The sequence below is a fragment of the Mycobacterium sp. E342 genome (assembly GCF_001667665.1).
In the GTDB taxonomy this organism is placed as follows: Bacteria; Actinomycetota; Actinomycetes; order Mycobacteriales; family Mycobacteriaceae; genus Mycobacterium.
In genome coordinates this window covers 1-57,186 of the sequence record NZ_LZJM01000125.1, presented here as the reverse complement: position 1 = coordinate 57,186, position 57,186 = coordinate 1, and the positions used below count along the sequence as shown (strand labels likewise).

The following is a 57,186-nucleotide window of genomic DNA, read 5'->3' as shown; positions in this document are numbered from 1 at the left end:
CGCCGTACGGTTCGACCGGTACGGGGGGCGCGAGGTGTTGTACGTGGCCGAAGTCGACATGCCCACCCCGGGACCCGGCGAGGTGGTCGTCGAGGTCCGCGCCGCCGGGATCAACCCCGGCGAGGCCGCCATCCGCTCGGGCGCCATACACGAGAGGTTCCCCGCCACCTTTCCGTCCGGTGAGGGCAGCGACCTGGCCGGCATCGTGACCGCGGTGGGCCCGGGGGTTACCGAATTCTCTTTGGGCGACCAGGTTTTGGGGTTCAGCTTCCGCCGGTCCAGCCACGCCACCCATGCCGCGGTTCCGGTCGGCCAGCTGATCCACAAGCCGCCCCAGCTCAGCTGGGAGATCGCCGGCTCCCTCTACGTCGTCGGTGTGACCGCGTACGCAGCCGTCCGGGCGGTGGCAGCGCGGCCGGGGGACACGGTCGCCGTGTCGGCGGCGGCGGGTGGCGTGGGCGGCCTCGTCGTGCAACTTCTGGTGCTGCGGAGGGCGCGGGTGCTCGGCATCGCCGGACCCGACAACGCCGACTGGCTGCGCGCCCGCGGCGTCACCCCGATTCCCTATGGCGACGGGCTGGCCGAACGGCTGCGCGAGGCGGCACCGACCGGGATCGACGCGTTCATCGACCTCTTCGGACCCGGCTACGTGCAGCTCGCCGTCGACCTGGGCGTCGCGCCCGACCGGATCGACACCATCATCTCGTTCCAGCAGGCCGGCGAGGTCGGCGCAAAGACCGAAGGCAGCGCTGAGGCGTCGACCCCGGAGGTGCTCGCCGAAATGGCCCGGCTCGTGGTCGACGGCGCCATCGATTTCGAAATCGCGGCCACCTATCCGCTGGATCGGGTCGCCGATGCCTACGAGGAACTGGAGAAGCGGCATACCCGCGGCAAAATCGTTCTGCTGCCCAACGATTCAGAGTGATGCGGCCGGGCCCACGACACCGGCCTGCACGAGCTTGACGACCACCAACGCGACCGCCAGCACCAGGTAAGCCCGCAGGGTGAAAAGCCCCGCCCGGCGAATCGGCGACATGGCCGGGCGGGCCAGGCCGGCAAGGCTCGGGGTCTGCCACTCCATCCGGTCCTGGCGGCGGATGGCGCGGCGTTCGGCGCGCGTGAGTGTCGGGGCGTCATCGAGCTGGTCGACCTGTTCGGGGTCCAGGCCACCCCCGAGCGTCCGCACGACGGCTTCCGCGTCACGCAGCCCGGAATACCGCCGGCCGGCGATGATCACGGCGGCACCACCGCCGACGCCGATGGCCGCGCCGACGGCGAGGCCGGCCTCGATGGTGGAGGTCGGCAGGCCCGGGAAGAACGTGGTCGCCGTCAACGCCAGCGACAGCAGCACCAACGCCCACACGATCGTCCACGCAACGATGTTCTGCCGCACGCTGTTTGCCCACGGACCCAGCAACGCCCGGTCGTTGCACAGCAGCACGAGGAAGACCGTTGCCGAAGGCAGCAGGACACCGGCGAGCGCCTGCACACCCTGAGTCACCAAACCGAGGATGTGGTCGGGGCTGAACGCAACCGCGGCGGACACCGCGAGCAGCAGGGCGTAGCCGCCGTAGAACAGCGGGGCCTCGCTGATCTTCCAGTGCAGGGAGTGCCGCCTGCCCATCGCGTCGCCGATGGCATAGGTGGTCGCCAGCCCGATGGCGTTCGCCCCGATCAGCGAGGCGTCGAGCAGGATGATCGCGAACAGCGTCCCGACCGTGCCGCCGAGGTGTTGGGACAGTTCGGCCGCCACCGCACCGGCATCGGTGAAGTGGCCCGCTCCGGCCGTGCCGGCCAGACCGAATGCAGTGACGGCCATCAGCGCCGTCGCCCCGACCATTACCACGACGATCCCGATCACCAAATCCGCTCGGGCGTAGGGCATCCAGCGAGCGGTGATGCGCTTGTCCACCACGTTGGACTGCTGGAAGAACAGTTGCCAGGGCGCCACCGTGGTGCCCACGATCGCGATGATCAACAGCAGCACGGTGGAATTGACACCGCTCGTGAAGCGCGGGATCAGGCCGCCGGCAATCCCTTTCGCCGTCGGATGCACCAGCAGCACCATCGGGATGACCAGCACGTTCACCGCGATCAGCAGGAACATCAGCCCCTCCCAGCGGCGGAACGACCCCCCGGCGACCACCGCGAACAGCAGCACGGCAGCGGCCGGGATCGCGATCAGCTTGGGGCAGCCCAGGAACCCGAGCGCCAATGCGACGCCGATGAATTCGGTGACTATGGTTAAGGCGTTCAGGATCAGCAGGTCACCGACGCTGAACGCGCCCCAGAACCTGCCGAAGCGCTCGAAGATCAGCCGCGCGTGGCCGACTCGGGTGACCGCGCCGAGTCGGAGCACCATCTCCTGGTTCACGTAGAGCACCGGAATCAACAGCGCCAGCGTCCACAGCAGCGCCATCCCGTAGTTCTGCCCGGCCTGTGCGTAGGTCGCGACGCCGCCGGCGTCGTTGTCCCCCACCATCACGATCAACCCGGGACCGCTGATGACCAGCAACGTGCGCAGGCGGCGCCAGCGACCGCCGGATGCGCCGGCGCCGTCACGCCCGATACGGCCGAACGCCCCGACGATGTCGCCGGGGTGGGCGGCGCCGGGATGCGTTGGCGCGGCGGCGGTGACGGCGCCGACGGCCTCGGATGAGACTGCGGTCATGGGGTCCTCGGGGAACCCGTCACCGGTGGGCGCCGGTCGAAGGGTGTCCGCCCAGCGAGGCGGTGACTACCGCGATCGGCATCCGCGACACGTACAGGTTTGCCCGCTCCTGGGGCGTCAGGACGGTCCGCCCGTGCACCTTGGTGGCCCACAGCCGCGCCGACCGCAGCCACGAACGTCCCCGCCCCCCGGTCCGAGCGGTGAGACGGTGTGTGACAACAAAAGCCATGATCTTCTCCTTGCGGGAGTTCCGATCGGCTCAGCTCGAGGCACCCGGCGGGGACGAGCGCGCCGCTCGACGCGCACGAATGACCGAGTGTCCGTGAAAGCTCAGGCGGCAGAAGGAATGCCGGAACCGGATCGGGACAAGACGGATTTCGGATAGGGACTATCGCCCGGACTCATCTCGCCCTCACCTCCTCACGGCCGCGACACACGCGGGTGTCATCACCTGTCACCTGAACGAGAGAAGGGCGAATGCCGGCGACGTGCCGCCGGTCGCACCCCTCTCGTCGGAGCTTCGGCACTGCACGGCGTATCCGGAACTTCGTCCAGAAGCCACTTGGGCTCAACCCTTGGGTCCGGGAAGAGCTGTCCTGACCCGGGGCGTCTCTCGACGTTCGGGGTCAGTGGCCTGTGTCCATGCAGACGCCTCACCTACCGAGGTGCTTGCGAAACCCTTTGTACACCCCGGCCCGGGGCGCGTCAAACTCATTCGCGTAACCGTTGCGGCAGCTCACCGCGATCATCAGCTGCGCGGGACCGCTCGCGCGCCGCCCGCGCCCTACCCTCGACAGCATGGCCAATACTCTGCAAGATCCGAAGGTTGCATCCGTCCTCGACCGCATGTACACCGAAGCGAAGAACCAGATGTCGCTGTTGCGCCAGCGGCATGGCGATTTCGACCGGCCGATGACGGCGCAGGAACGCGCCGACGCCATGAGCGAGTTCTACATCCCGGTCACACCCGAAGCGGGCCGGCTGCTGTACGCGCTGGTGCGGGCGACCCGCCCGGCGACGGTCGTCGAGTTCGGGATGTCGTTCGGCATCTCCGCCGTGCACCTGGCGTCGGCGGTGCGCGACAACGGCTCCGGCCGGGTGGTGACGACCGAGCTCAACGAGGCCAAGATCGCCGCGGCGAAAACGACATTCGCGCAGACCGGCCTGGACGACATGATCACCGTCCTCGAAGGGGATGCGCTGGCCACGCTGGCGGGCCTGGACGGGCCCGTCGACTTCGTCTTGCTGGACGGCTGGAAGGACCTGTATCTGCCGGTGCTCGAGCTGCTCGAACCGCGGCTGTCGACCGGGGCGTTGGTGGTTGCCGACAACACCAGCGCCGCCGACACGCAGCCCTATCTCGACCGGGTGCGCGATCCCGGGAACGGCTACGTCAGCTTCAACTTCGGAGTCCGGGAGGGCGACAGCATGGAGATCAGCTGCCGCACCGGCGATTAAGGCTTAGCGCAGGGATTCCTCCAGCCACGGCGTCAACCACTTCACCCCTTCGGGGGTGAGGTGGACGCCGTCGCTGCGCACCTTGATGCCGTCGACCTTGGCGGTGTAAACGCCGTCCGGACAGAGCTTTTTGTTCAAGTCGAGGATTTGCACGCCCGGGTGGTGGGCAACGGTCTTGCGCAGCATGGTGTTCCACAGATTGACCCGGTCCGGTTGGTCTTCGGGATACAGCCGGCCGTCCGGCTTCTCGCCGCCCCGGCTGTAGGGGACGGTGGCCACCACCACTCGAACGCCGTTGGCGCTCACGATGTTCAGCGCCCGCTCCAACTCGCCGTTGAGGTAGGCATCGAAGGTGGGATCACCGATGTGGGTCCATTGCCCCTCGTTCACCCGGTCGACGGTTTCCCAGCGGCCGATGATCAGCAGCGCGACGTCCGGCTGGTCCTGGCTGACCTGCGCCGACCACCGAATCGGCCAGCCGTCGCACGCCGGCCGCTGCTCGAGGGTCTCGCCGATGTACCGGTACGGCGTGCCGCGCACCAGGCTGCAGCCGATCACGGTGTGGTCGAGGAACGCGAAACCCGGCGTCGGCGGCAGGTAGTGCATCCACGTCCACCCGATCGAATCGCCGAACACCGAAACGGTGAAGGGCCGGTTGGGATCGCGGGGCCCGGCGGGGCGGCCGCCGCCCGGAGGTGACGGGGACACCGCGGCGACCGCCGAGACGCCCGGCGGCAGGCCGACCTCACGCAGGCCGGGCCCGGTGCCCACCGGAACCACCAGCAGGGTCACCGCGGCGGCGCTGGCCACCGTGGCCGCCGCCAGCGGCAGCAGCGGCACCCGCGCCGGCCGCCAGCGCCGGATGGGTTGCTCGATCAGCCACCACGACGCCGCGGCCAGCACCACCGTCGCGCCGCACCGGGCGGCGAACAGGGGCAGCCCGGTCCAGCCGGTGCGCTCGCCGTTGAGCACCAGAAAGATTGGCCAGTGCCACAGATAGACGCCGTAGGAGATGGTGCCCAACCACACCAGGGGTGGCACCGCCAGGATGCGGGCGGCCACGCCGCGCTGCTCCAGGGCGACCGGCGCCACCACGACGACGGACGCGATCGCGACCCCGATCAGCAGACCGTGGCGGAACTCGCCGCTGCTGCCGGTGGCGTAGTGGGTCGCGACGCCGAGCCCCGCCAGGCCGGCCAACGGCAACACGCGCGCGACGCGGCGGGCCCACCGGGTCCGGATCAGGCACCAGCCCCGGTTCAGCGAGGGCCAGTCGCGAACCAGCAGGGCCGCCGCCGCGGCGCCGGTCAGCAGCGCCTGCGCGCGGGTGTCGGTGCCGAAATACACGCGGTCGCGGGTGGTGTCGGTCACCATCACCATGGCGAGTGCGGCCGACGCGAGGGCGCCGACGGTGGCGATCGCGAACGTCGCGAACCGGACGCCGCCGACGGTCGCGCGGGTGAGGCGGCGCCTGGCCCGCGCGGCCAACAGCAGCGTCACCGCGATCAGCAGCACCGGCCAGACGAAGTAGTACTGCTCCTCCACCCCGAGCGACCAGGTGTGCTGCAGCGGCGAGGGCGGGGCACCCTGCGTGAAGTAGTCGGTCTTCTGGGCGACGAACCGCCAGTTGGCCATCCACACGAACGCCGCGATCGCGTCGTCGCGCAGGCCGGTGAGGGATCGCTCGGGCAGGAGTTGGCGGGCCGCGGCTACCGTGAGCACCATCAACACCAGGGCGGGCAGCAGCCGCCGCGCGCGGCGAATCCAGAAGCCGGCCAGCTCGATACGCCCGGTGCGGCCCAATTCGTCCAGGAGCAGCGAGGTGATCAGGAATCCGCTGAGCACGAAGAACACGTCGACACCGATGAATCCGCCGCCAACACCCGGGATGCCGCCGTGGCCGAGCAGCACCAGCGCGACCGCTATCGCGCGTAACCCGTCGAGCGCTGGAATTCCGCTGCGCCGCTCCGGTTTATCCCAGATCGCCAGGCGACCGGCCCGCCGCACGGGCGCGACCCAGCGGGGCCGCCGAGCCCGACGAGCCGGCGCGGGATGGGCCCCGCCCGGCTCGGTGCTTGCTGTCAGCGCGCCGTAACTACCATCTCGCCCGGCGCCATGGTTGATGCCGATACGTCGCTGCCCCTCCTGTTGAGTTCAGCAAGCCAGCCTAGAGGCGCGGCCGCCGGATCGACCGGAGAGACACGCGAAGACGCGCTTCGCTTTTGGAAGGCGCCGCGCGTGCTATACGGGCCCGGCCGGCTTCACCTCGGCGTTCACATCGACGACGGCCAGGCCCAGTTCCTCGAGAACCTCCTGGGTGTCGGCGCCGAGCTCCGGCGCCGGGCCGGTGACACGTCCCGGTGTCCGGGAGAACCAGGTCGGCACGCCGGGGAACCGCACCGGGCCGTGTGGCGTGGGCACCGTCTCGAAGAAACCGACGGCGTTGAGATGCTCGTCGTCGAACAGGGTCGCCGGACTCGACAGCGGCGCGGCCGGTATCTGCAGTTCCCGGAACAAATCGAGCCACTCCTGGGTCGTCCGCTGCGCCATCGTCTCGGCCAGCAGTGCGTACACACTGTCGATCTGCCGCGCGCGCCGCTCGAGTGTGGCGTACAGCTCGCTCTCCCACGGGGGCCGCACCGCGTCCATGAAGGCGGCCCAGTGCTTGTCGTTGTAGATCAGCGCCGCGATGTAGCCGTCCCGGGTGCGGTACGGCCTCCGGTTCGGGGCCACCGTCCGTGGATACACCGCGGGGCCCAGCGGCGGGTCGAACATGGCGCCGTTGGCGTGTTCGACGAGCATGAACGACGCCATCGTCTCGAACATGCCGATTTCCACCTCTTGTCCCTCACCGGTGCGCTCGCGGTGGAACAACGCCATCATGGTGGCGTACAGCGCGGTCAGTCCGGCGACCTTGTCCGCCATGATGGTGCCGACGTAGCTGGGTTCTCCCGTCAACTGCTCCTGGACAAACGGCACCCCGCAGGCCGCCTGGATGGTGTCGTCGTAGGCGGGCAGGTCGCCGTTGGGGCCGCGCCGGCTGTAGCCGTAGCAGTTGGTGTAGACGATGGCCGGATTGATCGCCGCCACCTCGTCGTAGCTGAACCCCAGCCGGGCAACGGCTTTGGACCGCATCGAGTGGATGAAGACTTCGGCCCGTTCGATCAGCGCCCGCAACACGGCCTTGCCCGACTCCGACCGCAGGTCGATGGTGATGCCACGCTTGCCGCGGTTGACGTTGACGAAGACGCCGCCCATGCCGCGGGCCGGCCCCACCGACACGTAACGCGTGTCGTCGCCCTGCGGCGGCTCGACCTTGATCACGTCGGCGCCCATGTCGGCCATGATCTGCGTGCAATAGGGCCCCATCACCATCGCGGTGAGGTCGACGACGCGCACACCCGTCAGCGGGCCGCCGCGCCGGCCGGGACCGGCCGCACGACTAGGCATGGCGCGCAGCCTCCTTACGTGCCGCGGTTTCGAAGCTGTAGCGAATGTGGTCGCCGTGGCCGTCCGGAATGACCGGGAAGACCAGCGGCGCGGCCAGGTAGCGGACGGCGTCGATCTGCTCGGCCACGTCCTCGATCGACCACGACGGGCGGTGCACGCCGGGGGTTTCGGCGATCACCGCGCGGGCCACGCGACCGGCGATGGCGACCAGGATTTCCCCGGTGACCGGGCAGCTTTCGTGCGCCAGCAAGCCCACCACGGGCGCGACCAGCTCGGTGCCCATCGGCGGATAGGCCGAGATGTCCAGTCCCTCGGCCATTCTCGTCACCGCCGACGGCACGATCACGTTGCAGAGCACCCCCTCGGCGGCGCCCTCGAGCGCGACGACGTTGGACAGGCCGATCAGGCCCGCCTTGGCGGCGGCGTAGTTCGCGACGCCATGGTTGCCGTACAGGCCGCCGATCGAAGAGGTCAGCACGATGCGACCGTAGTGGGCGTCACACATGAGCGGGAAGGCGGGCCGCACCACGTGGAACGCGCCCCGCAGGTGGACGTCGAGGACGGCGTCGAAGTCCTCGTAGCTCATCTCCTTCAAGGAGCCGCGACGGACGTTGCCGGCGTTGTGGATCAGGACGTCGAGGCGTCCGTAGTTGTCCAGGGCGGCGTGGATGATCGCCTGGCCGCCCTGCGGCGTGGTGACCGATTCGGTGCACGCGACCGCGTCGCCGCCCGCCGCCCTGATCTCGCTCACCACGTCGTGCGCGGGACCGGCGTCGGCGCCGGCGCCGGTCAACGCGGCGCCGGTGTCGTTGACCACGACCTTGGCGCCCCGGGCGGCCAACAGCAGCGCATACTCCCGGCCCAGCCCCCTGCCGGCGCCCGTCACCACCGCCACCCGATCGTCGAACCTCAGTTGCGCCATCACGATCCCAGTTCTAGACCGTTCAGGTCGCCCTTGTCGCGCCATTCGGTCAGCAGGTCGCTGAACGCGTAGAACCCCGGCCCGTACGGTTCGCCAAGGTGGGAGCGGATGCCCTCGCCGCCGCCACCACCTTCGTTGTTGTAATAGCCCGGCGTGCACTCGGAGTCGAATTGGCTGTTGTCGATCGCCGTGTCCTTGATGGTTTGGCACCACTGGCCTTGGGCGGCCTCGCTGGGTTCGACGGTGGTCGCGCCGCGGGCCAGGGCCTCGGAAATGATGTAGGCGATGTGCTCGCCCTGCAATTCATAGTTGGCGGCGATGTTCGCCGAGATGCCCACCTGGGTGAACCCGGTGAAGAACTGGTTGGGAAAGCCGCGGCTCGTCATCCCGTGCAACGTCTGGTACCCGTCGTGCCAGTGGTCGAAGAGCGACACACCGTCGCGGCCTTCGATCGCGTCGATGGAATACCGCCGGCTGATCTCCGTGGTGATCTCGAAGCCGCTCGCGTAGATGATGCAGTCGACCTCGTACTCGATGCCGTTGGCCACCAGGCCCTTTTCGGTCGCCCGCTCGACACCCTTGCTGGTCGACACGTCGACCAGAGTCACATTGGGGCGATTGAAGGTCTGCAGGTAGTCGTCGTTGGTGGTCGGCCTCTTGCACAGGAACCGGTAGTAGGGCTTGAGCGCCTCGGCGGTCTCCGGGTCCTCGACCAGGCTGCCGACCCTGCGCCGCAGCCGCTCCATCACCTTGAAGTCTTCCTCGTCGCGGATGGCCATGAACTGCTCCGGCGTCATGGCGGCCGGGTCCTCCAGCGCGAGCACCCGCGCGGCGGTGTTGCGGCCCAGCTCGGTCCAGAAGTCACAGACCAGATCCGGCTGGCCCAGCGCCATCCCCTCGAAGGTCCAGGCATGGAAGTTGCGCTGCCGCTCCTTCTGCCAGCCCGGCTTCAGCGTGTTCACCCACTCCGGATCCGTCGGCGCGTTGTTGCGCTCGCCGACCGAGGACGGGGTGCGCTGAAAGACATAGAGCTGCTTGGCATGCCGGCCCAGGAACGGCACGATCTGGATGCCGGTCGCCCCGGTGCCCACCACCGCGACCCGCTTGTCGGCGAGCTTGTCCAGCCCGCCCGAGGTGTCGCCGCCGGTGTATTCGTAGTCCCAGCGCGAGGAGTGGAAGCTGTGCCCCTTGAAGTCGTTGATCCCCGGGATGCCGGGCAGTTTGGGCCGGTGGAACGGGCCGGAGGCCATCACCACGAAGCGGGCCCGGATGTCGTCGCCGCGGTCGGTGCTGATCCGCCAGCGCTTGCCGGGCTCGTCCCAGTGCAGCTCGCGGACCTGGGTCGAGAAGATCGCCGAGTCGTAGAGCCCGTAGTGCTTCCCGATGCGTCGGCAGTGGTCGTAGATCTCGGCGCCGTCGGCGAACTTCTTCGACGGGATGAAGTTCAGCTCCTCCAGCAGCGGTACGTAGCAATAGGATTCGTTGTCACACTGGATGCCCGGGTACCTGTTCCAGTACCAGACGCCGCCGAAGTCACCACCCAGCTCGATGATCCGGACGTCGTCGACGCCCGCCTTCTTCAGATAGGCGCCGCACAACAGGCCGCCGAATCCGCCACCGATCACGGCGACGTCGATGTCCGCCGAGATCGGATCACGCACCAACGGCGGTGAGTGCGGGTCGGTTTCGTAGTACCCCGCGAAGTCGTCGACCAGTTCGACGTACTGCTTGGATCCCTCCGGACGCAGCCGCTTCTCGCGCTCCCGGCGGTACTTTTCGCGTAGCGCCTCGAAGTCGACGTCGTTCGGGGTCTGCGACGGGGGGCAATCCGGGTTCGTCATGCCAGGGCGTTCTCCGGCAGCGCCGCGGCGTGCAGGGGTGCCTCCATCTTCTGAACGGCGGACAGCACCTCCCTGGCGAACAGCTCGGTGCTGGCCATCGCCTTGTCGTAGGGCATGGTGCCGAACTGGGGGACGATGGTCAGCTCGCAGAACGAGCACGCCTCCTGTGCGGCCTTGATGCGCGTGAAGATTTCCTCCGGTGTCCCGATGAGCAGGTTGGAGGCGTGGTAGCCCGGGGTCTTGGACGGCCCTTTGGCGTCACCGGTTACCGAGGAGGCGAGCACGGCCGTGGCGGTGGCCTCCCGGGCGGCGTAGGCCTCGTAGCCCTTGACGCCCTTGAAGTTCGAGGCGTCGGCGAAGCCGTAGTGCACGGTGACGTCGCGGTTGGCCGTCCAGATCCACTCCTCGGACTCCGCGGGATCGCCGGCTGTGCAGTACATGAACATCACGTTCTTCGGCTGGCAGGGTGACAGCCCCTCTTCCTTGCGGAACGTGTTGACCTTCTGCACTTCCCGTCCGGCGTCCTCGATCGGTTTGTTGCCGACGAAGAGCGGGACCATGCCGCGGCGCGCGAGTATCTCCAGTGACTCGGCCGTCGACGACGAGCTGTAGATGCGCGAAAAGAGGTCGTCGCTTCGCGGTTCGGGGCGCAGCGACATTTCGGGGACCGTGAAGATCTCGCCCTCGTAGGAGAACCGCTCCCCGGACAGCGCCAGCTGCAGGATGTCGAGGGTTTCGTTGAACCGCTGCCTGCTCTCCTCGCGGGGCACGCCGACGGCGTCGAACTCCCCCTTCGAGACTCCACGGCCGATCCCGATCGTGGTGTACCGGCCCTTGGAGAGGATGTCGAGGTAGGCGATCTGGTGCGCGAGCCGAACGGGATGCCACCACGGCGCGACGACGACGAAGGTGCCCAGGCCGACCCGCTCGGTGCGCCCAGCGAAGTAGCTCAGTGCCTGAATCGGGTTGGGCGTCATGCCATATGGCGTCCCGCAGTGTTCCGGCATCCAGATGCCGTCGAACCCGAGCGGCTCGGCCAGGTCGGCGATGGCGAGCGTCGCCTGCACGCATTCCCAGTCCGGCGTCGCGGGCGGCCGGCCGAAGTCGTGGGCGAGGACGCGCTCCCAGTCGTGCGAGTTGTGCGCGCCGAAACCAAGATTGACCTTCATCGTTGTATCTCCGTCGCTAACTTTTTCGGGGCACCGGTGCCCATATACCGGGCGAGGTTGCGGTGCAGGTTGGCGGTGCTGCGTTCCATGTACGGGTTGGGCTTGGGGCCGCGGAAGCCGTAGGACTTCATGCCCTGCTGGACGGCGGCCATATTTGAGAAGTCCTGCGGCAGCACGCTGCGCCAATTCGGGTCCTCCGGCGGTGCGTACACCCATTCTGTCTGCGGCGCTTCGCCTTTGGCGTAGAGCTCGTAGCACGAGGCCTCGAATACGCATTTGTCCGGGTCGTAGCCGAACGGCCTGGCGCTGTAGCACAGCGCGGTGGTCAGGCCCTGCCCGATCTGGAAGTTCGGGAAGATCTGCCACGCGGTGCCGCTCTTGGCCAGGTGTTCGGGATCGATGGTCGGCCACACCACGCCCCGGGCGGCGTCGTCGCGCCGCGCCGAGGACAGCCAGTGCTCGAGCACACGGCCGGCGGGGGTGTCCTCGGGCAATTCGTCGACCAGCCGGCGCGCCGCTTCCACCAGGGTCCTGGTGGTGGTGGCGTTGGTTTCCTCCAGCGTGTAGATCTGCATCTCGGCCGTCGAAATGCGCGGATCGGCACCGGTTCCCAGCCGGATCTTCGACTTCGTCTCCTCCAGCCCCTCGGGCGCGTCGTAGCCGATGTTGCTGTGTTTGCCCTGCGCCATCGCCCAGCCGCGGAAGTTGCCGAACCTGTTGAACTGCGGGTGCGTGGTGGCCACGTGGTAGGTCTCGTTGAAGGCCTCCATGGCGACCTTCCAATTGCAGTCGAAATGAAGCCATTTGCGCCATTTGCAGCGCATGTCCTGCAGGCGGAACGGATCGAGCATGGTGGCGGCGGGTTCGAGGTAGTCCCGCAGCGGCTCGCAGGCCGGGTTCATGTTGATCCAGATCCAGCCGCCCCAGGTGTCGACGTGGACCGGCGCCAGGTGGGTGTTCTCCGGGGTCAGGGCACCCTGCCAGTCTTGCCTTTCCGGCACGTGGGTGCAGGCGCCGTCCCGGTCATACGTCCAGCCGTGAAACCCGCACACGAACGATTTCTTGTGTCCGCAAGCGTTTCTCGCGCCGGCCGGGGTGTCGACCAGCCGGCGGCCGCGATGCATGCACACGTTGTGGTGGGCCTTGAGCGTGTCGGCTCCGGTGCGGATCACGACGACGGAGTCGTCGAGGATGTCGTAGGTGAGATAGCTGCCGACGCTGGGCAGCTCTTCCACGCGGCCGACTTGCTGCCACACCTTGCGCCATAGCCTGTCGCGCTCGGCGCGCACGTATTCCTCGGAGAGGTACGCCTCCACCGGGATGGTGACCGGCTCGGTCAGTTCGTCGGCCGCGCCGTTCTGTGTCATCGGGCCCCTCGCTTCCTACCCGTCCCAGCGGGTGATCGCCGCGCGGAATGATTCGTCTTTGAGGAACAACGAGGTGTTGTCGGCGCCCAGGTGCCCCCACCTGAGGTTCAATCCGCCGTCCACCAGCAGCGTCTGTCCGGTGATGTAGCTCGACAGGTCCGACAGCAGGAACAGGACGGCGCCGGCCACCTCCGCGGGCCGCCCGCGGCGACCCATCGCGATGGCGCGGCGGTCCCGCTCGGCGTCGGAGTCGACGTAGGCGCCCGACGCCGGCGTCTCGGTGACCCCCGGCGCGACGGCGTTCACGCGGATCGGGGCCGCCCCGTCCGCGAGTTCGAGCGCCATCGTGCGTGTCGCCGCGACGATGGCGGCCTTGGCCGTGCCGTAGGCGATGTGGAAGGGCGCGGTGTTCATCCCACTGATCGACGAGATCGACACGATCGAGCCCTGGCGGCCGCGGTGCTTCAGCTCCGCGGCCACGGCCTGGCTCATGAAGAACATCGTCTCCAGGTTGCGGGCGAACAGTTCTCGCCAGTCGCCGCGGGTCACCCGGGTCGACGGCATCCATGTCGAGGGATCCGCGCCGCCGGCGACGTTGACCAGTCCGTGGAGTTCACCGTCCGCGCGCCGCACGGCGTCGATCGTGGTTCGCACGCCGTCTTCGGTGGAGGCGTCGGCCACGACGGGCACCACCGAGAGCCCCGCGGTGAGCAGCGGCCCCAGGTGGCGATCGAGGTTCTCCCGCCCGCGGCTCACCGCGATCACGGTCGCCCCGGCCTCGGCGACCATGCGGGTGACCGTGGTGCCGATGCCGCCCCCGGCCGCGCCGGAGACCACGACGATGCGCCCATCCAGGCTCAGTAGGTCACCTGTCATCGAATCACGTAATTGTCCGGACAAGATAACGATGTGCACTCATCAGAGAGCATGATTCTCCGCGGTACCGCGATGCGTCAAGGGGCCCGATAAATACTGCAGCGCCTATTGTCTGGACCAACGGCGCGTTGCTACCGTGCGAGCGTGATGGCCGGATCGTCGCCGCCCCAGTGCCGCTATACCGCCGAACGGGACCCGCGCGCCGCCGACGGCTGGAGCCTCACCCGCCTGACACCCCCGAGCCGGCTGTTCGGTGCGAACGGCTTACGCACCGGGCCGGACGGCCGGATCTACATCGCCCAGGTGACCGGCAGCCAGATCAGCGCGCTCGACCCGGCGACCGGCCGGCTGGACGTCGTCAGCGCCAAGGGTGGCGAGATCATCGCCCCCGACGACGTCGCGTTCGACCCGAACGGCAACCTGTTCGCCACCGAAGTCATGGACGGCCGGGTGAGCGTGCGTGATCCGGCGGGCCGCAGCCGGGTGCTGCGCGACGACGTGCCGTCGGCCAACGGCATCACCTTTCACGGGCAGCGGCTGTTCATCGGCGAGTGCCGCGAGGGCGGCCGCCTGCTCGAGCTCGACCCGGCCGGCGGCGCGGCGCGAGTGCTGCTCGAGAACGCGCCGTCGCCCAACGCCATGGAGGTCGGGCCCGACGGCATGCTGTACTTCCCGCTGATGGGCGCCAACGAGATCTGGCGTATCGCCCCCGACGGCGGGGAGCCCGAACGCGTGGCCGTCGATCTCGGCGTCCCCGACGCGGTGAAGTTCGATTCCCGCGGGCGCATCGTGTCGACCCAGGTGCACAGCGGTCAGGTGCTGCGCATCGATCCGCGCACCGGCGAACGGACCGTGCTGGCAACGTTGAATCCCGGCCTGGACAACCTCACCTTCGTCGGTGAGCGGCTGTTCGTCTCCAACTTCACCGGCGAGATCACCGAGATCCTCGGCGACGGCCAGACCCGAACAATGCTGCCGGGCGGGCTCAATTGGCCGCTGGATCTGGCGGTGGGCGCCGACGGCAACCTCTACATCGCCGACGGGACGTACTTCTATGTGCTGTCGCCCATCAAACCCGGCGACGATCGCGAGCGCGGCGCAGCCGGGCGAAGCGGGTCGGCGCCCATCGGACCCGGCGACGATCGCGAGCGCGGCGCAGCCGGGCGAAGCGGGTCGGCGCCCATCGGACCCGGCTCTCTGCGCACTGTCGGGATGCTGTTCAGCCCCGGCTACCCGGGGTTCCTGCGCGGCCTGGCCGCCGTCGCCGACGGCGAGTTCGTCGTCACCACCTCCAACGGCCAGGTGGCTCGCTACCGGCCGGGTGACAACGAAAGCGTGGTACTGGCAGACGGTTTCGACCAGCTCTACGGGGTGGCGGTCACGCCGGGAGGAGCCGTGGTCGCGGCCGAACTGGGCGCGGGCCGGGTGCTGTCCATCGGCGCGGGCACCGTCGCGGTGATGGCCACCGGGCTCAGTGAGCCGGTCGGCGTGGCCATCGCCCCCGACGGGGCATGCCTGGTGTCCGAGGCGGGCGCGGGGCGGGTGGTCCGGCTCGGCGGGGCCGGCAATGCCGTATGGGACGGCCTGCAACGCCCCCAGGGCATCCTGGTCCGCGACGGGCAGCTCTATGTCGTCGACGCGGGTGCCAAGGAGTTGGTCGCCTTCGACCTGGACACCGGGACCCGCCGGACCATCGCGTCGGGCCTGCCGGTGGGTGCCCCGCCGGGGGTGACGCCCAAGCCGCTGCGCGGCATGCCGCCCTTCTCCGGGCCGCAGGGTCCGTTCGCCGGCCTCGCGGCCGGGCCCGACGGCACGCTGTATGTCTCGGCGGATGCCGACGGGAGCGTGCTGGCCGTGCGACGGGAAGGTTAAGGGGACGAGATGCCAGAAGCCAGAGTCGTCGATCACCGGTACCTGCAGGTCGCCCGCACGTTGCGCAAGGAGATTGTGGAGGGCGTCTACCCGGTGGGGTCCCAATTGCCGACCGAACACGAACTCTGTGAACGATTTGCGGTCAGCCGGTACACCATTCGAGAGGCGCTGCGGCGCCTGCGTGAGGACAACCTGGTGTCGTCGCGCCCCCGGACCGGGACCCTCGTGGTGCCGCGGCCGTCGTCGGACTCCTACGTCCAGCACGTCATGTCGATCAACGACCTGCTGGCGTTCGCGACGGACACCCGGTTCGCCATCGAGTCGGTCGCCATGGTCACCATCGACGACGACCTGGCCACCCGCACCGGATTGGCGACCGGCGAGCAATGGTTGACCGTGCGCGGTTTCCGGCGCGCCGCCGAAGCGGCGCCGGGGGCCGCGCTCTGCCGCACCGAGTACTACATCAACCGCGCGTTCGCGGGGGTCGGCCGGTTGTTGCAACGCCACGAGGGCCCCATCTTCCCGCTGATCGAGGACCTGTTCGGGCTGAGCATCGTCGAGGTTCAGCAGGAGATCGCCGCGGTGCTCATCACCCCGGACCTGGCCGCCGGTCTCGAGATCGATTCGGGCGCACCGGCATTGCAGGTGCGGCGGACCTACACGACGTCCGACGGGCGGGTCGCCCAGGTCACCATCAACACCCATCCCGCGTCGCGCTTCCGGCACTCGATGACGATGCGCCGGGTTCGTGGCTAAGCTGCCGCAATGGCCACCAGCCGGAAGCTGATCGGCGGGCGGTGGGTTCGGTGGGACGACGAACGCGCCGCCGAAGCCTACGCGCGCGGCTGGTGGGTCCGCACCACGCTGGCCGACGCGCTGCGTGAGGCGGCCGAGCGCACGCCGCAACGGGTGGCGCTGGTCGACGGTGATCGGCGGCTGGACTGCCTGACCCTGCACCGGCAGGCGACGACGCTGGCGCACGCGCTGCACGCCCGGATCCCCCCGGGCAGCGTGGTGTCCTTCATGCTGCCCAACTGGCACGAGGCCGCGCTCATCTACCTGGCCACCACGTTGGCGGGGATGGTGGCCAATCCCATCCTGCCGTCCATGCGGGACCGCGAACTCCGGTTCGTCTTGGAGGACGCCGACAGCCGAATGATCTTCGCGCCGGCCCGGTTCGGCCGCCACGACTATGCCGCGATGCTGGGCCGGGTGACCGCGCAATTGGAGTCCCCGCCCGACGTCGTGATCGTGCGCGGGGAAGCCGGCGCGGGCTTCGTGCCCTTCGACTCGCTGCTCGAAGAACGCGCGCCGGTCGGCGTGCTCCCCGCGCTCAATCCCGACGCCGTGCGCATGATCCTCTACACATCGGGCACCACCGGGCGCCCGAAAGGCGTTCTGCACAGCCATAACTCGATCCACGCCTTGATCCGCCAGCTCGGTGAGCACTGGCTGGTCGAGCCCGGCGACACGTTCCTGGTCGCGTCACCGATCGCGCACATCGGCGGTTCGATCTATGCGTTCGAATGCCCACTGCTGCTGGGCGCCACCGCGGTCCTGATGGACCGGTGGAACGGCGACGACGCGGTGGCGCTCATGCAAGGCGAGCGGTGCACACACATGGCCGGGGCGACGCCGTTCCTTGAGCACATCCTGGCCGCCGCGGAGCGCGCAGGCACCCGCCTGCCGGACCTGAAGGTGTTCATCTGCGGCGGCGCGTCGGTGCCGCCCTCCCTGATCCGCCGGGCCGCAGCCTATTTCGAGTCGGCCATCGTCACCCGGGTCTACGGGTCGACGGAGGTCCCCGTCACGACGGTCGGGTCGCTGCGGGACCCCGAGCGCGCTGCCGACACCGACGGTCGCGTCGGCCTGGCGGAGGTGAAGCTGGTCGGTGGGGAGATCCGCGCGCGCGGGCCGCAGATGCTGAGCGGATACCAGCACCCCGAAGACGAGGCCGACGCCCTCGACGACGAGGGTTACTTCCGCACCGGGGACCTGGCGCGCCGGCTCGACGGTGACTATCTCGTCGTGACCGGCCGCGCCAAGGACATCATCATCCGCAACGGCGAGAACATCTCGCCGAAGGAGGTCGAGGACGTCCTCGCCGGCCACCCCGGCATCGCCGAGATCGCCATCGTCGGGCTGCCCGACGCGCGGACCGGGGAACGCGCCTGCGCCGTCGTGGTCCCCGCCGGCGGGCCCGACCTCGACGTGGCCGGCCTGCGCAGCTTCCTCGAAGACTCGGGCGTGGCGCAGTTCAAAGCGCCCGAGCAGCTTGAACTTTGGGACGTGTTGCCCAAGAACGACGCGGGAAAGATATTGAAGCACCGGATCAAGGCGGCGCTGATGAAGGCGGAACAGTGACATGCAGGTAGCGGTGGTGACGGGGGCCAGCGGAGGGATCGGCTTCGGCTGCGCGGCGAAGCTCGCCGAGGCCGGCATGGCGATCCTGGCGACCGGACGAAACGACGAGCGACTCGCCGAGCTGGCGCAACAGATCGGCGATCCCGACCGGGTGGCCTCGGTGGCCGTCGATCTCACCGACGACGATGCCCCGCAGCGGATCACCGATGCCGCGGTGGACAAGTGGGGACGCATCGACTTCCTGGTCAACATCGCCGGCATCGGCAGCCCTCGGCCGGTTCACGAGACGGACGACGAATCGCTGGACCACTTCCTCGGTTTGATGCTGCGGGCCCCGTTCCGCCTCATTCGGCAGGTACTGCCGCACATGCCGCCGGGGTCGGCGATCATCAACGTCACGTCGACCTTCGCGGTCGTCGGCGGTCTGCGCGGCGGCGCGTACTCGGCCGCCAAGGGCGGCCTCACCGCGCTGACCACCCACATCGCCTGCCAGTACGGGGCGCAGGGAATCCGCTGTAATGCGGTGGCCCCCGGAGTGATTCAGACGCCGATGACCGAACAGCGCCTGCACGACGAGCGATTCCGGCGCATCAACACCGAGATGACACCGCATCAGCGGCTGGGCACGGTCGACGACGTGGCGAGCACCGTGGCGTTCCTATGCTCGCCCGGCGGCGCCTTCATCAACGGCCAGACGATCGTGGTCGACGGCGGGTGGAGTTCGACGAAGTATCTGTCGGAGACGGCGTTGACGTCGGAGTGGAAGCCTCGCTGATCATCCGGTCTCGAAGTGGCGGCGGATGCCGGCCAGCATCGCGATGTGCGCCTTGACGGCTTCGCGCGCCGTGAACGGCGCCAGGGGCCGCGGCGCGGCGATCCGGATGCGCTCGGTCATCCGCGTGCCCGCCGCGATCGGCTCGAAGCTGACCGTTCCGCGCAGGTGGACCCCGGGTGACTGGTCGGCCTCGGTCAACACGTCACCGGCCGCGGGCACCCGCAACGTGGCCCGGTAGGTGTTGGTGATGGTGAACGGGCCCAACGGGATCCGGTCGCGCACCCGGTAGCTGTGGACGACGCCCTCCGCGGTCTCGCTGCGCGACAGCGTCTGCACGGACACGATCAGGGGGTGGACGATCTTGATGTTGTCCAGGTCCACATAGAAGTCACGGACCTCGCCGGGGGGTGCGGGCACGTCCTGAGTCAGCGTGTGCTCGGAGTGGGCGAGCCACCAGCTCATGCGGAGAACTCCGCGAGCAGCTGCGCCGTGCGCCACCAGACCAGCACGGCGAACGCCCCCAGCGCCAGTAGCGTCACCGCCGCCTGGACCGCGTTGCGGAGCTCCTTTGGCGGATAAACGTAGGCCGCGGCGACCAGCCCGCCGGTGACCAACCCGCCCACGTGCGCCTGCCAGCTGATGCGTTGCGAACTGATCAGCGGCACAAGGAAAGTGAAGACCAGGTTGAGCCCAATGACCACCACCACCCAGCGGACGTCGACGGCCAGCCGCTTGCCCACCACGAATGTGGCGCCGAACAGGCCGAAGATCGCCCCCGAGGCGCCCGCCGTCGCCGTGTCGAGCGGCGAGACCAGGTAGACCAGCACCGAGCCGCCCAACCCGCTCAGGGCGTACAGCGCGCCGAAACGCAGTCGGCCCAGCCACATTTCGAGCGGCGGGCCCACCACGTACAGCGCCCACATGTTGAACAGCAGATGCGTCGCCCCGTAGTGCAGGAACGCCGACGTCGCCAGGCGGTAGACCTGGCCGTCGGCGACCGCCGGCGGCCACAGCGCGAGCTGCTTTTCCAGATTCCCCGACGCCATCTGCAGCACGAACACGACCACATTGACGGCGATCAGCGCGTAGGTGAGCACCGGCGTCGCCGACCGCTGCCGCCCGCCGAAGCGGGTCCGCGGTTGCCGGATGGTTCGGGCGCCCGCCCGGACGCAGTCCACGCACTGGTGGCCGACCGCGGCACTGCGCATGCAGTCCCCGCAGATGTAGCGCTCGCAACGGTTGCAGCGGACGTACGTCGGCCGGCCGGGATGCCGATAGCAACTCGGGGCCGCGGGCGGCGAATCCGGTGGGCTGGGTGCGCTCATCGCCCTATTCTCGCCCGCGCCTGCGGATCAGGCGGACGCCTTTAGCAAACCTGTTTTCCGGCCCACCGGTCGCCTACTGTGGTGTGCGTGGAGCCGACGTGAGCGAACCGGGAGTGGTCGAGCGCTACCTGGACTGCCTGGCCGCGCACGACTGGGACGGTCTTGCCGCGACGATTGCCGACGAAGGTCTGGTGCGTGAGGGCCCGTTCTGCGATGTCGTCGAGGGCAAGCAGCACTACGTCGCCTATCTGCGCAAGGTGCTCACCAATCTGGACGGGCATCGGCTGGAGGTGCAGCGGGTTTCGCACGTGAACGCCCGCCTGTCCTACGTCGAGCTGACCGAGGCGTTCGAGATGGACGGGGTCACCAAGCGGTGGCCGGAATGCATCCTGTTCGAGCAAAGCGACGACGGGCGGATCCGTCACGTCAGCGTCTTCTTCAAGCAGCCCGCTAAGCGGTGAGCCCGGGTGATCGCGAAAACTATTCCCTCGCCCACGGAATTGACCTACCGTGTGATGGGTGGAATCAAACGGAACCCCGGAATTGGTGCCCGTCGAAACATTGCACTCGGGTGATCCCATAACGGATTGCGGCCAGCGGTACATAGTCCTCGAGTCCAAGACCGTCGGCGACGGCTGCGTGGTCCTCGAACTCGAGTCCCGGGTGGACCACCACCTGCAGGTCATCGAGAAGTCGTTCCCGGCGGGCTACCACGTCAACAGGGCGAACCACCGAATTTTATAGCCCTAATTCACTCTGCCGAATAGTGCGCGCGTAGCCGTTGGACGGCTACCGCGCATTCGTGTTATTCGGGCCGAAGACACCAAATGCGATTGGCCCGATTCAGCCGTTGCGCGCCGGGCGCGGGTCGTTCGGGTCGTCGGGATCGGGTTCACCGAACCACCGCGACGGCGTGCGCTCGCCGTAGGCGTCGTGCCATTCCCACCACTCGTACGGCGGGGTTTGGGGATAACCGTCCGGCGAGTCCTCCCAGCTCTCCTGGCGCCCCAGTGCGGTCATGTCGAGGTAACTCCAGGTGTTGCCCAGCGCCTCGTCACCGCGGTTGTTGATGAAGTACGTCCGGTACACGCGGTCGCCGTCCCGGATGAACGCGTTGGTGCCGTGCCACTGGTCCACCCCGAAGTCGGCATCGAAGTCGTCGGTGATCGTGTACCAGGGCATCTGCCAACCCATTCGCGCCTTCAGCCGCGCGATGTCGGGTTGTGCCGCGCGCGAGGCGAATACCAGGGTGGTGTCGCGGGCGTTCAGGTGGGCGAGGTGGCCCACGTGGTCGGCGATCATCGAGCAGCCGCGGCACGCATGGTCCGGCCAGCCGTCCACGCCCGGCTCGAAGAAGGCGCGGTACACGATGAGCTGCCGCCGGCCCGCGAACAGATCCAGCAGGTTCGCCCTGCCCCCGGGCCCCTCGAACGCGTATTCCTTCTCGACGGCCAGCCAGGGCATCCGGCGGCGCGCCGCCGCCAGGGCGTCGCGGGCGCGCATCACTTCCTTCTCTTTCGCCAGCAGCCGTTCACGCGCGGCCGCCCAATCCCGTGCGGACACGATGGGGGGTGTGTTCATTGTCGTTGTCCTCCTTGTGGTTTCGAGTGACATCAGGCCACCGCCGACAGGCCCGTCGAGGTGAGCAGGTAGGCGTCCTCGCCGCCGGGCGCGCCGATGGCGATCCCCAGGACCGACCGGCCCACCTGTTCCGGGGTGAGGGCCGGCCCCGCGGCCCGCACAAACGCCTCGACGTCGAGCCCTTGGCGTTCGGCATAGGCCGCGACGGCCTTGGCGCCCAGGTCGGTGGCCGGCGTCAACCGCGGCAGGACGGACACGAAGCGGATCCCCAGCCCGGCGCGCTGCGATTCGACGGCGGCGTAGCCGGCGATGAACCTGACCGTCGCCTTCGCCCCCGCGTAGCCCCCACTCAGCGGCGACCCGGCCACGGCGGCGCCGCTCGACACGAGGATCACCGAGCTGCCCGGCGCCAGCGGACTTCGCAGCGCGTGGCGGGTCCAGTGGAAGGCCTGGGCGACATCGACATTCCAGTTCTGGCTGAAACTGTCCCAGCTCTGGTCCTGGATGGGGCTCATGTGGGGCGCCGCCCCGGCACCCAACACGAGCGTGTGCGGCCGGTACGTGTCGATCAGCCGCTGCGCGGTCGCGGCGTCGGCGGCGTCGGCGACCACCGGGACGAAAGCGTCGCCCAGCTGATCGCGCGCTTCGTCGAGACCGGTTCGGTTGCGCGCCACACCGACCACCTCGGCGCCGGCCCCTGCCAGGGCGCCGGCGATCGCGCGGCCGAATCCGCGGCTCGCCCCCGTCACGATTGCCGTCGTGCCGGTCAGGCCGACGGTGCTCACGGGCTGGTTCATGTTCGTCCTCGCTCTCACTGGGGAATGTCCATCCACCAATTGAGAGCCGCCGCGGCGCGCGAATTCATCGCCGGGGAACCGATGAATTTCGGCGGCCCGCCGTCTCTGTACTGGAGTAGCGTTCGGTCGCAGCCCAGACAGGAGAAGCCATGCCGGCGAGGGAGGATTTCATCGCGCAGGCGGCGCCGTTCCGCGCGGAGCTGATCGCGCACTGTTACCGCATGCTCGGGTCGGTGCACGACGCCGAGGACCTGGTTCAGGAGACCTACCTCAACGGCTGGCGTGGCTACCCGGCGTTCGAGGAACGGGCGGCGTTGCGGACGTGGCTGTATCGGATCGCGACGACCGCGTGCCTGCGGGCCCTGCAGAACCGCGCCCGCCGGGTGCTGCCGGCCGGGCTGGGCGACGGATCGATCGACCCGGAGGCCGGACTCGACGCAACCGCCGGCGCGCACGAGTGGCTGGAGCCGATCCCCGACTCGCTGATGGCCACCCCCGAGGACAACGTCACCGCGCGGCAAAGCCTGCGGCTGGCGGTGATGACGGCCCTGCAGGAGCTTCCCGCCCGCCAGCGAGCGGTACTCATCCTGCGCGACGTCGTGCAGTTCACCGCCGCCGAGGTGGCCGAGCTGCTCGAAACGACGCCGGCCGCGGTCAACAGCTCGCTGCAGCGGGCGCGGGCCCGGCTCGCGGAGCTCTCCCCCACCGAGGACACCCTGTCCGAGCCCGACGATGCCGCGCGCCGCGATCTGCTCGACCGCTACTGCGCCGCGTTCGAGAACGCCGACATGGCCGCGCTCACCGCGCTGCTGCAAGCGGACGTGAAACTCGAAATGCCGCCTCTGGATGTGTGGTTCACCGGCCGCGACCCGGTGCGGCGCTTCCTCGCCGCGCGTGCTTTCGCCAAGGCCGGCGAGATCGCGATGATCCCGACGGCCGCTAATGCGCAACCCGCGGTCGCCGAGTACCGCCGCGATGCCGACGGAGCGATGCGCGCCCATTCCATCCACGTCCTCACCGCGGGCGCCGACGGGATCGCCACCATCACGGTCTTCCTCGACCCGGGCCTGTTCAGCACGTTTGGTTTTCCCTCCAGCCGGTAACCTGTCCGCAGGGAAGCGCCCGCACCTCCGGTCACCGAAGGAAGGCCCGGCCCAGCGGAGTCATCGGTGCCGCCGCGTGGCCCGCAAATGTGGACAGGCCCCATGCCCCCCAGGATCATTAGGCGCGGTAGACGTAATTGAAGGGTGACTGAGTGAGGATTCCCGGCGTTGCCAGCGTCGTCGCCGGCATGACCGACGGAGCCGCGCAGGTAGTGCGAGCCGGCATGTCCACCGCTGCCGGCGCCGCGGACGCCCTGCAGAATCTGGCCAGCCCGGTCGCCGAACTGGCGGTCCCTGTCGTGCAGTCGATGGCCCAGACGACGGGCCGCGCCATCGGGTTGACCGGTCCCACCAACGGTTCCGGGCGCGGCGTCACCCCGCCGATCCGGTGGCAAAGCGGGCGGCGGGTGCATCTGGACCTGGATCCGTTGCTGCCGTTCCCCGGCTGGCACGATCACGCGCCCGCCGTGGAGGAGCCGGTCCGCCGAATTCCGGGGGTGGCCGCGGCCCACGTCGAGGGCGCCCTGGGGCGGTTGGTGGTCGAATTCGAGAACGAAGGCGACAACGACGCCGTGCTGGACAGGGTCAGGGACACGGTCTGCAGCGTGGCGGCGGACCTGACCCTGGTCGCCGCCAAGGATTCGCCGCGTACGGCGCCGTTCGCCGACCCGGGGAACCCGTTGGCGATCCTGGTGCCGGCCACCGCCGCCGCGATGGACGTGGCGGCCATCGGTGCCGCGGTGACCGGCTGGCTGGGGCGGCTGCCCGTCGCACCCCGAAGCGCCCGCGCGGCCGCGGCCCTGCTGAACCATCAGCCGCGGGTGGTCGCCGTGCTGGAGTCGCGGCTGGGCCGCGTCGGCACCGACATCGCCCTGAGCGCGTCGACCGCGCTGGCCAACGGGCTGACGCAGGCGGTCGGCACGCCGCTGCTGGATCTGGCCCAACGCAGCTTGCAGGTCACGGAGGCCGCGGCGCACCGTCAGCGCTGGCGCGACCGCGAGCCGGAGCTGGCCTCGCCCAGCCGGCCGCAGGCGCCGGTGGTTCCGGTGATTTCGTCGGCCGGCACCAAATCGCAAGCGCCCCGCCATAATTCGGCGGCCGCCGCCGCGGGAGAGGCGTCCCACGTGGTGGTGGGCGGGGCCATCGACGCCGCCATCGACACCGCGAAGGGATCGATGGCCGGGCCGGTGGAAGAGTACGCCGACCAGGCGGCCAACGCTTCGCTGTTGGCCGCGGCGGGTGCGCTGCTGGCCGGCGGCGGCACCGACGATGCGGCCGGCGCGCTGCTCGCCGGCGTGCCCAGGGCCGCGCATGTGGGCCGGCAGACGTTCGCGGCCGTGCTGGGGCGTGGGCTCGCCAACGCCGGGCAACTGTTCCTCGACCCGGGGGCGCTGCGCCGGCTGGACCGGGTCAAGGTCGTCGTCGTCGACGGGGCCGCGCTGCGCGGGGACAACCGCGCGGTGCTGCAGGCCCGGGGCGACGTGCCCGGATGGGACGAGGACCGCGTCTACGAGGTCGCCGACGCGTTGCTGCACGGCGAGGAGGCGCCCGAGCCCGACCCCGACGAGCTGCCGGCCACCGGCGCCCGGCTGCGGTGGGTCCGGGCGCAGGAGTCGTCGGCGACGCCGGCGCAGGGCCTCGAACACGCCGACCTGGTGGTCGACGGTGAGCGGGTGGGCAGCGTCGACGTCGGCTGGGAGGTCGACCCGTTCGCCATCCCGCTGCTGCAGATCGCCCACCGGACCGGCGCCCGCGTGGTGCTGCGCCACGTCGCGGGCACCGAGGACCTGACCGCCAGCGTCGCCGTGAGCCACCCCCCGGGCACGCCGCTGCTGCAGTTGGTGCGCGACCTGCGCACCGACCGCGGGCCGGTGTTGCTCATCACCGCGCTGCACCGCGACTTCGCGTCGACCGACACGCTGGCCGCGCTGGCCATCGCCGACGTCGGGGTGGCGCTCGATGACCCGCAGGCGGCGACGCCGTGGACGGCCGACATCATCACCGGCACTGACCTGGCCGCGGCGGTGCGCATCCTGTCGGCGCTGCCGGTGGCGCGGGAGGCGACGGAGTCGGCGGTGCGCCTGGCCAAGGGCGGCAGCACGCTGGCGGGGCTGTTGCTGGTCACTGGTGATCCGCGCACCCTGAGCCCGTTCGCGGTGCAGCGCTGGCTCAACCCGGTCAACGCGGCCGCCGCGGCCGCCCTCATGCAGGGCACCTTCGCGGCCTCCCGGGTGCTTCGGCTGCCCGACCCCACCCCGCAGCCGCTGACCGCCTGGCATGCCCTGGATCCGGAGATCGTCTATGCCCGGTTGGCCAGCCGCACGCGGCCGCTGGCCGTCGAGCCCGGGGTGGCGCCCTGGCGGCAGCTGCTCGACGACCTGTCCTACAACCCCGTGGTCGCGCCGCTGCGCGGGCCGGCGAGCCAGGTGGGACGGCTGTTGACCGCGACGCGGGCCGAGCTCGCCGATCCGCTGACCCCCATCCTGGCCGTCGGAGCGGCGGCCTCGGCGATCGTCGGCAGCAGCGTCGACGCGCTGTTGGTGGCGGGCGTGATGACCGCCAACGCGATCGCGGGCGGGGTGCAACGGCTGCGGGCCGAGGCCGCGGTCGCCGAGCTGTTCGCCGAGCAGGACCAGTACGCGCGCCGGGTCGTCGTCCCCGCGGTCGCCACCGCGCACCGCCGGCTGGAGGCGGCCCGCACCGCCGAGCGGACCGTGTCGGTGCACGCCAAATCCTTGCGGCCCGGCGACATCATCGACCTGGCCGCCCCGGAGGTGGTGCCGGCCGACGCGCGCCTGCTGGTCGCCGAGGACCTCGAAGTCGACGAGTCCTTCCTCACCGGCGAATCGTTGCCGGTGGACAAGCAGGTCGAGCCCGTGGCCGTCGCCGACTCCGACCGCGCCAGCATGCTGTTCGAGGGCAGCACCATCGTCGCCGGACGCGCCCGCGCGATCGTCGTGGCGACCGGGGCGGGCACCGCCGCGCAGCGGGCGATCTCGGCGATCGCCGACGTCGAGTCGGCGGCCGGGGTGCAGGCCCGGTTGCGGGAGCTGACCAGCAAGGTGCTGCCGCTGACCCTGGCCGGCGGCGCGGCGGTGACCGCCCTGGCGCTGTTACATCAGGCATCGCTGCGTCAGGCGGTCGCCGACGGGGTCGCCATCGCCGTGGCGGCGGTCCCCGAGGGCCTGCCGCTGGTGGCCACCCTGGCCCAGCTGGCCGCCGCCCAGCGGTTGTCGCGGCGCGGGGTCTTGGTCCGGACGCCGCGTGCGGTCGAAGCGCTGGGCCGGGTCGAGACGATCTGCTTCGACAAAACGGGCACGCTCACCGAGAACCATCTGCGCGTCGTCCGCGGCGTCCCGCACGGGACCGACGCGGACGGCACGTTCCCCGACGTGGCCGACGCGGCGTCCGCCGCCGTGTTGCGGGCCGCCGCCCGCAGCAGCACACAACCGCACAACGGGGGCGGCCACGCGCACGCCACCGACGAGGCGATCCTCACTGCGGCGAATTCCGTTGACGCCCAATGGGCGTCGGACTGGACGGTGCTCGCGGAGGTACCGTTCGAGTCCAGCCGCGGCTACTCCGCCGCGATCGGCATCGCCGGCGGGAATGGCGGGCCGATGCTGATGGTCAAGGGCGCGCCCGAAGAGGTCCTGCCGCGCTGCCGGTTCGCCGACTCCGACGCCGAGCACGACCGCGCCGAGGCGCTGGTGTTGCGCCTGGCCGAGCAGGGCCTGCGCGTGCTGGCGGTGGCGCAGCGCCGCTGGGAGGGCACGACCGGCGAGGAGGAGACCGACGCCGACGCCGTCGACGCCGCCGCCCACGACCTCGAGTTGCTCGGCTACGTCGGCTTGGCCGACACCGCGCGCGCGTCGGCCCGGCCGTTGATCGAGGCCCTGGTGGAGGCCGGCCGGCGGGTGGTGCTGATCACCGGCGACCACCCGGTGACAGCGCGAGCGATCGCCCGGCAATTGGGGTTGCCGCCGGACGCCCGCGAGATCACCGGGGCGGAACTCGCCGCCCTCGGCGAGGAGGATCGCGCCAAAGTCGCCGCCGACGTGCAGGTCTTCGCCCGCGTCAGCCCCGAGCAGAAGGTGCAGATCGTCGCGGCGCTGCAGGCCGGCGGGCAGGCGGTCGCGATGGTCGGCGACGGGGCCAACGACGCGGCCGCCATCCGGATGGCCGACGTGGGCATCGGCGTGAGCGGGCGCGGCTCGTCGGCCGCGCGCGGCGCCGCCGACATCGTGTTGACCGACAACGACCTCGGCGTGCTGCTGGACGCCCTGGTCGAGGGCCGCGGCATGTGGGGTGGCGTCCGGGACGCGGTGAGCATCCTGGTCGGCGGCAACGTCGGCGAAGTGCTGTTCACCCTCATCGGCACCGCCCTGGGCACCGGCCGCGCCCCGGTGGGCACCCGCCAGCTGCTGCTGGTGAACCTGCTGACCGACATGTTCCCCGCGCTGGCGGTCGCCGTCACCCCGCAGTACCCGGAGCCGGAGGAGGCCGCCGACGAGGCCGACCGCGACGCCGAGGAGCTGCACCGCGCATTCCAGCTGGCGACGCTGTCCGGGCCGTCGCCGTCCCTCGACGCGCCGCTGATGCGGCAGATCGTCACCCGCGGCGCCGTCACGGCGGCCGGCGCGACGGCGGCCTGGGCCATCGGGCGCTGGACACCGGGGACCGAACGTCGCACGTCGACCATGGGACTGACGGCGCTGGTGACCACCCAGCTCGCGCAGACCCTGCTGACGCGCCGCCACAGCCCGCTGGTGCTGGGCACGGCGCTGGGCAGCGCGGGCGTGCTGGTCGCCATCGTCCAGACCCCGGGCGTCAGCCACTTCTTCGGTTGCACGCCGCTGGGCCCGGTCGCTTGGAGCGGGGTCATCAGCGCCACCGCGGGCGCGACCGTCGTCTCGGTGCTGGCACCGAACTGGCTGGCCAAGCAGGTCACCGCCCTGGAACCCAAGCACGACTGAGGCGGCACCCGCGCGCCGTCAGCCGGACAGCTCCTTGCGCAGGACCTTGCCGGCCGGATTGCGCGGGATGCTGTCGACGACGTTGATGTCGCGGGGCTGCTCGAACCGGGAGACCCTGCCCTTGAGGTACTCCCGCAGCGCTTCGGGGTCGGTGTCACTGCCCGGCTGGAAGACCACGAACGCGACCAGCCGGTGGCCGAACCGTTCGTCGGGAACGCCAATGACCGCGTTGTCGGCGACGGCCGGGTGCTCGGCGAGCGCGTTCTCGACCGCGCGCGGGTAGACGTTCTCGCCGCCGGAGATGATCATGTCGTCCTCGCGGCCGACGATGTACAGCCGGCCCGCGTTGTCGAGGTAGCCCATGTCGCCGGTGCTGGTCATGCCCTCGATCACGGTCTTCGCGCCGCCACCGGTGTAGCCCTCACCGGCCAGTTCGCCGCCGACGAAGATGCGCCCGGTGACGCGCGCGCCGACGGGCCTGCCGTGTCGGTCCAGGATGCGCACCGGGCAGCCGGCGACCGGTTTGCCCACGGTCTCGGGCGCCTCGCGCAGGTCCGCGGGCGTGGCCAGGGCGCCGATCCCGACCTCGGTGGAGCCGTAGCCGTTGTAGAGGATGTCGCCGTAGGCATCCATGAACCGCTGCCCGAGGGTGGGATCGAGCCGGTCGCCGCTCGACATCACGACCCGCAGGTAGGGCACCGGGTTGCGGGCCCGCACCCGCTCGGGCAGGTCGAGGATGCGGGCGAGCACGATCGGCACGGCGGTGAACGCGTCGGCGCGATGCAGCGACGCCTGCGCCAGCGCGGCCTCGGCGTCGAAGTGGCGATGCGTGAGCACGGTGCCGCCGAGGGCCACGGTGAGCATCAGCATCCCCAGCCCGAGCCCGTGGAACATGGGCATAGCCACCGAGATTCGCGACCCGGTGCGCAGGCCGGTCCGGTCCAGAATGGTCACCCACACGCCCACCGCGGACCGCAGTTGCGGTGAGCGCGGCACCCCCTTCGGCGTGCCGGTGGTTCCCGATGTCAGCAGAACGATCCGGCCCGGGGCGGCCACGCCGGGCCGCGGATCGCCCGCCCGCGCGGTGACCGTCGCCGGGTCGATGAGAACGACCGACGGGCCGGCGGCGCGGGCGCGTTCGCCGAATTCCTCGTCGGCGATCATCGTACCGATGCGGTGGGCGCTCATCGCCGACGCCAGGGCGTCGCTGCGGAAGTCCGTGTTGACCAGGACCACGTCGGCCCCCACCCGGGCGGCCGCGAAGACGCCGGCGACGAAACCGCGCCCGTTGCGGCACATCACGCCCACCGCGTCGCCTGGCCCCACACCGTCGCGGGAGAGCCGGAGAGCCAGCGCCTCGGTCGCCGACCGCAACTCGCGGTAGTCGCAGGCGCCGTCGTCGTCGACGATCGCGGCCCGGTCGGGCCAGCGGGCGGCGGTCACCGCCAGCAGGGTGTAGGGGTTGGTGCCGCCCCGGCGCACCTCCCGGAGCAGCCGCAGGGTGGCAAGAGGTGACGGCGGGGCGAGCAGTCGCGACCGCAGCAGCGCCCGCGCCGCGGTGCCGACCACCCCCTCGCCGGTCATCGGCGGGCCTCGCGGCCGCCGCGCTCCGAGAAGAACCGTCGGTACCAGAGCCGGGCCGCGCGTTCGGCCGGCCCGGCCAGCAGCACCGAGGCCAACTCGGCCGGCAGCACCCACGGCGGTTCGTTGCTGCGGGGCCGATCGATGACGGCTTTGGCGATCGCGTCGGCGGCCTCGTCGGCCGACAGGCCGGGGAGCCGCCCCAGGATGGGGGTGGGTTCGATCATCCGGGTGCGGACCAGCGCGAAGTAGACGGTGGTGACGTCCACGCCGTCGGCGTACAGTTCCGGCGCCACGCTGCGCAGCCACCGGTCGAAAGCACCCTTCGACGCCTGGTAGGCGCCCCATTGCGGCCCCGGCACGACGCGCACGCCGACACTGGACACGTTCACGATGTGCCCGCGCCCGTTCTCCCGCATGGCCGGCAGGAGACCCAGCAACAGCCAGATCGGTCCCAGATAGTTGATGTCGATGGTGCGCTGAAAGTCATGCGGCCGGTCGTACTGGTCGTGCAGCGAGCGGCGCAACGACTTGCCGGCGTTGCTGACCACGATGTCGAGCGCGCCGTGCCGCTCGGTGATCTCCTTGGTCAGCGCGCCGACGGCCGCCTCGTCGGTGAGGTCGGTCGGGTAGGCGATCGCGCGGCCGCCGGCGGCGTTCACCGACGCCGCCAGGTCGCCCAGCCGTTCCTCGGACCGGGCGACGGCCAGCACCGTGGCGCCCGCGGCGGCCAACCTGCGCGCGGTCGCCTCGCCGATCCCGTACGAGGCGCCGGTGACCAGAACGGTCTTACCGCTGACGGCGCTGCGCAGCCTGTCGGGATCCGACACCCGCGCCGGATTGGCCAAGTGGTCCGTGACCTTGCTGAGGACCTGCACTACTGCATTCAACTCTGCCGCTGCATTCACTCGAGCCGCTTGTCGAGGATCGGCGGATGGCTTCACCGTGCGCTCGACTCGTCTAGTTAGCAGACCACATCGCCTCCCGGGCCGCACGCACCGCCCCGGCATTGCCCGCCTCGTCGCGCGCGGCGCCGGACCGGCCGGGGCCGCGGCGCCGGATCAGGGTCGCGCGCAACCCATCTCGGCCGGATACCGCCAGGTGACCGCAGTTGTGTGAATTCGCAGTAATTTCCCTGCCTTACGTTGTTTAGGCCGCCGGCTCATTGGGCACCATTGCGGCATGATCGCACGTCAAATAGCCCGTTTCGTTGCTCCAGCAGTCGCCGCGGCGTCCGGCCTCGGCGCGTCGGCCCTCGTCGGTTCCGCCCTGCCCAGCGCCGCCGCCCAATGTCCCGACGTTCAGGTGGTCTTCGCCCGCGGCACCGGCGAAGACCCCGGCGTCGGCCCCACCGGACAGGCCTTCGTCGACGCCCTGCACTCCCGCGTCGGCGCGCGCTCGTTCGATGTCTACCCGGTCAACTACCCCGCCAGCGACCAATGGGACACCGGCATCGACGGCGTCCGCGACGCCGGCGCCCACGTCGTGTCGATGGCCCACGACTGCCCCAACACCAAAATGGTGCTCGGCGGCTACTCCCAGGGCGCGGCAGTGATGGGCTTCGTCACCTCCCCCTCGGTACCCGACGGCATCGACCCCAACACCGTGCCCAAGCCCCTGGATCCCTCGGTGGCCCAACACGTCTCCTCGGTGGTGCTGTTCGGCATGCCCAACGTGCGCGCCATGAACTTCCTCGGCGAACCCCCGGTCGTCATCGGCCCGACCTTCGCCGACAAGACCATCAAGGTCTGCGCCACCGAAGACCCGGTCTGCTCCGACGGCATGAACTTCGCCGCCCACAACACCTACGCCGACGACGGCGCCATGATCGACAAAGGCGTCGCCTTCGCCTCCAGCCACCTCGACGGGGGTAGCGGCGGCCCGGCGACACAGGTCTCGAGCGGCCGGGGAAGTTTCGGCAGCTGAACCGCCTCGTCGATGAGGCCGGCGCCTGAGCCCTCGCGTCAGCCGCTATCGCGGATGAAGCCCTTGTTGCGCATCAGGGCGTCGGCCAAAAACCCGTCGTGCGGGATGGCGGGGGCCGCGAACCAGGTGGGGTGGGGCCCGAAGTACACGTTGGCGATCGTCGGCTCGCCCAGCAGAGCGTCGATCAACCGTTCGTCGTCGGTGAGCGCGGTGAGCACCAACGAATGCCGCAGCGGCTCGATGGCGTCCTCGGGCGACCAGGGCGAGACCCACACGCACGGGAAGGGCAGCTCGACGTTGAGCTTGTCCGTGTCGGGCGCCCGCAGCAGATGCACGGCCGGGCGCAGCGCGGCGTAACCGCCACCGAGGTCGGCGACCACCTGCTCGGCGCCGAGCAGCGGCGACGATCCGGCGGCCTTGGCCGCCAGGTATTCGGCGAGGGCGCGGGCGTTTTCGACCGGCTGGGTGGGCAGGATCGCGCGCTCTTCGTCCGTGGGTAGGGGCTCGATCGACGCCAACCGCCCGGCGATCGCCCGCGCCAGCGGGGCGGGATCGCCCTCGTACAGCACGGCGGTGGTGTTGACGCAGGCCATGCCCCCGAGGTTGGCGATCGAGTCGACGATGAGGTCGAGGTGCTCGCGCCAGTCCTGGTCGGCGGTGATGAGGATCTTGCTGCGCCCCGGGCCGTTGACGATCACCGCCGGGTCGCCGGCGTACTTGTCGACGACCGGCTGCCCGCCGTAGACCAGGGCGAGGTCTGCCGACCGGATGATCTCGTCGGCGCCGGCATGATCGGTGGGCAGGTAGACGGCGTCCTCGGGGCGAAAGCCGCCCTGCCGCAGGGCATGCACCAGCCGGTGGGCGGTCAGCGGCTCGCGGCGGGACGGCCGCACCGCGATCCGATAACCCAGCGCCAGGGCCTGCGGCCACAGGCCGTGCACGCCCGGACCGTTTCCCGCCGCGTGCACGGCGAACACCTCCCCGCGCCGCGCCCATACCGCGCCTCCCCGCCGGGTGGGTTCCTCGCGCCAATCCAGCGTCGCGCCCACAGGGCGGGCCGGCCGGACCGCGTCGACCGCGCCGACGACGGCGTCCGCGATGGCGCGCGCCCCGGCGCGGGTGACCGCGATCGGCAGCCCCGAAATCCGGCTGGCCAGCCCGACGTAGCCTTCGAAGTCCAGCCCGCCGATGACACCGTCGGCGAAGACGCCCGCGGCCGCCGACAGCGCCGCCGCGCGCTGCCCGACGGGCAACGGCGCCGCCTTGCGTTGCGCCGCCAAGGTGCGCGAGACATACAGCGGCGGCACGATGCTCAGCTCGGCGACCGCGGCGCCGGCCGTACTGAGCAGGACCTCGCGGCGGCGGGTCCGGTACTGCCCGCCGGGACCCAACGCATCGATCGACACCAGATCGGTTGCGGCACCGGCCCGTTCGACCACCATGGTCAGTACACGCCCTCGATCACGGCCTCGCCCTCGAAGGTGGAAACCGGGCGGACCGCACTGACCGAGTCGCTGAGCGCGCCCGCCGGCCCAGGCTGTCTGACCGCCAGGTCGCGTTCCAGGTTGTTCGGGATGAACATGCCCTTGCTGACGTGGTGCATCACCACTTGCCCGGTCTGCCCGTAGGGCACCCGCTCCCCGGTGTCGGGATCGACCACCCAGAACACCACGTACGGTGTCCGCGGGTCGAACACGAACGCGTCGCTGTCGTCCGTTCGGGTGACCGCTTGGGACAGCACCATCGTGCTGCCGAAGGCCATGGTGATCGTCGTCGCCGGGAAGAGATCGCGGAGCAGGTCGAGGGTGTCCGCGTCCACGTGCGCGCCGCTGAGCAACAGATAGCGAATCTTGTCGTTCAGCAGATCGACCACCCGGTCGTCCCGGGCCATGGCCTCCAGCAGCGGCGGGGTGGTATGCAGGTTCGCGACGTTCTGCGTCCGCAGCACGAACAGGGCCTGCTCGACGACGTGGTCGACGTAGGCCGCGACTTCACCGGCGGCTCCGCGCGCGGCGAGCTTCTTCACCCAACGGGGATCGATGTCGATCGCGTGGAACGTCGCGCCGAGCCGCTCGGAGACCAGCCGCGAGAAATAGCCGACCCCGTGCGGGCCGCTGGGCATCAAGCACAGGAAGCCCTCGCCGCGGCGAAACCCACCGCCGGCGAAGTCCTCGGTCTGCCAGCGCACCACCTGCGCGACCCAATCCGGGAGCTGCGCAGTCCGTTTCGGCGCGCCGGTGGTTCCGCCCGATTCGAACACCTGGGGCACCGGACGCGGTTCGCCGTAACCGCGCGGGATGAGGTCCTCCACCGGCACCTCGCGCAATTCGTTGACGAGATTGGGAAACAGCCGCAGATCGGCGAAGGTGTTGACGTCGGTCAACGGATCGAAGTCCAACGTCGCGGCGGTCCGCAACCAGAACGCGGAACCGGTGTCCTCGCCGAAGTGCCACGCGATCGCCGCGCGAAGATAGGCCTCGGGATCCTCGACCGGGTCCGATCTCGGAACGTCCAACAACGAGAAGTCGATAGCGGCCATATCAACAGATCCTGGCCCATCGTCAACCACTCGCCAAGCGCCCGCCGCCGTATTGGCTTACTTCGCATGGAATTTCGGCGCCATGTACCCGCCGTTCACTTCCGGCCCGGTCGTGCCGCGGTCCCCGGGGAAGCGCTATGTTCTGTGCACCGAGACACGGCGGACAGCAGGGAGTGCGAATGATCGAGTTCACCCTCACCCGGACCTCCACGGCGCCGATCGAGACCGTGTTCGACGCCATGACCGACCACTGCCGGATCGCGGACTGTACGTGGGCAATCCGGCGCAGCACGCTCGACCGCGAGGGAACCCCCGCCCCCAACGGTGTCGGCGCGATCAGACGCCTGGAGGCGATCGGACCCCCGTTCGTCGAAGAGATCATCGAGTATGAGCGACCCACCCGCTACGCGTACAAGATGCTCTCCGGCGCACCGACCCGGGATCACATCGGCACGGTGCAGCTGCGCGAAACAGAGACGGGGACCGAGGTCAGCTGGCACCTGCGGTCGACGTTGAAGATTCCCGGCGTTGACCGGCTGATGCTGCCGGTGTTCAAGAAGGTCATCGACGAGCTGCTCAAAGGCGGCATTGCCGCCGCCGAACGGAGCAGCTAAACCGCGCGGTTGTGCAGACGGCGCGGGTCGACGCCCGAGCGCCGCCACGCCCTGGCCGCCCAGGGCGTGTAGATCGCCCCGACGGGCAGCCGGTTGATCAGCGGGTTGAGCGCGCGCACGGCGGCGGCGAACCGCTGAAAACGCTTCTCCCTCTTCGCGTCCCACTCCAGCCGGCAAACCTCGCGCATCTGCTGCGGCATGGTCCCGACCAGGACAAGGCGGGTGTAGGCGTTGAGTGGCGCCGACACCACCTTCCACACCGGCTTCGGGATCCAGCGCGGACCGGGGATTCCCTTGCGAATGTAGCCGGTGCCGTACAAGACGGTCTTGTGCGGGACGAACCGCTCGAGCATCTCGTCCCAGTAGGCGAGGAATTCGTCGTAGGTCTGCGGCTGGCCGCGGTCGCTGACCCCGTAGAGGCGGTACCACACCTTGCCCTCGTCGAAGATCTGCGCCTTCTCCGCGTGGGACAGCCGGCGGATGAACGTGTCGGTGGTGTAGATGACCTGGTCGACGAAGGTCGCGTGCGCCCAGTAGAACAGCTCCGGGTTGAGTGCGTGATATCTCGAGCCGTCGCTGATCGTCCCCTTGATCGTCTTGTGGAAGTCCCGCACCTTGCGGCCCCACTCGCGGGGTTCGTCGGAGTAGACGGTCTTCATCAGCGGCGGCGCGGTTCGCTTGGCCCGGCCCAACATGTCGCTGAAGATCACCGAGTGGTCGAGCACGCCCTGGGCGAGCTGTTCGATGCAGTTCTCGACGCCGGCCGTGCGCTGGAACCCGAAGAACTGGGTGCGGTTGTCGCCGTAAAACTTCCAGATCAACGACTCGGGTCCCAGCCGCGCGAGGTCGTCGGCCTCGCCCGCGGGCCCGTCGACCGGCATGGGCACCGCCTCGCGGACGCCGGTGTCGAACCGCGCGCCCGCGGTCGAACTGGTCAATTCGTCGTTCCGGGCCGTCATGCTCCCCTCCCTGCGGTTTCGCACCCGCGACGCGCTTGCGAAGCGATGACACAAAACCGTATCTTTGTGTCACAAAGCCTAGCAAGCGGGCGCCGAAGTTGCAGTGGGGGTCGTGATCCATGCCGAACCACAGCCTCCCCCGCAAGCGGGCGGTGCCCCCAGGCGGCACTCTCGGCGAGATCACCGACCTCGACCGCACCATCCTGGACACCGCGCGCGCGGTGTTCGAGACGTATGGCGTGCGACGGGCCAACATCGAAGACGTCGCGGCGCGCGCGGGGGTCAGCCGCAGCACCATCTACCGTCGGTTTCCGACCAAGGACGACCTGTTCGGCCACGTGGTGCGGCGCGAGGCCGAACAGTTCTTCACCACGCTGGACCGGGCGACCACCGGCTGCGACCCGCAGCAGGCCGTGATCGAGGCGTTCGCCCTCGGGGTGCGCCTGGTCCACGATTCCCCGCTGTACTCCCGGATCGCCGACAGCGAACCCGAACTGCTGGGCATGTTCTCCCGATCGCAGGCCTTCCCCATCGGCCAGTTCGCCGACGGCATCGCCCACACCCTGCGCCGGTGCGGGGCCGACATCCCCGACCGCGACCTGACCAACATCGCCGACATCCTGCTGCGCGTCGCCCTGGGCATCATCGTGTTTCCCACCGACCGGCTCGACACGTCGGATCCCGCGGCCGTCCGCGAATACGCCGCCCGCTATCTGGTCCCGATCATCCGCCGCTGACTCGCTATGGCATGTCGGTGACCTGCACTAGCCTGAAGACGTGGCTGGGGGTGTTGCGGCTCCACGGACCCGGTACGCCAGTTGCGGCGAGATCGACATCGCCTACCAGGTGTTCGGTGATGGACCGATCGACCTGCTCGTGCTGCCGGGGCCGTTAATCCCGATCGACTGCGTCGACCTCGAGCCGTCGATGTACCGGTTCCACCGGCGGCTCGCGTCGTTCTGCCGGGTGATCCGCTTCGACCAGCGCGGCATCGGCCTGTCGTCGCGAGTCGCGTCGCTGGACATGCTCGGCCCGGAATCGTGGGCCCAGGACGCGATCGCGGTCATGAACGCGGCGGGATGCGAGCGCGCCACGATCTTCGCCCCCGGTTTCACGTCGTTGGCCGGTGTGGTTCTCGCGACCGATCATTCCGAGCGGGTGAACAGCCTGGTGATCGCCAACGGCGCGGCGCGCACGCTGCGCGGTCCGGATTACCCGATCGGCTCCGACCTCGACGACGCCGATCGCTTCACGACGGTCGGGATGGAACCGGACGCCGTCGAGCAGGGGTTCGACATGCTCCGGATCATCGCGCCCTCCGTGGCGAGTGACGCCGCATTCCGCGCCTGGTGGGACATGGCCGGCAACCGGGCCGCATCACCGAGCATGGCCCGCGCCTTCATCAACAGGATCCGGGAGGGCGATGTCCGCGACCGGCTCCCTCGTGTCGCCGTGCCGACACTGATCCTGCATCGCGACAACCCCGACTTCAGCCCCGTCGGGCACGCACACTATCTGGCTGAACACATCCCGGGGTCACGCCTCATCGAACTGCCGGGCCGGGACGCCCTGTACTGGGTCGGCGACACCGCCCCCGTCCTCGATGAGATCGAGGAGTTCATCACCGGGGTGCGCGGCGTCTCCGACGCCGAACGCCTGCTCACCACGATCGTGTTCACCGACATCGTCGGCTCCACCGAGCGAGCCGCGCTGCTCGGCGACCACCGGTGGCGAGACCTCCTCGACAACCACGACACCCTCGTGCGCCACCAGCTGCAGCGGTTCGGCGGCCGTGAAGTCAACACGGCCGGCGACGGATTCGTCGCCACCTTCACCAGCCCGAGCGCCGCCATCGCCTGCGCCGACTCCCTCACCGACGCGGTCCGGGTGCTCGGTATCGAGGTGCGGGTGGGCATTCACGCGGGCGAGGTGGAGGTGCGCGGCAACGACGTCGCCGGCATGGCCGTGCATATCGGCGCGCGGGTGGCGGCACTGGCCGGGCCCGGCGAAGTGCTGGTGTCGTCCACGGTGCGCGACATCGTCACCGGCTCGCGGCACCGTTTCGGCGACCGCGGCGAGGCCGCCCTCAAGGGCGTGCCGGGCCAGTGGCGGCTGTACTCGCTGCAGCGCGAGCACGCGATCGTCCGGCGGTAGCCGCGCGCCGGCCCGCTAGCCTGTTTAATGGCTGCCATCGGGGCTCAACCGACTCCGGTCTCCCCGGCCTGCCGACCGAGTTCCGGGGCGCAGCTTGGTTTTTCACGCGAAGGAGCACACATGACCGACGTGCACGTCTCGTTACCCCCGGCGCTGCGGCGAGCGCTGGAGCTGCTCGCGGATCCGCCGGCGGATCCCGACGTCAGCAAGGGGTACCTCGATCTGCTCGGCGGCGAATCCGCCGGGGGCGGTGACGTCGCGAAGAACACCGGGCCGATCCAGGCGGCCTGGGCGTCACCGATCGGGTCGATGCTCTACGACAACGCCCAGGCCCTGTCGCGGCGGTTGATCAGCGCCTGGCAAACCCCCCTCGAGTGGTTGAACATCCCCCCGGGCGGCGTCGCGCTGGACGTTGGGTCGGGCCCCGGCAACGTCACCGCGTCGCTGGCGCGCGCGGCCGGCCCGGACGGGCTGGCCCTGGGGGTCGACATCTCCGAGGCCATGCTCGCGCGCGCCGTCCGCAACGAAGCGGGGCCGCAGGTCGGCTTCATCAAGGCCGACGCGCAACGCCTTCCGTTGCGCGACGACACGGTGGACGCCGTCGTCTCGACGGCCGTGCTGCAGTTGGTTCCGAACCCGGCGGCGGCCCTGGGCGAGATGGCGCGGGTGCTGCGGCCCGGCGGCAGGCTGGCCGTCATGGTGCCCACCGTCGGCCCGGCCGCCCGGTTCTTCCAGAAGCTGCCCAACGTCGGGGCGCACGTTTTCGACGACGACGAGATCGCCGACATCCTGGAAGACCACGGGTTCGTCAGCGTGCGGGTGAAGAACTTCGGCACCGTGCAGTGGGTGCGCGGTAAGAACGGCTGACTCAGCCGCTGGTCGGCCTTGCTCTCCCTAGTCGGGCGCTTGGGCGACCATGGCGAGCCGGTCCATGGATTCGCGCAACATGTCCGGCGTCGTCGCGCGGGCGCGCTCGAGGCGGGTCGGGTCGGCCAGCGCCGTCCAATCGTAGGTGTGGGTCACCGTGGTGAGTTCGGCGTTTACCGGGCTGAGCTCCCAGCGCCACAGGTGACCGGGCGGCTGCTTCCTGGGTTCGGCTGGGCACCAAGCGATCTTGCTGGCTTCGACGAATTCCACGACGTGGTTCTCCCGCACGGCCCCGTTCGTCAGTGTCGTCTTGAACACGTCACCGACCGCGCGGACCCGCTGCCCCGGAGCCGAGGAGGCGAGGTTGTTGTTGCCGTCCCAGCTCGGCTGGCGCGCCGGATCGGCGATCAGTTCGAAGATCCGCGCGGCGCTGGCCGCGATGACGCGCGTCGCGCTCACGATGCGTTCGGCTTCCGTGTCGGTCATGTCGCTATCCAAACACGCCGGCCGCCGGCCCCGCCTCGCCCCGTGGTGACCTTAGGCCGAAGCATTGGGGACCTTCGGCCGTCGAAGCCGGGGCCGGCGCGGTGCGACCGTAGGGATGCCGGGGCAACCCGGTGGTCTGCCCGAAGTGCAGCAAGCCCATTTTTGGGCGAGGCCATCCGCAAGGGCCTGATTGACCCACCGTCTTAAGACGGGGATCTGCCTTCGGGCAGACCTTCATGCGTGCGGGCGGTTCACGGCATCCGGGGCAGCGCCTCGACCGGTCCGGACAACGCCGCCTTGACGTGGCGGGTGTCGTCGTCGGCCAGCACCTCGGCGTCGTCGTGTTCGATGCCGTCGGCGATCGCGCGCGCCACCTGCCGCGGGTCGTTCTTCGGGGCGTCGAAGCCGGTCGTCATGTCGGTGTCGGTGAAGCTGAGGTGCGCCGCGACCACCAGGGTGCCCTGCTTCTCGAGTTCGATGCGCAGCGAATTAGTCGCCGACCACAGCGCCGCCTTGGAGTCTCCGTACCCGCCGGAGCCGGGCATCCAGGACAGGATCGACGCGATGTCGACCAGGGCCCCACCACCGTTGCCGGCCAGGATCGGCGCGAACGCCTTCGCGACCCGCAGCGCCCCGAAATAGTTCGTCTCGAACACCGCCCGCACCTCGTCGATGTCGCTGTCGAGCAACGACCGCGCCCCCAGCACACCGGCGTTGTTGATGACGATGTCGGCATCTGGAGCCGCAGCGGCCAGCGCCGCGACCGATTCCGGCTTGGTGACATCGAGCTCAACGCTGACCAACCGGGAATCCGTACTGGGTTGTGGCGACCGCGCCGTGGCGTATACCTTGGCTGCGCCGCGCGCCAACAGCTCGTCCACGATCGCCTTGCCGAGTCCGCGCTGTCCGCCGGTGACCACCACCGTCGACCCCTTGATGTTGACCATGACCTTCACTCCGTGACGTAGGTATTCATGCTTTGGTTCTGTCAATGTAATTGCGGGCTGCGACATAGTCAAGTATCTTTTAGGTATGTCTGGTGCATGGTCTGCGTCACAGCGGTACGGCCTCACCCCCGCCCCGGGAGGCCTGGCCCTGGTCCAGGACTTCCTCAACACGAGGGGAATCGCGGGCTACGGCCCGGACCTGCTTGCCGACACCGCACTCGCCCGCGACTGGGTGGCGGAGGCGGTGCGGGCCTGGTCGGCCGCCCGGGGCGTGGACCTGTCACCGCCGACGTTCGACGACGGGGACCTGGTCAAGCTGCGAGCGTTGCGGGGCACGCTCGATTCGCTGGTGGCCGGCGAGGCGCCCATCGGACGAAGCACCGTGACGGCATCCCTCGCGGTGTCCGGCGACGGTGCGGTGCGGTTGGAGCCCAGCGGGACCGGCTGGCGCTGGCTCGCCTCGGCGCTGTGGGCCGAGATCCTGCTGAGCCAGCAGGCCGGCACCTGGCGGCGTGTCAAGCAGTGCCACAACCACCGCTGTGGGTCGACGTTCTACGACCGCTCCAAGAACAACAGCGGGGTGTGGCACGACGTCAAGACGTGTGGCAACGCCGCCAACCTGCGCGCCTCGCGGGCCCGCCGGCGTGAACGTGAAACGGGCTCAGCGGTTTCACCACAGTAGGCGGTATCGGTAGTAGAGGCCGCGCCGGATGACGGCCCCCGGTATGACGTCCGCGGCGACGCGGCGGATCTCGCGCAGGCTTTCTCGGGGCGCGGCGACCGTCAGGCCGATGTCGCGGGTCTCTCGGTGCAGCAGCGAGCCGGCACGCACCGCCGGCGTACACATCGCGGCCCAGGCCCAGTCGGCGACGGTCTTGTTGGCCGACAGGCCGATGACGGCGAGTCCTCCCGCGGGCCTGAGCATTTCACGCGCTTTGAGCAGGGTCTCGCGCAGCGGCAGGTGATGCAGGCTCGCCACGAAGGTGATGAGGTCGAACGAATGCGGATCCGCCTCGAACGCTTCGAACCGCGCGACTCGCACCGACACGTTGTCGGCGGCCCGCACTCGATCCGCCGCCCGCCCGACCGCGGACGGGTCGGCATCGATGCCGACAACGCTGCGCGAGACCGCGGCCAACCGCTGGGCCAACAGTCCCTCGCCGCAGCCCACGTCCAGGACATCGCCGCGGTGCCGCGCGGCGATCTTGACCAGCCACCCGTGATAGGCGGTGTTGTGGTTCCAGTAGTCGGCCATGACGCGGGTCAAGGGCCCGGTGCCGTCAGCAGCGCTCCATGCCCGGTCGCATGAGCGTCACGGTGGGGCGGGCACGGCGTGGGCCGCCGCGCAGCACGGCCTGCAACGCGTCACAGGCGCGCGCCTTGATCGGCGTCACCACATCGAGATTGGTAGGGCTCCGGCTGATCCAGGACGGCAGTGTTGCCACGGTTTCGATCCTTCTCTGTTCGGCCTGTGCGCCGACTCATTGAATTGCACCGGGCCCGCTTTACCGATGCGCCGCGCCGGGGTAAACGCCGCGAAAAGCCGCATTGTGGCGCGACGCACATCGTCCGGCACCCGGGCCGCGCGTCACAGGCTCCTCGAACTCCTGAACCGTCGCAGGTAGCCCGGTAGGCCGCGCGCGGGCGGCGGTTTGGGCCAGTCGTCGGCGCGGAAATACGCGTCGGTCCCGCCGTCGACGAAGATCACGCTGCCGCAGAGGAATTCGGCCGACTCGGACAGCATGAAACACATCCAGTCGGCCATGTGCCGCGCCTGGCCGAAGCCACCGACCGGGACCGGGAACGAGCGAACGGCCTTGGCCTGCCGGGGCGTCGCCAGCTGTTCTTCCAGCAACGGCGTCATGATGGCTCCGGGCGCCAGGGCATTCAAGCGCACTCCCGTGCCCGCCCATTCCGGCAGCACCGCGTGGCGCCGCACCCAACGACCCACGGCGATCTTCGACGCCGCATACATCATGGTCGGCGCGGCCGGGCCGAACGGCCGCACCGATCGCAGCGCCTTGTCGCCATCGTGCGCGAGGAAGGCCTTGACCGCCCGCGCCGGGACGAGGGGCACCGTCGTCGCCGAGTTGCTGGCCACGACCACGACTTTCGCGTGTTCGGCCGCGGCCAGCGCCGGCCGCCAGGCGACCAGCGGCTCGACGACGCCGAAGAAGTTGACCTGGCCGATCTGCCGCAGCCGCTCTCGACCGGGGCTGGGCCCGAGGCCGGCGGCCAGGACCGCACCGTCGAGCTTGCCGCCCGCGGCCGCCAGCACCCCGTCGGCGGCCCGCTTGCGCCCGTCCGGCGTCGACAAGTCCGCGACGATATCGGCGTCTTTGATGTCGACGCCGATCACGGTGTGCCCGTCGGCCTTGAGCCGCTGCACGGTCTCGTGACCCATCCCGGAAGCCGACCCGGTGACCGCATAAGTGCCCATCGCTTTGTTCTTACCAGTCGCGGCCCGGTCCGGCGTCAGGTTCCGGCGGCGGCCTTCTCGACGTCGAGCAGCTGCTCGCCGCGCCGTTCCTCGTCGTAGGCGGCGCGGCCGCCCCGCAGGCCGAACAGACGCTTGGAGAACAACAGGTAGACGACGGCGGCCACGTTGATGGCGAAGGTGACCGCCCGGGTCATCGTGATGCCCTTGAACAGGTCGTGAACCTCCAGCGGCAGGAACACCGAGGTGGCGATCACCGCGAAGTACTCGCCCCAGCGCTTCAGCAACCACAGGCCGACGCCTTCGACGACCTCCAGCAGCGCGTAGGCGGCCAGCATCAAGGTCAGCAGGGCCAGGGTGGACGGCTTGGCGGCGAGCGCCTTCTCCAGTTCGTGCACGATCGTCATCTGATCGACCTTGAATCCGGCGGCGCGGAAGATCGGCAGGTCGCGTTCGAGGGTGGCCTGGATGGCACCGCGTGCGCCGCGAAACTTCCACACCGCGTACGCGGCGAGCGCGATCACCACCGCCCGGAACAGGCGCTCTACCGCCAGGGTTCGGATGATGATGGCCTGACGTAAAGCCTTGCCGCGCATGATCATCGGCGCGTCTTCGGCGCGTCCCCGCCCGTGGGGGCGGCCCACCGTGAATTCACCGCAGCGCAGGCAGCGCCAGACTTCGCCCAGTGCGGTGGTGCCGCTCAGCCGGGCGGCGAGGTCCTGCTCGTCGGGGGCGTAGGTGGCGTGGCCCGCGACCGCGCAGGTGACCAACTCCCACCGATTGCCGCCCTGATGTTTGCGCATGGCCGATCATCGCACCGCCGGAAGCGGGCCATGCAAGGGGGCGCGCCCGGCAGGTCAGAACCGGGGCTTGGTGCGCGGCCGTTGCGCGACGGGGCTCGCCGCGCCCAGCAGGGCGGCGAGGTCGGCGACGGGGATTTCGTCGAGGTGATCGACCGCTGCGATGATTTCGGCGCGCAGCGCTTCGTCGCAGAAGGGTCCGGCCAGCCATTCGAACTTGTCCGCGACGCGTTCCCACGACATGGGCCGAGTCGGGGAACCCTCGTAATCGGCTTGTTCGCGGGACAATTCCCGTCCGTCGCGGGTCACCAGGTGCACCCGCGCCGCCGTGCGTTGCGGATAGTCGGCGGTCAGGTCGGCGGCGGGTTTGACGTCGACACGCGTCAACAACTCCTGGACGTCGTCGCGCAGGACCCGGTCGGTTTCCAGCTGTTCGGGGCCAACCCCGCCGTCGAGCAGCGCCACCGCACTGAGGTATTTGAGGTTGTAGTCGGCCTGCTCCTTGGTGCGGGGGTCGTCCTTGCCGCCGTAGGCTCCCCCGCCGGCGAAGTCGTATGCGCCCTGGAAGACCTCGAGCGTCACCCGCGCGACGTCCGCACCGCGCAGGTCGTTTTCGGTGCGCAGGGCCAAGATCGCGTCGATGACCACCTGCCCGTGGATCAGGGAGCAGTACTGCTTGAGGTAGGTCTGCTCCACGCAGGTGAGCCGCCGGTCGCCGGTCGCCAGGTCGATGGGCTGGTCGAACAGCTGCACCAGGCCGTGCGGGCCCTCGAACAACGACTTCGGCCCGGTGACGCCGCGGGCGGCGAGCATGGTCGCATAGACGGCGCGCATGCCGGTGATCGCCGGCGAGATGCCCTTCCAATTCGAGACCGGTTCGGCGTGCACCGTCGCCAACGACACGTTGTCGGTCGCGGCGGCCGCGATCGCGTTGGCGGTTTGCTCGACGCTCAGTCCCAGCAGCTTCGCCGCGGCGGCCGCGACCGAGATCGACAGCTGCAACGCGTGATTGAGGCCGCGCGCCATCACCGGCACCTGGGAGCTGAACCGGCATTGCACCTCGTAGGCGACCGCCAGCGCCAACAGGAAGTCGGCTCCGCCGGCGCCCGTGTGCTCGGCGACGGCCAGCACGGCACCGAAGTTGTCGGCGGGATGGCACAGGCCTCCGACCGTCAGATAGGTGTCGAGCAGATCGGGATAGCGCACCAGCACCGCGTTGAAGAACGCCGCCTGGTCCACCGATGCCCGTCCGCCGCCCACCAAGGTGGCGGTGGGGACGCCGCTGAACTGGCCGGTGTGGTCGCGGATCGTCGCGACGAGCTCGCCGTCCAGGGAGCCGACCGCGCAGGCGATGCTGTCGAGGATGTTGCGCTTCATCAGCGTGCGCGGCCGTCCCGCCAGGTCGGTCGGCCGCGCGCCGACGACGAATTCGGCCAGCTCGTCCACGACGTGGTTGTGTGCCATGACTTTTCGCCTCCCGGACTGCGTTACCTTCACCCAAGCGCAGCGCCGGGCCGCCGTCCAGGACCGCTCTGTTACCAGTGGTCGATGCGACTTCTCACCGCAGGTGAGGGTCGTCGGACGGCGCCCACCACGGCCCGGCGGGAGGGGCCGGCCAGTCACGGGTACGCGCGACCGCCAGCAGCGCTTCCACGGCGTCGCGCACCCCGGCGCGGTCGTCGTCCCGGCGGTGCAGCAGCGACCACGTCCACAGCGGCACCGGTTCGGCGACGGGACGCTGACCCAGGCTGGGCGGGAGGGCCGCGGTGTGGCGTTTCGGTGACGCGAGCACGGCCGCGCCGATCCTGCGCACGTGGGCGTAGAACGCGTCACCGGTGATGCCGCCGTCCTCGATGGGCACGATGCGGGCGCCGGTGGCGGCGGCGAACTCCTTGGCGTATCGATTCCACGATGACCATGCCGACTCGTCCGCGTCGACGAGCACGCTGACCCGTTGCGCTACAACGGGTTCCGTCGAACTGAGGCCCGGGACGACGGCGTGCAGCGGCTCGGTCCGCAGCAGGTGCGCCGTCAGACCGCGCTCCTCGGCCTGGCCCGCGGTCACCCACGCCAGCGCGATGTCGAGGGTGCCCTCGGCCACCCGGTCGGCCTGGGCGTGCGAGGGCAGCACCCAGTCGTCGAGCCGCAGGTCCGCCGCGCTCCCCAGCAGGGTGGTGATGTCGTCGGGAAGCCAGCTGACGTAGCCCAGGCGCACCGGTGTGCTGCGCACGGCCGCCCGCCGCAGGCGGGCCTTGGCGTCGTCGGCCAGCGACAGGATCCGGCGCGCGTCCGGAAGGAGGGTGCGTCCGGCCTCCGTCAGCCGGACGCTGCGCCGGTCCCGCACGAACAGGTCGGCGCCCAGCTCGCGCTCCAGCGCGATGATCTGTTGCGACAGGGCCGGTCCGGAGATGTGCACGCGTTGCGCGGCCCGGCCGAAGTGCAGCTCCTCTGCGACGGCCACGAAGTAGCGCAACTGCCGCAGTTCCATAGGCGGAGCCTAGACCGCTTGGCCGACGCTATCCGGTCGAGGCGGGGGCAGGCCGATCGCCGCCGTTTCGTCGGTCAACTGCTTGCCGATGGCCCGGATCTGCCGCGCCGACAACGGGCACAGTGGGTGCACGGCCACCATCAGGGCGACGTGTCGTTGGTCGAAAACCGGTGCGGCGATGGTCACCACGGGTTGCTTGCGGCGACCCGGGTTGTCGTCGGAGAGGAACCCGATGGTGGTGAACTCGTCGAGCAACTGATCCACGATGTGACGCACCGGCGTGGGCATCTCAGCGCTGTGCAGCGTGCCGACCACCTGCACGGCCTGGGCGAGCGCGGGCGTGGTCCAGTCGACGTCGAAACCCCGCTCGCGGGTGTGCTCCAGCACCCGTTCCAGGCGCCGGGTGCGATCCGGGTTGTTGCCCGCTCCGCGGCGGATCCACGCGCGTTGTTCCTCCTCGTCGTCCCAGGCGGCGAGCGCCACCCCGAAGGGCGGGGCGTACGGGATGCGATCGCCGGGGATTCCGGACGGTGGGGTGGCGGGCCGGCCTTCAAATGCGGTGACCACCAACGAATCCCCGAATCGCTCGACCACGGAGCAGCCGTAGCCGACCTGCCGCGACAATCGCAGGGCCGCGGAACGGGCCGCATGCGCGAGCGGCCGGGCGGTGTCCGTGCGCGCCGCCACGACGGCCAGTGCGGGGCCCAGCGTGAACGTCTTGGCGACCGGATCGCGGCTGGCCCACCCCCGGTCGCACAGCGTCTTGAGGATGGCGTGCGCGGTCGCCTGCGTGAGATCGAGCTCGCGCACGATGTCGGAGAACCGCAGCCGCGCGTTTGAAGACCGGGCCAGGAGCTCGACGACGTCGAGCACCCGGGCGGTCGGTGCAGACGTCGATCCCCGAATGGCTTGACTCCCCTGCCGCACGCTTTAGAGTGAGACGAACATTCGAGAGTCTATATCGACTATTCGAGAAAGTAACGTTTTGCGCGCTGCGGTGAAGACCTGCCATGACCGAACGTGATGACCGCCAGGACATCTCCGAATTGCTGGTGCGTTACGCCAGCGGGATCGACCGGCGCGACTGGCCGCTGTTTCGCACGGTGTTCACCGCGGACTGCCAGCTCGACTACGGCGTGATCGGGTCGTGGACGGGCGTCGACGCCGTCACGGACTTCATGGCTCAGGTGCACGCTTTGGCGGGACACACGCTGCATCGCCTGACCAACCTGGCGATCACGGTCGACGGCGACACGGCGACGGCGCGCACCTATATCGACGGACTGATCCTGGCCGCCGACAACGACTCCGGCGTCAATGCGATCGGCTTCTACGACGACGAGATCGTGCGCACCCCCGACGGGTGGCGCATCGCTCGCCGGCGCTACACCCAGGTGCGCCTGACGACCGTCGGGGGCGCCGGATGACGTTCGCAGCCAAATACGGGCCGTGGGCGCTGGTGGCCGGGGCCTCGGATGGGGTGGGCGCGGCGTTCGCCCGCGGGCTCGCCGAGCGGGGCGTCAACGTCGTGCTCATCGCCCGCCGGCAAGCCGTCCTCGAGGACGTCGCGGCCAGGATCCGCGACGACACGTCGGCGTCCACGCGGACCCTCGCCATCGATCTCGCCGAACCGGGTGCGGCGGCGGCGGTCGCCGCGGCGACCGCCGACCTCGAGGTCGGCTTCCTCGCCTACTGCGCGGGCGCCGACCCGAACTTCGAGCCGTTTCTCGCCAACCCGATCGAAGCCGCCGAGGCGATGGTGCGACGCAACTGCATGGTGCCGATGCAGCTGTGCCACCACTTCGCCGCCGCCATGGTCGAGCGGGGGCGTGGCGGGATCGTGCTGTTCGGGTCGGGCGCCGGCCTGGCCGGCGGGGCCAACATGGTGGCCTACGGCGCGTCGAAGGCGTTCGACATGGTCTTCGCCGAGGCGCTGTGGGCCGAGTTGCACGACAAGGGCGTCGACGTCCTGGGCCTCATCCTGGGCAAGACCGATACGCCCGCCCTGCGGCAACTCGAACACAGCCGCGGGCAGATCGGTTCGCTCGACGAGGTGCCGCCGGGCGCGGCCGCCGTGGCGGACGTCATCGCCGAGGCCTTCGAGAACCTGGGCAACGGACCGACCCTGATGGTCGGCGACATGATGCGCGCCGCCGAACCGATGTTGGCCTCGCTAACCCGCAACCAAGCCGTCGAACTGTTCGCCCAAGCCGCGGCCGCCGCCATGGGGCCGGGGAAATAGCGGGAACCTCCCCCGCCTGCGGCCCGTCGTACTGCGTAGGGACCTGATTCCGGACCCAGAGGTTTGCCAAACTTCGGAATCGGGGCTGCCTAACTTTTCGCCGGCGCCGTCCTGGCCAGCAAAGATGATTGCCAGCGCCGAGCCATCTCGAGCGGTCGACCACGTTGCTGGCGACGGGCTGCGCGGGTAACTTGGGTAGGCGGTTCGGCATGGCAAACCTAACCTCACTACGTCGGTACAGTGCCGGTACAGTCGCCACCCCTCCGTATCGAAGGATGACGATGCTCGCCACAGACAGGCCCGCCGCGGTCTCCACGGCAGAACGCTCCCGGCGTCGCACCCTGACCCGGTCCGGACTGATCACCGCGGCGTTCGTCGCACCGGCGCTGGTGCTCCGCGTCGCCGGGCTGCACCCCGACCCGGTCCTCGCCCTCATCATCTTCGGGGCCGCGGTGGTGTCGGCCAGCTTCCTGCTGGCCTGGGCGGCCGAAGCCGCGCAGATCGATGTCTCCGGCGGGATGGCCACGGCGGTGCTGGCGCTGATCGCGGTGCTGCCCGAGTACGCCGTCGACCTGTATTACGCCTACGTGTCCGGCCACAACGCGGATTACACCCAATACGCCGCCGCCAACATGACCGGGTCCAACCGGCTGCTGATGGGCCTCGGTTGGCCCGTCGTCGTACTGGTCAGCATCGTGGTGGCGCGCAAGGCCGGCGACGCGAAGGCCACCGGCTTGGCGCTCCAACCGACCAATCGCGTCGAACTCGGGTTCCTGCTGATCGCCGGCGTCATCGCGTTCGCGATACCGGCAAGCGGCCAAATCCACTTCGGCCTGGGCCTGGCGCTGTTGGCCTGGTTCGGGTTCTACCTCTACAAAGTGAGCCACGGCGATGTGGAGGAGCCCGACCTGATCGGGACCGCCGCCGCCCTTGGGGAGCTGCCCGACCGCGGGCGGCGCATCGTCGTGGTCGGCCTCTTCCTGGCCTCCGGCGCGGTGATCCTGTTGTGCGCGAAGCCGTTCGCGGACAACCTGGTCGCCGCGGGCACCGAGCTCGGCATCGACCGCTTCCTGCTGGTTCAATGGCTCGCCCCCCTCGCTTCCGAGGCCCCGGAGTTCATCGTCGCGACCATCTTCGCCACCCGGGGCAAGGGCACGGCGGCCATCGCCACCCTGATCTCCTCCAAGGTCAACCAGTGGACGCTGCTGATCGGGTCGCTGCCGCTCGCCCACCTGCTGGGCGGCGGCGGATTCTCCCTACAGCTCGACCAGCGTCAGGTGGAGGAAGTGTTGCTCACGGCCACCCAAACCATGATGGGGGTGGCGCTGTTGTTGGCGCTGCGGTTCCACCGTGCCGCGGCGGGCACGCTGTTGGGCCTGTTCGTCGTGCAGTTCCCCATCGCCTCGACCCATGGCCGGCTGCTGCTCTGCGGCGCCTACACCGCGGTGGCCGTCGTCGCCCTGACCCGAAACCGCCGGCACCTGGCGGCCACCGTGCGGGCGCCGTTCTTCGGTACGGCGATCCGCCACAGCGGCCATCCCCACCATCAGGTGCCCGACCCCTAACTGCCCGCGGCCGCCCGCCGTATACCGTCCAGATATGAATCGAGTGTCGGTGATCACGGGCGGCGCGGGCGGCATGGGCCTGGCCACGGCCAAAGTCGTCGGACGAGACCACACCGTCGTCCTGTGCGACGTCAGGCGGGACCGGCTCGCCGCGGCGGCCGCCGCCCTCGACGAACTCGGAATGACGCACACCGCCGTCGACTGCGACGTGACCGATCGGCGGGCGCTCGCCGACCTGCTCGACACCGCAACCAATCTCGGGACGCTCGCCTCGGTCATCCACACGGCGGGCGTGAGCCCCAGCATGGGCACGGCCGACTATGTGATGCGGACCAACGCGCTCGGCACGCTCAACGTCAACGAGGCGTTCTACGCGGTGGCCGGCGAGGGCTCGGCGATCGTCAACGTGGCATCGATGGCCGCACACCTACTGCCCGCGGAAATGGTTCCGGTGGACCGGTTTTCGCTGGCGCTGAGCGACGTCGACGAGTTCATGGCCGCGATGATGACGACCTGCGACATCGCGCCCGAGGAGGCGCGGCCCGGCCTCGCCTACGCCGTCAGCAAGAGCTTCGTGAAGTGGTACAGCCAGTCGCAGGCGGAGAGGTTCAATGCCCGCGGGTTGCGCATCGTCTCGGTGTCGCCGGGCTCCATCGACACCGAGATGGGCCGGCTCGAGGAACAAGCCGGCGCCGGAGCGATGGTCACCAACGCCGCCGTCCCGAGGTGGGGCCGGCCCGAGGAGATGGCCGACCTGCTGGCGTTCTGCGCCGGCGACAAGGCGGGCTACCTCACCGGCACCGACATCCTCAACGACGGTGGCGTGATCGCCTCGATGGCCGAGCGGGCCAGGGTGGCCGCCGCGGGCTGATCGCGACGACGTGACTCGCGGGCAGTCGAAAGCGCGCCGCGGCCGCGGCACGGCTACCTATGCTGAGCGGATGCCGCAACGGGTGCTGCGTGAACGCCTGATCGATCTCGAGGTCCCGGACCAGGACGAGGCGCGCGGCCGCGCGCTGCGCAAGACCGTGCCGCGTCGCACGCTCGCGGAGCTGACACCATCGCAGAAGTCGGCCACCGAAATCCTGGTGGCCCAAAACGCCGGGCGGCTGCCCGAACTCGTCCCGCTGCGGTTCGCCCGCATGCTCGCCGACCCGTTCTCGTTCTACCGCGGTTCGGCCGCCGTGATGGCCGCCGACCTGGGCGCCAGCCCGTCGAGCGGGATCGAAGTGATGTGTTGCGGCGACGCCCACGTGTCCAACTTCGGCATGTACGCGGCGCCGCACCGCTCAATAGTGTTCGACCTCAACGACTTCGACGAGGCCGCGGTCGCCCCGGCGGAATGGGACGTCAAGCGCCTGATCACCAGCGCGATCGTCGGCGGGCGCCACGCGGGGTATCCCGCCAAGGCCATCCGCCGCTGCGTCGGGCAGGCGTTACTCGGCTACCAAACCAGCCTGCAGGCGATGCTCGCGATGGACGTGCTGGACCGCTACTACCTGCGGGTGGAACCGGAGCGGCATGCCGGCACCGTGTCCAAGGGCCTGCTCGGCGTGATCCAGAAGACGACGTCCCGGGCGCGCAGCCGGACGTCGGCGCGGGTCTTCAAGCAGCTCACCGAAGTCGGCGCCGACGGGACGCCACGGCTCCGGGAGGCGCCACCGGTTCTGCAGCACGTCGACGAGGACGCCGAAGCCGTGCTGATGGACTCGATTCAGGAATACCTGTCCACCGTTCCCGCCGACATCGCGCTGCTGCTGTCGCACTTTCGCGTCACCGACGTGGCGTTGCGGGTGGTCGGCGTCGGCAGCGTGGGAACCCGGTGTTTCCTGGTGATCCTGGTGGGTCCCAACGGCACTCCGCTCATCCTGCAGATCAAGGAGGCGACCCGGTCGGTGCTCGACGAATACGGCGGCTGGCCTCAACCGGCCATGCTGGGCGCGGCCGTCGAGGCCAAGGGGCAGGGCATGCGCGTCGTCGACGGCCAGCGGATCCTGCAGGCGATGTCGGACGTGTTCCTCGGGCCAACCCGCAAGGACGGGCGCGACTACTACGTCCGGCAGTTCCACGACATGAAGGGCACCATCGACACCGAGGGCATGGCGTCCTCCACGTTCAGCGACTACGTCGCCGCCTGCGCGGTGCTGTTGGCACGGGCGCACTCGCAGAGCGCCAATGCCTCGTTGCTGCGCGGGTACGTCGGCACCAGCGACATCGTGTCGGCCGCGGTGGCCGAGTGGTGTTACGCCTACGCCGACAAATCGCTCGACGATTTCCACCAATTGGAGGCCGCGGCCGCGGCCGGCGACATCGAGGTCGCCGCGGATCCCGCCCGGTAACGCGGACCGCCCGTCCCGGCTCCAGTCAACTCATTCGGCAGAAAGGCGGCAGCAGTCGATGCGAAGCCGCGCGGCCATCCTCTACGAGTACGGCCACCCGTGGACGGTCGAGGAGTTCGAGCTGGATCCGCCGAAGGCGGGCGAGGTCATGGTGCGGCTGGCGGCCACCGGGCTCTGCCACTCCGACGAACACATCCGTCAGGGGAAGCTGGCTGCGCCGCCGGAAACGTTGCGCGCCCTGGGATTACCCGCCATGTCACCGACGATCGGTGGGCACGAGGGCTCCGGCGTGGTGGTCGACGTCGGGCCGGGCGTCGCCGGGTTCGCACCGGGTGACCACGTGGTGACCTCCTTCGTCGCGGTGTGCGGCCGGTGCCGGTGGTGCGCCTCCGGGATGGAGTACCTGTGCGACACGGGTTCGGGAACGTTGGCGCCGGGCATGCCGACGGACGGCACCTTCCGCCATCACACCGTCGACGGGCGCAACCTCGGCCACGTGTCCAAGATCGGCGCGTTCGCCGAACATACTGTGGTGGCGGCCAATTCGCTGGTGAAGATCGATTCCGGCCTTCCCCTGCTGCCCGCCGCTCTGCTGGCCTGCGCGGTCCCCACCGGGTATGGGTCGGCCGCCCGGCGGGCCGGCGTGCGCGGCGGTGACACCGTGGTGGTGATCGGCACCGGCGGGATCGGCACCGCGGCCGTCCAGGGCGCGCGCATCAACGGCGCGGCCCGGATCGTCGCGGTCGACGTCAGCGACTTCAAGCGCACCTCCGCCCAGACGTTCGGCGCAACCCACACCGCGGCGACGGCTGCGGACGCGGTCGAGCTGGTCCGCGACCTGACCCGCGGTGTGATGGCGGATGCGGTGGTGGTCTCTCCCGCCGTGATCGGCGAGGCCGACGTCGGGGCCGCGCTTGCGCTCACCCGCAAGGGCGGCACCTGCGTGCTGACCGGGCTGCCGTCGCCGGCGTTGGGGTCGATCGCCATCGCGCTGCAGGACTTCATCCTGATGAACAAGACGTTGTGCGGCACCGTCTTCGGCTCATGCAACCCCAAGGGTGACATCGCGCTGCTGGCCACGTTGTACGAGTCGGGTCGGCTACTCCTCGACGAGATGATCACCAAGCGCTATCGGCTCGACGACATCAACGACGCCTACGCCGACCTGACCGCCGGCCGCCTGATCCGCGGGGTCATCGACTTCGGCCTGGGACAGTAGCCAGTCCTGCGGCCGCAGGCGCCACGTGCGCCGGGCGTACTCCAGCTCGGTGTAGGGCCACTGGGTGACGATGCGGCCGGTGGGCGAGCGGAAGTAGCTGTCGCACCGGGTCCAGATGGTGCGCTCCAGGTCGGCGGAAAGTTGGTCGTTGTATCGCTTTTCGGCCTCGGGGCGCACGTCGAGGTAGCCGCCCCTGCGTGCGATCCGGCTGACCGCGCTGGCGACGAGTCGCGCACCCGCCTCGAGGATGTAGACGATCGAGTTTCCGCCCTGGTTGGTGTTGGGGCCATACAGCATGAAGAAGTTCGGGAAGCCGCTGACCGCGACGCCCAGGTACGCGCTCGGATCGTCGCCCCACCGCTCGTGCAGCCGGCGTCCACCGAGGCCGATGACGTCGATGCCGGGCAGATAGTGCGACGTCTCGAACCCGGTGGCCAGCACGATCGCGTCCACGTCGACCGCGCGCCCCGCCGAGGTGAGCACCGACGATCCGTCGATGCGCTCGATGGGGTCGGTGACCAACTCGACGTTGTCGCGCTGCAGCGCCCGGTAGAAATCGTCGCCCAGCAACACCCGCTTGCAGCGGAACGGGTAGCCGGGCGTCAATGCCCGGCGCAGCCGCTCGTCGGCGACGGTGCGCTCCAGAAAGGACGTCGCGACGTGCGTGCGCGCGTCGATGACCGGGTCGTCGGCGAAGGTTGCGGTGTTGTCGTGCTGGAATTTCCAGATCTGCCAGCGGGTGCGGCGAGCGGCCAGCGGGTTGCGCCGGAACCGCGCCAACTCCGTTGCGGTGTAGGGGCGGTCGTCCTTGGGCACCATCCACGGCGGCGTGCGTTGGAAGACGCTCACAAGGTCGGCGATCTTGGCCAGTTCGGGGACGGCCTGCACCCCGCTGGCGCCGGTGCCGATGACGGCCACCCTCTTGCCGGCCAGGTCGATCCCGTGATCCCAGTGCGCGGTGTGCATGAGCGTGCCGGTGAAATCGGCCAGTCCCGGAATGTCGGGAAGCCTTGGGGAGCCGAACAACCCGACGGCGCACACGACGACGTCGACGGTCAGGGTGGATTCGCGCCCCGCCCGGTCCAGCCGGCAGTGCCACGCCGCGCCGTTCCAGCGGACCGAGCGCGCCCGGGTGCCCAGCACGAGGTGTCGGCGCAGGTCGAAGTCGTCGGCGACCGACTCGAGATAGGCCAGGATCTCGGGCTGCCGCGCGTAGGTGCGGGTCCAGGATTTGTTGGGCGCGAACGAGAACGAATAGAGGTGGCTCTGGATGTCGCACGCGGCACCGGGATAGGTGTTGCGCCGCCAGGTGCCGCCTACCCCGTCGTCGGCCTCGATGATCACCAGGTCGTCGATGCCGGCCCGGCGCAGCGCGACGGCGGCGGCCAGCCCACCGAAGCCGGCACCGATGATCGCCACCTTGGGCGGGCGCCCGCGGCGGGTGGCGGCCCGCAGCCGGCCGAGGCCGTAGCGCCACCGGGCCTGCCGGCTGGTCACCGTCGCGCCTCGCCGCCGCGAATCAGGTAGCCGTCCAGGCCACCGTCGGCCCGCCACTCGCGCAGCAGGTCGGCGTACTCCGTGGGCGCGCCGAAGAAGAAGCTGCCTTGCCGGGTCTTGGTGTCCGCCTTGCCCTCCCGGTTGTAGTAGCCGGGTGTGCACGTTTGTGCGCGCTCGGCGCTGGCGGCCGACCGGGTGACCACCGTGTCGACCCAGGCGGATTCGGCGGCGGGAGCGGCCTCCACTTCGCTGACCCCGTGCTCGAGCGCCCACGCGATGATCCACGCGGCGTGGGTGGCCTGCACGTCCAGCAGGTAGGGGAAGTTCACCGTCAGGCCCGCCTGCGCGATGCTCTCGATGAAGCAGTTCGGGAACTTCGTCGTGCACAGCCCCTGAAAGGTGCGCACCCCGTCACGCCAGTGTTCGGTCAGTGACACCCCGTCGCGGCCGATCAGCTCGAAGCCGGTGCGCCGGCAGTAGTCGGTGCCGACCTCGAAACCCGTTGCGAAGACGAGGCAGTCGAGCTCGTAGGGCACGCCGTCGACCACCACACCCGACTCGGTGATGCGCTGCACGCCACGCCCGCGGGTGTCGACCAGGGTGACGTTGTCGCGGTTGAACGTCTGCAGGTACTCGTCGTGGAAGCAGGGGCGTTTGCAGAAGTACCCGTACCACGGCTTGAGCGCCTCCGCGGTCGCCGGATCGGCGACGATGCCCGCGACCCGCGCCCGGATCTCCTCCATCTTGGCGAAGTCCGCGATCTCGATGTCGCGGCCGCGTTGCGCCGGGTCGACGACGCCGTCACCGTCGTGGCGCATCACCGGAAGCTTGCGCGTGATGCTCGTCCAGGCGTCGTCGACCAGGTCTTCGTCGGCCTGGCCGCCGGCGGTGAGGATCTGGAAGTTCTCGATCCGCCTGCGCTGCCATCCCGGCCGTAATGTGCCGGCCCACAGGGGATCGGTGGCGCGGTTGGCCCGCACGTCCACCGATGACGGCGTGCGCTGGAAGACGTGGAGCCGCCGGGCCGCCCGGGCGAGGTGCGGGACGCATTGGATCGCCGTGGCCCCGGTACCGATGATCCCGACGCGCTTGTCGGCGAGGTGCTCCAGGTTCTCCCCGGTGTAGGCGTAGTCCCACCGGCTGGTGTGGAACGCGTGGCCGCGAAACGTGCCGAGGCCCTCGATGCCGGGCAGCTTGGGTTTGGCCTGGTAGCCGTTGGCCATGGACACGAACCGGGCCCGCATGTCGTCGCCGCGGTCGGTGCGGATGATCCAGCGCGATTCTTCAGCATTCCAACGCATTTCGCGTACATCGGTGCGCAGGCACGCGTCGCGATAGAGGTCGTAGTGCCGGGCGATCCGCTGACAATGGGCGAAGATCTCCGCCCCCTTGGCATACTTTTCGGTCGGCAGGTAGCCGAGTTCCTCCAGCAGCGGCATGTACACGTAGGACTCGACGTCACAGGCGATTCCCGGGTACCGGTTCCAGTACCACGTCCCGCCCACGTCGGCCGCCCTGTCGATCAGCCGCACGCTGCCGACACCGAGCTGACGCAGCCGCGCCCCCGTCAACAGCCCGCCGAACCCGGCGCCGATGATGGCCACGTCGACCTCGTCGGTCAGCGGCTCGCGGTCGAAAGTCCCGTCCGTCCAAGGGTCTTCGGCGAAGCGGGCGAAAGCCCCGGCCGTCTCCACGTACTGCGCGATGCCGTCCGGGCGCAGACGGCGGGCGCGCTCTTCGGCGTACTTGCGTCGCAGCGCGTCGACGTCGAACCCCACGCCAACGGTTTCAGTCACGGACACGATCCTCTCGCGCGCCCGACTATATAATCAATCGCTTGATCACATCAAGGGTCGTGGCGCAGCTTTCGGCGCCGGCCTGCAGCCACTGCAGGCCCCGGGCCGAGCAACGTTCCCCGGATCAATTTCTTGGCCGCGTCCAGCGCGGCGTGATAGTCCCGGGGCGGCGACGTGGCCGCC

The 57,186-nt window shown here is 69.9% G+C and carries 49 protein-coding genes, 3 pseudogenes and 1 riboswitch (1 of these 53 only partly in view); of the genes and pseudogenes, 23 read left to right on the top strand and 29 right to left on the bottom strand.

The features are described 5' to 3' along the window. A protein-coding gene (locus A5692_RS08020) for an NADP-dependent oxidoreductase (protein WP_068054381.1) crosses the window boundary here: on the top strand, positions 1-925 show its 3' portion. Its footprint begins 20 nt before the window's first position; the window shows 925 of its 945 coding nt (coding positions 21-945); its start codon lies off the left edge, out of view; it ends in the stop codon at positions 923-925. Here A5692_RS08020 and A5692_RS08015 read toward each other — a convergent pair. Together A5692_RS08015 and A5692_RS28120 are read right to left on the bottom strand one after the other, a co-directional pair. Then, positions 917-2,671, bottom strand: a complete 1,755-nt coding sequence (locus A5692_RS08015) for an NRAMP family divalent metal transporter (protein ID WP_068054377.1) — start codon at positions 2,669-2,671, stop codon at positions 917-919. The two genes, A5692_RS08020 and A5692_RS08015, sit on opposite strands and share 9 nt — an antisense overlap. Positions 2,672-2,690: 19 nt before the next feature. Continuing rightward, positions 2,691-2,900 (bottom strand): hypothetical protein, encoded by a 210-nt coding sequence (locus tag A5692_RS28120; protein ID WP_082962457.1) that lies wholly within the window; start codon positions 2,898-2,900, stop codon positions 2,691-2,693. 268 nt (positions 2,901-3,168) lie between these two features. Beyond that, positions 3,169-3,343: riboswitch (M-box (ykoK) riboswitch) on the bottom strand. A gap of 126 nt (positions 3,344-3,469) precedes the next feature. On the opposite strand from A5692_RS28120, the gene A5692_RS08010 reads away from it, so the two are divergent. Then, positions 3,470-4,129: an O-methyltransferase gene (locus A5692_RS08010; RefSeq protein ID WP_068054505.1), complete on the top strand. Its 660-nt coding sequence runs from the start codon at positions 3,470-3,472 to the stop codon at positions 4,127-4,129. A gap of 3 nt (positions 4,130-4,132) precedes the next feature. Here the strand turns inward: A5692_RS08010 and A5692_RS08005 are convergent, their stop codons facing one another. The 7 genes from A5692_RS08005 to A5692_RS07975 form a co-directional block, all read right to left on the bottom strand. After that, complete coding sequence (locus A5692_RS08005) at positions 4,133-6,136, bottom strand: acyltransferase family protein (protein WP_068054374.1); 2,004 nt, start codon at positions 6,134-6,136, stop codon at positions 4,133-4,135. Between the two features lie 234 nt (positions 6,137-6,370). Continuing rightward, complete coding sequence (locus A5692_RS08000; RefSeq protein ID WP_068054371.1) at positions 6,371-7,579, bottom strand: CaiB/BaiF CoA-transferase family protein; 1,209 nt, start codon at positions 7,577-7,579, stop codon at positions 6,371-6,373. Next, entirely contained in the window at positions 7,572-8,501 is a 930-nt protein-coding gene (locus tag A5692_RS07995) for an SDR family NAD(P)-dependent oxidoreductase (protein WP_068054367.1), read from the bottom strand. The genes A5692_RS08000 and A5692_RS07995 overlap by 8 nt, the downstream gene beginning before the upstream one ends. After that, positions 8,501-10,342: an NAD(P)/FAD-dependent oxidoreductase gene (locus A5692_RS07990; protein WP_068054364.1), complete on the bottom strand. Its 1,842-nt coding sequence runs from the start codon at positions 10,340-10,342 to the stop codon at positions 8,501-8,503. The genes A5692_RS07995 and A5692_RS07990 overlap by 1 nt, the downstream gene beginning before the upstream one ends. Next, positions 10,339-11,511 (bottom strand): LLM class flavin-dependent oxidoreductase, encoded by a 1,173-nt coding sequence (locus A5692_RS07985; RefSeq protein ID WP_068054361.1) that lies wholly within the window; start codon positions 11,509-11,511, stop codon positions 10,339-10,341. Before A5692_RS07985 ends, A5692_RS07990 begins: the two co-directional genes overlap by 4 nt. Continuing rightward, entirely contained in the window at positions 11,508-12,878 is a 1,371-nt protein-coding gene (locus A5692_RS07980) for an SRPBCC family protein (RefSeq protein ID WP_068054360.1), read from the bottom strand. Before A5692_RS07980 ends, A5692_RS07985 begins: the two co-directional genes overlap by 4 nt. Before the next feature lie 15 nt (positions 12,879-12,893). Beyond that, positions 12,894-13,754, bottom strand: coding sequence for an SDR family NAD(P)-dependent oxidoreductase (locus A5692_RS07975; protein ID WP_068054357.1), 861 nt, complete (start codon positions 13,752-13,754; stop codon positions 12,894-12,896). 147 nt (positions 13,755-13,901) lie between these two features. On the opposite strand from A5692_RS07975, the pseudogene A5692_RS29750 reads away from it, so the two are divergent. From A5692_RS29750 to A5692_RS07955, 5 genes and pseudogenes are all read left to right on the top strand, one after another. Further along, positions 13,902-14,645: pseudogene (locus tag A5692_RS29750) on the top strand (SMP-30/gluconolactonase/LRE family protein); the annotation flags it as partial. Positions 14,646-14,835: 190 nt separating this feature from the next. Beyond that, positions 14,836-14,946: pseudogene (locus tag A5692_RS29745) on the top strand (hypothetical protein); the annotation flags it as partial. 689 nt (positions 14,947-15,635) lie between these two features. Next, complete coding sequence (locus tag A5692_RS07965; protein WP_068054351.1) at positions 15,636-16,382, top strand: GntR family transcriptional regulator; 747 nt, start codon at positions 15,636-15,638, stop codon at positions 16,380-16,382. A 9-nt stretch (positions 16,383-16,391) separates the two neighbouring features. Continuing rightward, positions 16,392-17,990 carry an AMP-binding protein gene (locus A5692_RS07960; RefSeq protein ID WP_068054348.1) on the top strand — a complete coding sequence of 533 codons (1,599 nt, stop codon included), beginning with the start codon at positions 16,392-16,394 and terminating at the stop codon, positions 17,988-17,990. A gap of 1 nt (position 17,991) precedes the next feature. Next, a complete protein-coding gene (locus A5692_RS07955; protein ID WP_068054346.1) occupies positions 17,992-18,765 on the top strand; it encodes an SDR family NAD(P)-dependent oxidoreductase in 774 nt (257 codons plus the stop codon). Here the strand turns inward: A5692_RS07955 and A5692_RS07950 are convergent, their stop codons facing one another. Together A5692_RS07950 and A5692_RS07945 are read right to left on the bottom strand one after the other, a co-directional pair. Continuing rightward, entirely contained in the window at positions 18,766-19,227 is a 462-nt protein-coding gene (locus tag A5692_RS07950; RefSeq protein WP_068054342.1) for an SRPBCC family protein, read from the bottom strand. It abuts the gene before it with no gap. Beyond that, the gene (locus A5692_RS07945) at positions 19,224-20,090 is read right to left on the bottom strand and encodes a rhomboid family intramembrane serine protease (protein WP_068054340.1); all 867 of its coding nucleotides are present in this window, start codon (positions 20,088-20,090) and stop codon (positions 19,224-19,226) included. Before A5692_RS07945 ends, A5692_RS07950 begins: the two co-directional genes overlap by 4 nt. Before the next feature lie 98 nt (positions 20,091-20,188). Here A5692_RS07945 and A5692_RS07940 point away from each other — a divergent pair, with 98 nt between their 5' ends. Together A5692_RS07940 and A5692_RS07935 are read left to right on the top strand one after the other, a co-directional pair. Further along, positions 20,189-20,551 (top strand): nuclear transport factor 2 family protein, encoded by a 363-nt coding sequence (locus A5692_RS07940; protein WP_156765977.1) that lies wholly within the window; start codon positions 20,189-20,191, stop codon positions 20,549-20,551. Between the two features lie 58 nt (positions 20,552-20,609). Then, a complete protein-coding gene (locus A5692_RS07935; protein ID WP_067919454.1) occupies positions 20,610-20,834 on the top strand; it encodes a hypothetical protein in 225 nt (74 codons plus the stop codon). 99 nt (positions 20,835-20,933) lie between these two features. Here the strand turns inward: A5692_RS07935 and A5692_RS07930 are convergent, their stop codons facing one another. Next, positions 20,934-21,671 (bottom strand): DUF899 domain-containing protein, encoded by a 738-nt coding sequence (locus A5692_RS07930; RefSeq protein ID WP_068054334.1) that lies wholly within the window; start codon positions 21,669-21,671, stop codon positions 20,934-20,936. Between the two features lie 32 nt (positions 21,672-21,703). Next, positions 21,704-22,468, bottom strand: coding sequence for an SDR family oxidoreductase (locus tag A5692_RS07925; protein ID WP_068054329.1), 765 nt, complete (start codon positions 22,466-22,468; stop codon positions 21,704-21,706). 122 nt (positions 22,469-22,590) lie between these two features. Here A5692_RS07925 and A5692_RS07920 point away from each other — a divergent pair. Beyond that, positions 22,591-23,571 (top strand): annotated as a pseudogene (locus tag A5692_RS07920) (sigma-70 family RNA polymerase sigma factor); the annotation flags it as partial. 152 nt (positions 23,572-23,723) lie between these two features. After that, the gene (locus tag A5692_RS07915; RefSeq protein ID WP_068054322.1) at positions 23,724-28,547 is read left to right on the top strand and encodes a cation-translocating P-type ATPase; all 4,824 of its coding nucleotides are present in this window, start codon (positions 23,724-23,726) and stop codon (positions 28,545-28,547) included. An 18-nt stretch (positions 28,548-28,565) separates the two neighbouring features. Here A5692_RS07915 and A5692_RS07910 read toward each other — a convergent pair whose 3' ends face one another. Together A5692_RS07910 and A5692_RS07905 are read right to left on the bottom strand one after the other, a co-directional pair. Next, positions 28,566-30,131, bottom strand: coding sequence for an AMP-binding protein (locus tag A5692_RS07910; protein ID WP_068054319.1), 1,566 nt, complete (start codon positions 30,129-30,131; stop codon positions 28,566-28,568). Beyond that, complete coding sequence (locus A5692_RS07905; RefSeq protein WP_369830279.1) at positions 30,128-31,018, bottom strand: SDR family NAD(P)-dependent oxidoreductase; 891 nt, start codon at positions 31,016-31,018, stop codon at positions 30,128-30,130. Before A5692_RS07905 ends, A5692_RS07910 begins: the two co-directional genes overlap by 4 nt. Before the next feature lie 274 nt (positions 31,019-31,292). On the opposite strand from A5692_RS07905, the gene A5692_RS07900 reads away from it, so the two are divergent. Further along, the gene (locus tag A5692_RS07900) at positions 31,293-32,054 is read left to right on the top strand and encodes a cutinase family protein (protein ID WP_082962455.1); all 762 of its coding nucleotides are present in this window, start codon (positions 31,293-31,295) and stop codon (positions 32,052-32,054) included. 38 nt (positions 32,055-32,092) lie between these two features. Here the strand turns inward: A5692_RS07900 and A5692_RS07895 are convergent, their stop codons facing one another. After that, positions 32,093-33,463 carry an aldehyde dehydrogenase family protein gene (locus A5692_RS07895; protein ID WP_068054502.1) on the bottom strand — a complete coding sequence of 457 codons (1,371 nt, stop codon included), beginning with the start codon at positions 33,461-33,463 and terminating at the stop codon, positions 32,093-32,095. Positions 33,464-33,498: 35 nt separating this feature from the next. Next, positions 33,499-34,593: an AMP-binding protein gene (locus A5692_RS07890; protein WP_068054310.1), complete on the bottom strand. Its 1,095-nt coding sequence runs from the start codon at positions 34,591-34,593 to the stop codon at positions 33,499-33,501. A 179-nt stretch (positions 34,594-34,772) separates the two neighbouring features. Between A5692_RS07890 and A5692_RS07885 the strand changes: the two genes are divergently transcribed. After that, complete coding sequence (locus tag A5692_RS07885) at positions 34,773-35,207, top strand: SRPBCC family protein (RefSeq protein ID WP_068054307.1); 435 nt, start codon at positions 34,773-34,775, stop codon at positions 35,205-35,207. On the opposite strand, the gene A5692_RS07880 is transcribed toward A5692_RS07885, so the two are convergent. Further along, the gene (locus A5692_RS07880) at positions 35,204-36,166 is read right to left on the bottom strand and encodes an oxygenase MpaB family protein (protein WP_068054304.1); all 963 of its coding nucleotides are present in this window, start codon (positions 36,164-36,166) and stop codon (positions 35,204-35,206) included. The two genes, A5692_RS07885 and A5692_RS07880, sit on opposite strands and share 4 nt — an antisense overlap. 119 nt (positions 36,167-36,285) lie before the next feature. On the opposite strand from A5692_RS07880, the gene A5692_RS07875 reads away from it, so the two are divergent. The 3 genes from A5692_RS07875 (at position 36,286) to A5692_RS07865 (ending at position 39,187) form a co-directional block, all read left to right on the top strand. Beyond that, positions 36,286-36,903, top strand: coding sequence for a TetR/AcrR family transcriptional regulator (locus A5692_RS07875; protein WP_068054301.1), 618 nt, complete (start codon positions 36,286-36,288; stop codon positions 36,901-36,903). 40 nt (positions 36,904-36,943) lie between these two features. Continuing rightward, positions 36,944-38,320: an adenylate/guanylate cyclase domain-containing protein gene (locus tag A5692_RS07870; protein ID WP_068054298.1), complete on the top strand. Its 1,377-nt coding sequence runs from the start codon at positions 36,944-36,946 to the stop codon at positions 38,318-38,320. Positions 38,321-38,440: 120 nt separating this feature from the next. After that, complete coding sequence (locus A5692_RS07865) at positions 38,441-39,187, top strand: methyltransferase domain-containing protein (RefSeq protein WP_068054296.1); 747 nt, start codon at positions 38,441-38,443, stop codon at positions 39,185-39,187. 27 nt (positions 39,188-39,214) lie between these two features. Here the strand turns inward: A5692_RS07865 and A5692_RS07860 are convergent, their stop codons facing one another. Both A5692_RS07860 and A5692_RS07855 read right to left on the bottom strand, forming a co-directional pair. Next, on the bottom strand, positions 39,215-39,673 hold the full coding sequence (locus tag A5692_RS07860) for an SRPBCC family protein (protein ID WP_068054291.1): 459 nt from the start codon (positions 39,671-39,673) through the stop codon (positions 39,215-39,217). 251 nt (positions 39,674-39,924) lie between these two features. Continuing rightward, entirely contained in the window at positions 39,925-40,620 is a 696-nt protein-coding gene (locus A5692_RS07855) for an SDR family oxidoreductase (RefSeq protein ID WP_068054499.1), read from the bottom strand. A gap of 85 nt (positions 40,621-40,705) precedes the next feature. Here A5692_RS07855 and A5692_RS07850 point away from each other — a divergent pair, with 85 nt between their 5' ends. After that, positions 40,706-41,302, top strand: coding sequence for a CGNR zinc finger domain-containing protein (locus A5692_RS07850; protein ID WP_304528605.1), 597 nt, complete (start codon positions 40,706-40,708; stop codon positions 41,300-41,302). Here A5692_RS07850 and A5692_RS07845 read toward each other — a convergent pair. From A5692_RS07845 to A5692_RS07820, 7 genes are all read right to left on the bottom strand, one after another. Next, the gene (locus tag A5692_RS07845; protein WP_068054289.1) at positions 41,291-41,875 is read right to left on the bottom strand and encodes a bifunctional 2-polyprenyl-6-hydroxyphenol methylase/3-demethylubiquinol 3-O-methyltransferase UbiG; all 585 of its coding nucleotides are present in this window, start codon (positions 41,873-41,875) and stop codon (positions 41,291-41,293) included. The genes A5692_RS07850 and A5692_RS07845 overlap by 12 nt on opposite strands. Before the next feature lie 25 nt (positions 41,876-41,900). Next, positions 41,901-42,065: a hypothetical protein gene (locus tag A5692_RS29415; RefSeq protein WP_197514391.1), complete on the bottom strand. Its 165-nt coding sequence runs from the start codon at positions 42,063-42,065 to the stop codon at positions 41,901-41,903. Positions 42,066-42,208: 143 nt separating this feature from the next. Further along, a complete protein-coding gene (locus A5692_RS07840; protein WP_068054287.1) occupies positions 42,209-43,060 on the bottom strand; it encodes an SDR family oxidoreductase in 852 nt (283 codons plus the stop codon). Between the two features lie 35 nt (positions 43,061-43,095). Next, positions 43,096-43,860 carry a DUF2127 domain-containing protein gene (locus A5692_RS07835; RefSeq protein WP_068054284.1) on the bottom strand — a complete coding sequence of 255 codons (765 nt, stop codon included), beginning with the start codon at positions 43,858-43,860 and terminating at the stop codon, positions 43,096-43,098. Between the two features lie 54 nt (positions 43,861-43,914). Then, a complete protein-coding gene (locus A5692_RS07830) occupies positions 43,915-45,303 on the bottom strand; it encodes an MmgE/PrpD family protein (protein WP_082962463.1) in 1,389 nt (462 codons plus the stop codon). A gap of 112 nt (positions 45,304-45,415) precedes the next feature. Beyond that, positions 45,416-46,345 (bottom strand): LysR family transcriptional regulator, encoded by a 930-nt coding sequence (locus A5692_RS30230; RefSeq protein WP_068054280.1) that lies wholly within the window; start codon positions 46,343-46,345, stop codon positions 45,416-45,418. A 9-nt stretch (positions 46,346-46,354) separates the two neighbouring features. Next, positions 46,355-47,218: a helix-turn-helix domain-containing protein gene (locus tag A5692_RS07820; protein WP_068054278.1), complete on the bottom strand. Its 864-nt coding sequence runs from the start codon at positions 47,216-47,218 to the stop codon at positions 46,355-46,357. Positions 47,219-47,355: 137 nt separating this feature from the next. Here A5692_RS07820 and A5692_RS07815 point away from each other — a divergent pair, with 137 nt between their 5' ends. The 6 genes from A5692_RS07815 (at position 47,356) to A5692_RS28110 (ending at position 53,710) form a co-directional block, all read left to right on the top strand. Further along, positions 47,356-47,772, top strand: a complete 417-nt coding sequence (locus A5692_RS07815; RefSeq protein ID WP_068054276.1) for a nuclear transport factor 2 family protein — start codon at positions 47,356-47,358, stop codon at positions 47,770-47,772. Then, positions 47,769-48,587 carry an SDR family NAD(P)-dependent oxidoreductase gene (locus A5692_RS07810; RefSeq protein WP_068054272.1) on the top strand — a complete coding sequence of 273 codons (819 nt, stop codon included), beginning with the start codon at positions 47,769-47,771 and terminating at the stop codon, positions 48,585-48,587. Before A5692_RS07815 ends, A5692_RS07810 begins: the two co-directional genes overlap by 4 nt. 275 nt (positions 48,588-48,862) lie before the next feature. Continuing rightward, complete coding sequence (locus A5692_RS07805; RefSeq protein WP_068054269.1) at positions 48,863-50,152, top strand: sodium:proton exchanger; 1,290 nt, start codon at positions 48,863-48,865, stop codon at positions 50,150-50,152. Positions 50,153-50,186: 34 nt separating this feature from the next. Beyond that, on the top strand, positions 50,187-51,023 hold the full coding sequence (locus A5692_RS07800; RefSeq protein WP_082962451.1) for an SDR family oxidoreductase: 837 nt from the start codon (positions 50,187-50,189) through the stop codon (positions 51,021-51,023). Between the two features lie 70 nt (positions 51,024-51,093). Then, positions 51,094-52,491: a DUF2252 domain-containing protein gene (locus A5692_RS07795; protein ID WP_068054266.1), complete on the top strand. Its 1,398-nt coding sequence runs from the start codon at positions 51,094-51,096 to the stop codon at positions 52,489-52,491. Positions 52,492-52,549: 58 nt separating this feature from the next. Continuing rightward, positions 52,550-53,710: an NDMA-dependent alcohol dehydrogenase gene (locus A5692_RS28110; protein WP_082962449.1), complete on the top strand. Its 1,161-nt coding sequence runs from the start codon at positions 52,550-52,552 to the stop codon at positions 53,708-53,710. On the opposite strand, the gene A5692_RS07780 is transcribed toward A5692_RS28110, so the two are convergent. Both A5692_RS07780 and A5692_RS07775 read right to left on the bottom strand, forming a co-directional pair. After that, positions 53,591-55,207 carry an NAD(P)/FAD-dependent oxidoreductase gene (locus A5692_RS07780; protein ID WP_068054254.1) on the bottom strand — a complete coding sequence of 539 codons (1,617 nt, stop codon included), beginning with the start codon at positions 55,205-55,207 and terminating at the stop codon, positions 53,591-53,593. The genes A5692_RS28110 and A5692_RS07780 overlap by 120 nt on opposite strands. Beyond that, positions 55,204-57,003 carry an NAD(P)/FAD-dependent oxidoreductase gene (locus A5692_RS07775; RefSeq protein WP_068054488.1) on the bottom strand — a complete coding sequence of 600 codons (1,800 nt, stop codon included), beginning with the start codon at positions 57,001-57,003 and terminating at the stop codon, positions 55,204-55,206. Before A5692_RS07775 ends, A5692_RS07780 begins: the two co-directional genes overlap by 4 nt. Positions 57,004-57,186: the final 183 nt, after the last annotated feature.

What these genes read in the sequence shown, in the direction of transcription:
- A5692_RS08015 (WP_068054377.1), bottom strand. Translation starts at nt 2,671, where the DNA reads ATGACCGCAGTCTCATCCGAGGCCGTCGGCGCCGTCACCGCCGCCGCG.
- A5692_RS28120 (WP_082962457.1), bottom strand. Translation starts at nt 2,900, where the DNA reads ATGGCTTTTGTTGTCACACACCGTCTCACCGCTCGGACCGGGGGGCGG.
- A5692_RS08010 (WP_068054505.1), top strand. Translation starts at nt 3,470, where the DNA reads ATGGCCAATACTCTGCAAGATCCGAAGGTTGCATCCGTCCTCGACCGC.
- A5692_RS08000 (WP_068054371.1), bottom strand. Translation starts at nt 7,579, where the DNA reads ATGCCTAGTCGTGCGGCCGGTCCCGGCCGGCGCGGCGGCCCGCTGACG.
- A5692_RS07995 (WP_068054367.1), bottom strand. Translation starts at nt 8,501, where the DNA reads ATGGCGCAACTGAGGTTCGACGATCGGGTGGCGGTGGTGACGGGCGCC.
- A5692_RS07990 (WP_068054364.1), bottom strand. Translation starts at nt 10,342, where the DNA reads ATGACGAACCCGGATTGCCCCCCGTCGCAGACCCCGAACGACGTCGAC.
- A5692_RS07985 (WP_068054361.1), bottom strand. Translation starts at nt 11,511, where the DNA reads ATGAAGGTCAATCTTGGTTTCGGCGCGCACAACTCGCACGACTGGGAG.
- A5692_RS07980 (WP_068054360.1), bottom strand. Translation starts at nt 12,878, where the DNA reads ATGACACAGAACGGCGCGGCCGACGAACTGACCGAGCCGGTCACCATC.
- A5692_RS07975 (WP_068054357.1), bottom strand. Translation starts at nt 13,754, where the DNA reads ATGACAGGTGACCTACTGAGCCTGGATGGGCGCATCGTCGTGGTCTCC.
- A5692_RS07965 (WP_068054351.1), top strand. Translation starts at nt 15,636, where the DNA reads ATGCCAGAAGCCAGAGTCGTCGATCACCGGTACCTGCAGGTCGCCCGC.
- A5692_RS07960 (WP_068054348.1), top strand. Translation starts at nt 16,392, where the DNA reads ATGGCCACCAGCCGGAAGCTGATCGGCGGGCGGTGGGTTCGGTGGGAC.
- A5692_RS07955 (WP_068054346.1), top strand. Translation starts at nt 17,992, where the DNA reads ATGCAGGTAGCGGTGGTGACGGGGGCCAGCGGAGGGATCGGCTTCGGC.
- A5692_RS07950 (WP_068054342.1), bottom strand. Translation starts at nt 19,227, where the DNA reads ATGAGCTGGTGGCTCGCCCACTCCGAGCACACGCTGACTCAGGACGTG.
- A5692_RS07945 (WP_068054340.1), bottom strand. Translation starts at nt 20,090, where the DNA reads ATGAGCGCACCCAGCCCACCGGATTCGCCGCCCGCGGCCCCGAGTTGC.
- A5692_RS07930 (WP_068054334.1), bottom strand. Translation starts at nt 21,671, where the DNA reads ATGAACACACCCCCCATCGTGTCCGCACGGGATTGGGCGGCCGCGCGT.
- A5692_RS07925 (WP_068054329.1), bottom strand. Translation starts at nt 22,468, where the DNA reads ATGAACCAGCCCGTGAGCACCGTCGGCCTGACCGGCACGACGGCAATC.
- A5692_RS07910 (WP_068054319.1), bottom strand. Translation starts at nt 30,131, where the DNA reads ATGACCGGCGAGGGGGTGGTCGGCACCGCGGCGCGGGCGCTGCTGCGG.
- A5692_RS07890 (WP_068054310.1), bottom strand. Translation starts at nt 34,593, where the DNA reads ATGGCCGCTATCGACTTCTCGTTGTTGGACGTTCCGAGATCGGACCCG.
- A5692_RS07885 (WP_068054307.1), top strand. Translation starts at nt 34,773, where the DNA reads ATGATCGAGTTCACCCTCACCCGGACCTCCACGGCGCCGATCGAGACC.
- A5692_RS07880 (WP_068054304.1), bottom strand. Translation starts at nt 36,166, where the DNA reads ATGACGGCCCGGAACGACGAATTGACCAGTTCGACCGCGGGCGCGCGG.
- A5692_RS07875 (WP_068054301.1), top strand. Translation starts at nt 36,286, where the DNA reads ATGCCGAACCACAGCCTCCCCCGCAAGCGGGCGGTGCCCCCAGGCGGC.
- A5692_RS07865 (WP_068054296.1), top strand. Translation starts at nt 38,441, where the DNA reads ATGACCGACGTGCACGTCTCGTTACCCCCGGCGCTGCGGCGAGCGCTG.
- A5692_RS07860 (WP_068054291.1), bottom strand. Translation starts at nt 39,673, where the DNA reads ATGACCGACACGGAAGCCGAACGCATCGTGAGCGCGACGCGCGTCATC.
- A5692_RS07855 (WP_068054499.1), bottom strand. Translation starts at nt 40,620, where the DNA reads ATGGTCAACATCAAGGGGTCGACGGTGGTGGTCACCGGCGGACAGCGC.
- A5692_RS07850 (WP_304528605.1), top strand. Translation starts at nt 40,706, where the DNA reads ATGTCTGGTGCATGGTCTGCGTCACAGCGGTACGGCCTCACCCCCGCC.
- A5692_RS07845 (WP_068054289.1), bottom strand. Translation starts at nt 41,875, where the DNA reads ATGGCCGACTACTGGAACCACAACACCGCCTATCACGGGTGGCTGGTC.
- A5692_RS07840 (WP_068054287.1), bottom strand. Translation starts at nt 43,060, where the DNA reads ATGGGCACTTATGCGGTCACCGGGTCGGCTTCCGGGATGGGTCACGAG.
- A5692_RS07835 (WP_068054284.1), bottom strand. Translation starts at nt 43,860, where the DNA reads ATGCGCAAACATCAGGGCGGCAATCGGTGGGAGTTGGTCACCTGCGCG.
- A5692_RS30230 (WP_068054280.1), bottom strand. Translation starts at nt 46,345, where the DNA reads ATGGAACTGCGGCAGTTGCGCTACTTCGTGGCCGTCGCAGAGGAGCTG.
- A5692_RS07815 (WP_068054276.1), top strand. Translation starts at nt 47,356, where the DNA reads ATGACCGAACGTGATGACCGCCAGGACATCTCCGAATTGCTGGTGCGT.
- A5692_RS07810 (WP_068054272.1), top strand. Translation starts at nt 47,769, where the DNA reads ATGACGTTCGCAGCCAAATACGGGCCGTGGGCGCTGGTGGCCGGGGCC.
- A5692_RS07805 (WP_068054269.1), top strand. Translation starts at nt 48,863, where the DNA reads ATGACGATGCTCGCCACAGACAGGCCCGCCGCGGTCTCCACGGCAGAA.
- A5692_RS07800 (WP_082962451.1), top strand. Translation starts at nt 50,187, where the DNA reads ATGAATCGAGTGTCGGTGATCACGGGCGGCGCGGGCGGCATGGGCCTG.
- A5692_RS07795 (WP_068054266.1), top strand. Translation starts at nt 51,094, where the DNA reads ATGCCGCAACGGGTGCTGCGTGAACGCCTGATCGATCTCGAGGTCCCG.
- A5692_RS28110 (WP_082962449.1), top strand. Translation starts at nt 52,550, where the DNA reads ATGCGAAGCCGCGCGGCCATCCTCTACGAGTACGGCCACCCGTGGACG.